Genomic DNA, 43,888 nt, shown 5'->3' on the forward strand with positions numbered 1-43,888 from the left:
TCCTTCATTTTCAACGGTTCTTTAATCGGGTAGTTTGGGCTACCGTAGGCGTCACAAGAGGTCGTGACTTTAATCTGATCACAAGGCAAGAAGTGCACCGTAATCCCGCAGGGATCACTATCACCGCCACTTTGATGTTTCCCGATTTTTTACCCTTTCGCCTTCGGCATCTGAGAGACCAGCGACAGATTGACGTCAAGCCCTTCTACCTGGAAATGCGGTACCGCATACAACCTGACCCGGAAGAAACCCGGATTGTCGTCAATATCCTCAACGATCACTTGCGCTTCACGCAGCGGATGCGAAGCCTGCAGATCATCAGACGGATCGGTCATTTCAGTCACCAGCGTGTTGATCCAGTTGTTCAGCTCAATTTCAAGCAGACGCCGATCCTTGGTGGTGCCGATGTTTTCCCGCTGGATCAATTTCAGATAATGGGCAATGCGAGACAGCAGGAAGATATACGGCAGACGCGCGTTGATGCGGCTGTTAGCTGTCGCTTCACCCGTGTCGTATATCGCCGGTTTTTGCGTCGAGTTAGCCGAGAAGAAGCAGGCGTAATCGCGGTTTTTATAGTAAGAGAGTGGAATAAATCCCAAATTGGCAAATTCAAACTCGCGGGTTTCTGGGATCATCACTTCTGAGGGAATTTTTGCCTGATTACCAATTCCCAAATCGTAGAAATGGATCGGTAAATCAGTCACCGCCCCACCCGCCTGTGGCCCCCGTATCTGCACACACCAGCCATTTTTCACAAAGCTTTTCACCATGTTGGTGGCAAACGCAAAAGCCGCATTGGTCCACAAGTATTTACTGTGATCCGGGCCTTTAACCTGCTCAATATAATTAAACGTTCGCACCGGAACGGTGTCCGGGCCATACGGCAAACGCCCTAACACGCGCGGCAATGTCAGGCCGATATAACGGGCATCGTCGCTGTCTCGGAAGGATTTCCACTTGATATATTCAGCGCGGTCAAAATAGCTACCAATGTCTTTAATGGACGCAACCTCTTCCATGGTTTCCTTACCGAAGAAGGCCGGGCCAGCAGAAGCGATAAAGGGCATATGCGCCGCTGCCGCCACTTTAGCAATATTGCGCAACAGAGCAATATCTTGGGATCCAGCCCCAAATTCATAGTTGGCAATCACCGATCCAATGGGCTCTCCCCCCGGTGTATCGTATTCCTGAATGTAGGTATGGCGATAGAAACCGCTTTGCGCAATTTCCGGCGCATCGTCAAAATCTTGTTGTAAATCATCCTTAGACACATCCAGCACTTCAATTCTGACGTTCTGACGGAAATCCGTCCGGTCAACCAGAAATTGCAATCCCCGCCAGGCTGATTCCACTTGCTGGAATTCCGGTTGATGTATCACTACATCCAATTGACGGCTGATTTGGTTATCCAATACACCAATATGATAATCCAGCAAGGTTTTATCCAATCGCTCAACTTTTTGCGCCGATTCTTTCAACAGCGTGAGAAAAACACTAACCGCCGCTGTGACTCGCTCATCCGTCGTCACATCAGCCAACGCATCATTGTTCTGAAAAAGGTCGAAACCGTTTAACCGTTCGACCGGCTGTAAATTAATTTTCTTAAATAAAGCTTGATAGACACTGCCTTCACTGTAAGTCGTCGCTGCCATAGTCGAAGCGGCTTGTTCTTGTACCGTCATTAACACCTCCTGAATCAAATTTCATAAAAAAGAAAATAGGGTGATAATCAACCTTCTTGCGGCGCCAGCGCTGCCAGTTCCGCCCGCAATTCATCACTCAATTGGTCATCCTGGAGAATATGTTCCAGTTCGCGGCGAAACGTGGCGTTGTCAAGCAGGTTGGATTTCAGGTCGCGCAATAAATTGCGCATAGAAAGTAACGCCCGTAGTTGCGGAATTTGCCGGGCAACTTGCTCAGGCTCAAAGTCTTTTATTTGCCGGAAAGTGAGATCAATATTCATTTCACTCCCGTCTTCAACAAGGGTATTTTCAACGGTCAAATTAACGACAGGGCTAAATTCAGCGAGTACACTGTCAAAGTTATTTTTGTTGATATTAACTTTTTCTCTTTCCGAGAGTGGGCATTGTTCCTGTCCGTTACTATAATCACCCATTACCAATAATTTCAGCGGCAGCTCAACTCTTTTCTGCGCTCCACCAGTATGTAGATCCAATTTAATATTAATACGCGCTTTAGGAACTTCATTTTGAAAACTCGCAGCCATTGATGGCTCCTCCATAAAAAGTAAATAAAGAGATACAAGGTCATGTCATGACTAATTCCAGCAATAACACGCTGAATCAAGTATTTCCGAATAGGCAGTTAACAGATCTGCAAATTATGAGGGGACGAAGAGTGACACCTTAATTAACGAATCTACTAAAAAAATCGACCAATATGAAATAACCATAGTTTCTCCGCCGCTTTAAAACAAAGCATCAGTAGAAAACATACGCCAAAGATAAAAATTTAGCTTATAGAGCATGATAATTGGACAAACATCAACAAAAGATAAATAAAACCCAATTAAATAAAAATAAATAAAATTTAGATAATTCTTAATGACATTTTGTAACTCATTATAAAATATAAATTTTCATTCTTATTTGTAAAAATAAGTCAATATAAGTAATAATATGTAATTAACATCAGAGAGTCATCATTGATATTCTACCTTCTTATTTAATCACATTCTTTAAATGATATTGATTATTAATTACAGAATTATTCGAATATAAAGATCTGCACCAACCCGTGCTAAAGATGAAAAAAACCATTTCTACTCATAAATAACGAATATTCGCTCATTATGCACTGTTGTTTATAATTAATTATAGCTTAGTGAGATAGTAAACCAGATAAAGGATTTCGGTACGCATCAGAATCTTAACGACTTAACCGTCTTCTCAAACAAAAGTTTACTTGACCATCAATAATTTCAGGCCATAAGCAAGGAAATTAAGATATTGAAAAACATGCTGAGAAATATTTTCATCTCAGCAAATGTATTTAGTCGAAATATATTCACTGCCTACTTATTTCATACTATATCATTTTCAGATCAATATTATCACCATTAAGTTCTAAAATCAGGGTTTTATTACCTCCACCTCTATTATTACCGGGAATTTCTAAGGCACCATCATAATTGAATTCTTTATTTATGGAATATTTAACAGCATTTACATTTGGTGGATTCCAATAATCCTGAAATATCCATATATCAATGCCTAATTCAGGTTTCAATTCTTTTCCAGTATAAATATGAATGGCTTTATTTGGTTCATATTTATCACTTATCCATGGAGCCCACAAATCACCACTCCATTCAGACATCCTATCGACAGTAAATCGTTTTCTGGCAATATATCCATGCTCAATTATAGCCTTACAAGGTGTTTTATTATGAATGAATTTAATATTCGTCACCCCTGCTATAATATTAACAGTGGGTTTGTTTTTAATGTTAATTAATTTTCCGCCCATTTTATTCACCTCTACCAATTAATTAATCCAATAGTAATCATGATAGAATATTATAATAACCTTATCCTTCTTCACATTTTTATACAACATTATCCAAATCTACATTTTAATATTAATTTCATCCAGTGACATTATACTTTCAATAAAATTTATCTCTTTATTAATCACCTCTATTATGTCATTTCAATAACTAGCCTTAAGTTCAAATATAGCTTAAAACCTCATATTTTACCATTAAGGCTAGATCACATATCTATTAACTACGACTATGAGAATTATTCATTAAACTCTTAGCATCTCTATTTAACACTTGCGCTAATTTTCTTACGTAAACAGGTAATATTAGGGCGCTAAGCATAGACAATATGAAAATAGGCTGCACGCTTTCAGTAGTAATCTCTTTACCGTTTAACAAGATGGAAGAAAAGAAAAACACCACACCCGCACCTAAGTTGGATAATGCCATCTGAAGAGCACCAAAACCTGCACGATTTTCAGGTGTTGAAGCATAAGAAGCAAGCACGTTTGCCGCCATAACCTGCACATAAGTCGCAAACATAAAAATTGCAAAGAAAATATACCCATTGGTTTTTCCCATCAATCCCAGGAAAATATTAATGATAAATAACGCCGCTGCGGCTATGGTAATTTTCTGCGGAGGATATCTGTCACAAAGTTTTCCTGTTAAATAAGTTCCCAACCAAGAAGCTATGCCACCAAAAAAGAATACGAGTGAAACATGATCGTCTGGAATATAAAACACATTTGTTAACAACGGCACCAGTATTGGGATGAGCATGAAAGGGCTAAAGTTACTCACACCACTTGCTAACCCAGCCAGAGATATTTTTTTAGTCAGCACTATTTTACTATTATTATTTTGTACTTTCTCTGTTCCAGGAATGAAAAAAAGAATCAGAGGCAAACTCACTATGCATAAAATAACGATCAATAAGAAAGGAATTTTCCAGTTGAAATGGGTCGCCAAATATAAACATAACGGCATTCCCACAATGCTAACAAATGAGAAAGATGAAAACGCAATCCCTAATACCCTTCCCCGCATACTTTCCGGTGAATTATTAAGCAAAATCCCAATTCCTACCCCTAATGTCATGCCACCAAATAGACCGGCGATGATACGTAGTAAAATAAGCTGATACGGCTCAGAAGCGAAAATTGTCAGGAAAGTGATCAAGCCAAGTAGCAAGGTGTTTAAAATGAGTACTTTTCTTTTATTAAAGCGATCAATAAAAAAATAAGAAGCCAGACCAGAAAATACGGAAGAGAAAACATAAGTACCGGCAATAACCCCCGCCATCGTCACTGGCATGTGAAAATCATTAGACATATAAACAAAAAGCGGAGTTACCATCATGTACTCTAGCGCATTAATAAATTGTACTAATGCAATAACCATCGCAATAACAACTATCCGATTATTTCCAATTAACTTTGACATTATAAGTTCCAATTCCTGTTGGGATAAATTTCATCGATAGGATAAGCCAATGTATATCACACATCGACGAAAAAAAAGCGCCGTGTATCATCGTAATGAATACCTGACGTAGCCAGGCAACTGAGATTGCCAGACTGCAGGTAATTTCAGTCGCTCATTATTCATTATTAGAATCAAGCAGCCTCGTTTAAAAACGAGGTGAATAGTCAGTGAGAAGACAGTGTGACGAGAACGATTTATCTGATATTTTGGCATTGCCATGATGACTTAATTCGGTATATTTATCATAAAAAAGACTACACATTGAATGGATAATGCTCATTCTGAAAGCCGACAAATTCCGTCCAGAGCCAACTGAACAGTACACGCTGTGTTTACGCCAGCTTTGTGGCTGTACCTGTTTTGTCTGGAATTTTAGGCTGGCAGAAACAAGGTCCCTGCTTGATTTAGGCCAAAAGTTGCCGTCATCCTTCGAGTTAAAGCGGAAGCTGATCCACTGGAAGAAATCACCTGACATAGCCTCTTTGTTCAAAGCCTACACGAACAACCTTCAGCAAAAATTTAAAGATCTTCATGGCGCATGGAAGCGTTATTTTGACAAGATACTCTCCACCAGGGTCCCGATATTTAAGAAGAAAAGCGATAACCGCGATTCAATCGGGTTCGTCAACTTTGAGAAATATTGCCAGTTTGAGCGCTGTTGCGTGAAATTCCCCGTCGGCCTTTCATGGGTTAAATGCCAACAATCACAACCCATCGACGGGAAAATAAAAAACGCCATGCTCAGCCAGTCGTCCGGTCACTGGTTATATCTCTTTTCAGGTTGAAATTAAGATAGCCGCACCAATTCCCCCTTTAGCGTTAATAGTAGGGTTAGATGTCGGTGTGGCAAAACTCGCTACGCTGTGAGATGGCACGATTTTTGACCCCATAAATAGCTTTAAAGCCAGTCAGAAAAAACCTGTCAAATTCCAGCACCAATTAAGCCATAAAGTGAAACTAAGGTAAGAGAGGATGTAAAGATATTCCTACCTCATAAATTCAAGTGGCTGTTGTCCTACTAAATAAAAAATAACATGAATTGATTTCATCAAAAATGACCTTGCAGGAGAGATAACAATGAATAACCATTATGATGTATTGATTATTGGCGCCGGTGTTGCAGGCATTGGTATAGCGTGTCATTTAACAAAGAAATGTCCTGATAAGAAGTTTATTATCCTGGAACGTCGCCATACGATGGGCGGTACCTGGGACTTATTTCGCTATCCCGGCATTCGCTCAGATACAGATATGATGAGCTATGGCTATAAATTCCGCCCCTGGACAGATACCAGTGTTTTTGCCGATGGGCCTTCAATTAAAAGTTATATCAGTACAACGGCAAAAGAATATGAAGTTGATAAGAAAATACAGTTTGGGCAAAAAATCACTCATACTGATTGGTCAAATGCAACTCGCCAGTGGACCGTTACCGCAATTGACGAAATCAGTGGGGAAACCCGGCAATTTACCTGTCATTTTCTCGTCGCTGCAACAGGTTATTACAACTATGATGAACCTTATTTACCGAAATTCCCTGGCATCGAAGATTTTAAAGGCCCAGTAATTCACCCTCAACACTGGCCTGAAGGATTAAATTACAAAGGAAAGCGGGTTGTTGTGATTGGTAGCGGCGCAACAGCAGTGACGTTACTTCCTGCCATGGCAAATGATACTGCACATATCACGATGTTACAGCGTTCCCCTAGTTATTTCCTTTCAATACCTGGAAGGGATAAGATAGCAGAATTCTGCAAAGGTATTATTCCACAGCAATGGATTTACACATTGAGTAGAAATCGCAATCTCTTTCTGCAACGTTTACTTTATAAGACGAGTCGACATTTCCCTAACTTATTAAAATCGTTTTTACTGGCTTCCGCTCGCAAGCGTGTCGGCCCAGAATTTGATATGAAGCACCTTACTCCAAAATACATGCCATGGGATGAACGACTGTGCTTTATTCCCAGCAGTAACCTATTTAAGGTACTGAAAGAAGGTAAAGCGTCTATCGTTACTGACCATATTGAACACATCACCGAAAACGGTATCCAGTTACAATCCGGTAAGGAATTACCCGCAGATATTATAGTTACAGCAACTGGCCTGAAATTACATTTTATTGGTGGAATTGAACTCTCTATTGATGGACAAAAGCAGCAAGGCCATGATCGAATGCTCTATAAGGGAACATTGATACAGAATATCCCTAATTTTGCCTGTGTTTTTGGTTATATCAATAATGCCTGGACGTTGAAAGTTGATCTATCTGCAGAATACATCTGCCGTTTGTTAAATGAGATGGACCGCCGCGGTGCAACGGTTGTGACACCCTATGCGCAACCGGGTGAAATGCTGGAGGACGAAAATATTTTTAGTGCCTTGCAATCTGGTTATGTGAAACGAGCAGCGGATTTTCTTCCTCGTCAAGGACGCAGTGCAACCTGGCAAGTTCCACATGATTACAATAAGGATAAACAGGTTTTGGGGCAGCCTGTAGATGATGCTGCGTTGAAATGGACATAACCACACGCAATCAAGAAATCAGAGGTTATACCCGTCATCTTTCAAGTTGCTTCTTTGTTGGCTGCGTTCACTCACCCCGGTCACATAGTTCTCTATGCTCCTGGGGATTTGCTCCCTTGCCGTCGCGATCCATCTTGAAATCTATTGGGTATATATCCATTCATTATTACCAGCCCGTTATTATAAACGGGCTGCTTTCACTTGCCACCGCGCTGCAACTTGAAATCTATTGGGTATAGCTCGTTATTGCCCATTTCTTTGACAACCAAGAAAAAACCACCCCAGATATTACGCCAAAGATATGACCTTCCGTTGAAATATCCTCTTGCCACGGTAACAGACCAAACACGATCCCACCGTAGTAGATAAATACTAAAATCGCAAAGAAGAAATCTTTTGCTCTTCTCAGGAAAAAGGCATTAGCCAGCAGTAATCCCCATAGACCAAAAACCCAACCACTGGCACCAATATGAATAGCAGTGCGCCCAAATAACCAAACTAATGTTCCTGCCACAAAGATAATAAACAGGCTGGCCTGTACATAATAACGAATGGAATGTGCCATAATTAAGGCACTCAATACTAATAATACGGGGAGATTACTGAACAAGTGCCCCCAGTTACCATGCAAGAATGGAGATAGTGGAATACCAATTAACCCCTGGGCGTTTCGCGGAATGATACCGAAATTACTCAGTGCACCACCGGTTAAAGTGTTAAACAATTGGATTATGATCAGTATTGCTGCTAATCCCATTAGGATATGAAAGCGTTGTTTTAGCCCTGTTTTCACTATGTTGTTGCCTTGTCATTTCCTGGAAACCAAAACGAATCCCAGCCTCAAAAAGGTATTATAATCAGAGTTGACACTACCACCATATCCTGAACCTAAAAGTTTGGAATTTAATAATTTTGATGTGAGCACGAAATTCTATCTTAACGCAATAAATTCAGTTTGGTGATAAAAAAACAATCATATATCAAGGTATTAATTTATTAGAATTGTGTCCTTTATGTCAATAAAATTAAATTTTTGTTTTTTTATCTCCATTAAGTCATTAACTAATTTAACTTAATAAATAATGTAAATTACAATACTATGATGTAATTTTATTCACTCTGAGATAATACCTCGTCAAGCGGTTGGTTTAGGTGCGACGACTGAATTTTTCACAGATCACGATAGAAGTATATTGAAGATTAAGTAAAGGTAATTTTAATGATATATTCATTGTCAGAAGCAAGAAACAAGTCCTCTGTCTTTCTTCAACAATCATTAATATTGATAATTACTCAAAGCAGGAATTAATCACTATGTTCACTCCACCCCCGGATTACATCAAAGTTGAGCATTCCGCTTGATCAAATAATCGACTCTGAGATGAACCATAAAATGGCATAATTTATGCCAGGTAATTTCATTGTCACACTTATCGATAGAAATAATAAATCTTCTGGAAAAATCATGGCAAACATCCTTAAATATGGCGACACAGTAAAAATATTAAATAGCTACAGAAACTGGGATGGTGGATATCTCAGCGTATATGGAACGAGTGGTATTTCAGATGGAAAATATGCGGTAATAACGACTCCTCACGCAGGATCATTCTGGAGAATTGAATCAGGAACGGGAAAGCCGATAGGCAATGAAGTCATTAACAATGATGTTATTTTACTTCACAATCTTTATCAATGTAATGGCGGCTACTTAGGGTATTATGAGTCATCAAGTCAACAGGTTCCAGAAGGCGAAATATATCCAATACACACATCAGATATAAACATCCGCCCTGCAACATTAGAATGGATTATTTATTCTGATATGCCATCTATCGATGGAAAAATCAAAGAAGACGAAAGCATTACCTTATATAACAGGTGGGGAACTAAAGGTTTTCTTGACACTAGTGGTTGGGTTGAACTCCCTGACACATTATTTCATGTATATACTTCGGCTAATAATTTTCGTAAGCCCTATACCGGCCTGTGGAAAATGACACAAGTCAAAGATCCTTGTTTCACTCCCACACCAAAACCCTCCAATTGTGGTGGAGAGTGCGGCACTATTGACGGTAAATACTGTTTCCAATTACCTAAAAGTATTCGATTCGGCCTGACAGCTTACGTTAATACGAACAGTCAACACACGGTAAATGTGTATACTGATGGCATTCTGGTAGGTACATTAACCGGCCCTGCAACCGATAATGTCATTGGCCCTAAAACTTATACATCAGGTACTGGCAACATCTGTATTGAAATTATAGAAGATGGCAAACCCTGCAAACTCCGTTATGCCTATAACACGCTAGATGGAAAACCGGGAACAATCACTATCGGCGCTGAAAATGGAGAACATGGGGAAAATTATAATGACTGCGTAGTGATATTAAGTTGGCCACTGGAAATATTAACTTAAAACATGCTGGTAATTTCACTACAAAAAATAAAAAATCATCAATAAATCAAAGCGGTATTACGCCGCTTTTTGTAAATCACTCCCCATTATCCGATAAAAATTAATTTTTTAATCTTTTCTTTTCCTATCTCCCATTGATATGACTATCCAGTGACACAGAAATTAGATCTTATTAGTCAATTCAATAAGAACTTATAGAAAAGGAGAAAGAACCTGTTTATTCCGATAGTCGAATCATGAAATGACGTCAGGAATGATGAAATAATAATATTAAGCAATAATTTCATTATGTTATCAATTATTAGTCAGAAACAACACAATTTTTGAGGAAACTATGGATAATGTACTTAAATACGGAGATACCGTGACAATATTAAATAGCTATAAGGATTGGAGCGGTGGATATCTCAGTGTATTTGGCAATGGTAATAAACCCGGCACGAAATATAGCGTGGTAACAGTAGATTCATCTTTAGCTATTCATGGAAGAACATGGAGAATTGAATCAGCCATGGAAAAACCTGTTGGTAGTGAAATAATTAATAATGATATTATTTTACTCTACAACCTATATTACTGTGATGGCGGTTACTTACGGTACTATGACGTGGCGGATCAATATGAACAATCAGAGGAAATACATCAAGTATACACCTCAGATATACGTAAAAAATCAACCCTGGAATGGATTATTCATTGTGAAACTACACCATTAGATGGGAATATCAGAGAGGGCGAAAGTCTCTCTCTATATAATCTATGGGGAAATAAAGGTTTCCTTGATACCTATAACCATGCAGGAGACACCGGCTCGTTGTATCAAGTATTTATGTCCAGCAATACGACCCGTAAAAGCCAGACCGGCTTGTGGAAAATGACAAAGGTGAATAATCCTTGCTCTCCCTGATATATACCCAATATACCCGTTATCTTTCAAGTTGCTTCTTTGTTGGCTGCACTCGCTCACCCCGGTCACATCGTTATCTATGCTCCCGGGGATTCGCTCCCTTGCCGTCGCGATCCATCTTGAAATCTATTGGGTATATCATTGGATTAATTTTTTATTCATTCATTAATAAAAAATGAACTTAACATAATAAGCTCCCTCAATATAAAGTCATACCTCCATCAATTAGGAATAATCATCAAATAGCGAAGTAAAACATCTAAGATAAGTCTTTGATTATTCTATTATTGTAATTGGATTTTTATTTTTATAAACCTTTTTGTCCATGAATATTTTAAATGAAATTTCTTGTTTCGGTCATTTTGTCCGCCCCTATATCACATTAAATGAATTAGCAATAAAACATATGAATATGTCTGAACGGACCAAATTTAACGACCAATCAAGCGTTTCTGTGATTAAAGGTATGAACGACAACCGATAGTTTGTTACCGACTTTAACAGCAACTGTTTTTTTCCCTTTAAAGGTCGAAAGGCAACAATCGGTACACTGGCGCTCAATATTTTCCATGCTGGTAAAAGATGGATCGCAACATAAACAGGTTGTCAATCTGAGTGACATCATTGCGCATCTGAATACATCGTTCGAGAGGAGTCAGTTTCTTTTCTTTGTCTATCACAAGTCCCTATCAGGGTCTGTTGTAAGGAGTGCTTTATGCAGGATTCACCCAAAGTATCAGTTACAACGCTGTCGCTACCCAAAGGTGGGGGCGCTATTAATGGAATGGGAGAAACGCTTAACACCGCCGGTCCAGAAGGAGCGGCAACACTCTCCCTACCGTTACCGCTCTCCTCTGGACGAGGTGTTGCCCCCGAATTATCTCTGATTTATAGCAGCAGCTCAGGCAATGGACCTTTTGGTATCGGCTGGCAATGTGGTGTCATGACCATCAGCCGCCGTACTCAACATGGCATCCCGCAATATGGTACTGACGACACATTTTTATCCCCCCAAGGTGAGGTGATGAATATCGCTCTGAATGATCAGGGACAACCGGATATCCGTCAGGAGGTTAAGACTCTGCAAGGCATTACCTTGCCTGTTTCCTATACGGTGACCCGCTACCAACCCCGCCAGATACCGGATTTCAGTAAAATAGAATACTGGCAGCCCGCTTCTGATCAGGAAGAACGTCCTTTCTGGTTGATATCATCACCAGACGGACAACTACACATTCTGGGAAAAACAGCACAGGCTTGCCTGACTAATCCGCAAAATGGTCAGCAAATCGCTCAATGGCTATTAGAAGAAACCGTGACTCCAACCGGTGAACATGTCAGCTATCAGTATCGGGCCGAAGATGAAGCCAATTGCGGCGATAACGAAAAAACACGCCATCCGAATACGACAGCACAACGCTATCTGATACAGGTGAACTACGGAAACGTTAAACCACAGACTAACCTGTTCGTGCTGGATAACACACCGCCAGCCCCGGAAGAATGGCTGTTTCATCTGGTCTTTGACCACGGTGAGCGAGATACCTCACTTTATACCGTACCCGCATGGGATAGCGGTTCAGCACAATGGTCTGTACGCCCGGATACTTTTTCCCGCTATGAATACGGTTTTGAAGTTCGTACCCGCCGCCTGTGTCAGCAGGTGCTGATGTTTCACCGTATCGCGCGGCTGGCTGGAGAAGCCAATGCTAATAGCACACCAGAGTTGGTCGGGCGTCTGATACTGGACTATGACAAAAATGCCAGTGTCACAACATTAATTTCCGCCCGTCAATTGAGCCATGAATCTGATGGCAAGCCAACCGCAATGCCACCACTAGAGTTTGCCTGGCAACAATTTGATCATGAGAAGATACCGGTCTGGCAACGTTTTGATGCTCTGGATAACTTCAACCCTCAACAACGTTATCAACTCGTTGACCTACGGGGAGAAGGGTTGCCTGGAATGTTGTATCAAGAACGCGGCGCCTGGTGGTACAAAGCCCCACAACGTCAGGAAGGCAAAGACAGTAATGCAGTCACCTACAGCAAAATAGCGCCACTGCCCACCCTGCCTGGTTTGCAGGAAAATGCCTCACTGATGGATATCAACGGGGACGGTCAACTGGACTGGGTAGTCACCGCTTCCGGCATCCGGGGATATCACAGCCAACAACCCGATGGAAAATGGACACACTTTACGCCAATCAGTGCCTTGCCTGTGGAATATTTCCATCCAAGTGCCCAGTTCGCCGATCTTATCGGTGCAGGCTTATCCGATTTAGTGTTGATAGGACCGAAAAGTGTGCGTCTGTATGCCAATCAACGTGACGGCTGGCGTAAGGGACAAAATGTGCCACAATCCACCGGTATTACCTTACCCATCGCCGGCATCGACGCCCGCAAACTGGTGGCATTCAGTGATATGCTTGGTTCCGGTCAGCAACATCTGGTAGAAATCAGCGCTAACAGTGTCAATTGCTGGCCCAATTTGGGACATGGCCGTTTCGGTCAGCCACTGCCCCTGCCAGGATTCAATTATCCCGAAAGCAATTTTAATCCCGAACGGCTGTTTCTCGCGGATATTGACGGCTCCGGCACGACAGACATTATCTATGTACAATCCAATTCTTTGTTAATTTATCTCAACCAAAGTGGTAATCAGTTTGACGCACCACTGACATTAGCGTTGCCTGAAGGCGTTCAGTTTGACAACACCTGCCAGCTACAAATTGCTGATATTCAGGGACTAGGGGTAGCCAGTTTGATACTGACAGTACCTCATATGACACCTCATCACTGGCGTTGTGACCTGTCATTGACCAAGCCTTGGTTATTAAATGTGATGAACAATAACCGGGGAGCACATCATACCCTGCATTACCGCAGTTCCGCTCAGTTCTGGCTGGATGAGAAATTACAACTCACCAAAGCGGGCAAACCACCCATCTGTTACCTACCATTCCCAATGCATCTACTGTGGCACACTGAAATTCAGGATGAAATCAGTGGTAATAAACTTACTAGTGAAGTGAGTTACAGTCACGGCGTTTGGGATGGCAAAGAGCGAGAATTCAGGGGATTTGGTTGTATCAAACAAACAGACACCACGACTTTTTCCCACAGCACCGCACCTGAACAAGCTTCGCCATCACTCAGTGTCAGCTGGTTTGCCACCGGAATTGATGCAGTAGACAATCAGCTGTCCGCAGAATATTGGCAGGGAGATACTCAGGCTTGTACCGAATTCAAAACCCGCTATACCACCTGGGACAGTACCAACCAAACGGATAAAATTTTCGCCCCCAACGATACACAACGTCACTGGCTAACCAGAGCGATTAAAGGCCAGTTGCTGCGCAATGAAGTATACGGTCTGGACGGAACCGAGCAGGAAACAATCCCTTATATCGTTAATGAATCACGCTATCAGGTACGGTCTATTCCGGTAGATAAAGAAACTGAGCTGTCAGCCTGGGTCTCGGCCATTGAAAACCGCAGTTATCACTACGAGCGTATTATCAGTGATCCGCTGCTCACTCAAACTATCCGGTTGCAACAAGATATTTTTGGTCAGCTATTACAAAGTGTCGATATCTCCTGGCCCCGCCGGGAAAAACCCGCTGAAAACCCCTACCCGTCAACTCTGCCGGATACCCTGTTCGACAGTAGCTATGATGACCAACAGCAGATATTGCGTCTGGTTCGGCAAAAAAATAGCTGGTATCACCTAACTGATGGAGAAAACTGGCGGTTAGGCTTACCTGACGCTCAACGCAGCGATGTTTATACCCATGACCGGTCTAAAATTCCGGCAGAAGGCATTTCTCTTGAAGTCTTGCTGAAAAAAGATGGCTTACTGGCTGATGAAAAAGCCGCGGTTTATCTAGGCCAACAACAGACATTCTATACCGCCGGTCAATCAGAAATACCGCTGGAAAAACCGACGCTTCAGGCACTGGTTGCATTTAAAGAAACCGCGATGATGGACGATACCTCACTACAGGCTTATGACGGCGTGATTGAGGAACAAACGCTAAACACGGTACTGACACAAGCGGGTTATCAGCAAGTGGCACGACTGTTTAATACCGATTCAGAAAGTCCGGTCTGGGTTGCACGACTGGGATATACCGATTACGGAGATGCCACACAGTTCTGGCGGCCCAAAGCTCAACGCAACTCGTTACTGACTGGGAAAACCACATTGAGTTGGGATACCCATCATTGTGCAATAACGCAAACTCAGGATGCCGCTGGATTAACGACACAAGCCCGCTACGATTATCGCTTTTTGACACCAATACAATTGACAGATATCAATGATAATCAACATATTGTGACATTGGATGCTCTGGGACGTGTTATCACCAGCCGGTTCTGGGGAACTGAAGCCGGACAAGCCACAGGCTATTCCACACCAGCAGATAGCCCCTTTACACCACCGGATTCGGTTGATAAAGCGCTCGTGTTAACGGGCCAGATCCCCGTTGCCCAATGCATCGTCCATGCGATTGAGAGTTGGATGCCATCGTTATCATTAACCCAACTTTCCGGATCACAGGAAGAAGCCGAAATCCAATGGAAACAACTGCAAACTACTCAAGTCGTGACCGAAGATGGGAAAGTACGTGCGCTTGGTTGGAAACAGGCCATAGATCGTCAAAAATTGACTGTCCAGATAGCCTCCTTATTAGTGGATATTCCCCGTTTACCTCCACATACGCTAACAATTACTACAGACCGTTACGATAACGATCCACAGCAACTACACCAGCAGACCGTCAGCTTCAGTGACGGTTTTGGCCGGTTACTCCAGAGTTCAGTTCGTCACGAATCCGGAGAAGCCTGGCAACGTAAAGAAGATGGTGGATTAGTCGTCGATACAACTGGATCGCTGGTCAGCGCGCCAACAGATACTCGTTGGGCCGTATCCGGTCGCACGGAATATGATGACAAAGGCCAGCCGGTACGCATTTATCAACCCTATTTTCTAAATGACTGGCGCTACGTTAGTGATGACAGTGCTCGGGATGATCTGTTTGCGGATACCCACATTTATGATCCATTGGGACGTGAATACAAAGTTATCACTGCGAAGAAATATCTGAGGGAAAAACAGTACACCCCTTGGTTTGTCGTCAGTGAGGATGAAAACGACACCGCATCACGAAACCCATAATTTTACCCGTTGCCTCGCAGTACATTGTGGGGCGACATCTACTAACACAATACTATCAACACAATAAGGAATATTAATATGACATCCTTTTTTGATCCGGCAATCTTTGCCAATACTCCCACGATCAACGTTCAGGATAATCGTGGCCTGACTATTCGTGAAATCAACGTTCACCGCACCTCAGCAAGCGGTGATACCGATATCCGTATCACCCGTCATCAGTATGATACCCACGGACACCTGAGACAAAGCATTGATCCACGCCTGTATGCCGCCATGCAAACCGATAGCTCAGTGAAGCCTAATTTTACCTGGCACTATGATCTAACCGGTAATATCCTGCGTACAGAGAGTGTTGATGCAGGCCAAACCGTTACCCTCAATGATATTGAAGATCGCCTGATACTGACAAAAACCGCAACCGGAATAACACAAACCCGGCAATATGAATCCTCTTCCCTACCGGGTCGTTTATTGTCAATCTCCGAACAAGAGGAATGGGAAACAATCCCACATGTGACTGAACGCCTTATCTGGGCCAGAAATACACAGGAAGAAAAAAGCCGTAACCTTGCTGGCCAGTGTGTTAATCACTATGACACCGCAGGGCTGACCCAACTGGAAAGCCGATCATTGACCGGAACCGTTTTATCACAGTCCCGTCAATTGCTCGTCGATGATCAAGAAGCCGACTGGAATGATAACGAAGCGACCAACCAAAGCAGACTGGACAAGCAGACCTACACCACACAAAGCACCTTTGACGCTACCGGCACGTTACTCACTCAGACTGATGCTAAAGGTAATATACAACACCTGGCCTATAACGTTGCCGGGCAACTGAAAGGTAGCAAACTAACTGTACAAGGCCAGCCTGAACAAATTATCATTAAATCCCTGACCTATTCTGCCACCGGGCAAAAACTGCAAGAAGAACACGGTAACGGCGTTATTACCGAATACACTTATGAACCAGAAACCCAACGTCTGATTGGTATCACCACGCGCCGTACCTTAGACACCAAACTGTTACAGGATTTACGCTATGAGTATGACCCGGTGGGTAACGTCATCAATACTCGTAATAGCACAGAAGCTACTCGCTTCTGGCGCAATCAGAAAATCGTTCCGAAGAATACTTATACCTATGATTCTCTATACCAGTTAATCGAAGCCACTGGACGGGAAATGGCCAATATCGTCCAACAGAGTCACCAGCTTCCTTCCCCTGTTTTGCCTGTTGATAACAGTACTTACACCAAATACATTCGTACTTATACTTATGACCATGGCGGTAATTTGACACAAATCCAGCACAGTTCACCCGCCATCAAAGGCAGCTATACCAAAAAGATAACCGTTTCAAATCGCAGCAACCGCGCAGTACCGAGTGAACTAACCGACAACCCGATGCAGGTAGATGAACTGTTCGATGCCGGCGGTAACCAGAATACATTGACACACGGGTACCATCTGGACTGGAACACTCGAGGTCAATTGCAACAAGTGACACCCGCAGCACAAAGAAACAGCATCAACCATAATAAGGAGTGGTATCGCTATGGCCACGACGGGACACGCTTATTAAAAGTGAACGAACAGCCCACTCAATATTCTATTCAGCAACAGCGAGTCATCTATCAGCCGGGATTAGAACTACGAACAACACAAAACGACCAGAATATAACGGAAGACTTGCAGGTTATTACCATTGGTGAAGCTGGTCGTGCACAAGTGCGAGTATTACATTGGGAAAAACCACCAACCGATATCACAAACAATCAGGTACGTTATAGTTACGATAATCTCACGGGCTCCTGCCAACTTGAGCTAGATGATAAGGGGGGAATTACCAGTCAGGAAGAATACTATCCATTCGGCGGTACCGCTTTATGGGCGACCAGGGACCAAACAGAAGCTAACTATAAATTTATTCGTTATTCCGGCAAGGAACGTGATGCAACAGGACTGTACTACTATGGTTACCGGTATTACCAACCATGGGTAGGGCGATGGTTAAGCGCAGATCCGGCAGGAACAGCCGACGGCGTGAACCTTTATCGGATGGTACGAAATAATCCGGTGACATTACATGATCCAGATGGATTAACACCAGAACAATGGCACACTCGAGAAGCATTTAAACAATTACCTTTCAGCGAACATAGTTTAGGTACACGTGATGAACTTGCGCCAAAGATATCAGGCACAAATAGTTTATGGTATGAAGCCTATCATGGTCAGACTAAAGAACGTGAAGCATTGGGCCTGTTTAACGAATTGCCTTTTGCAGAACCTAAAGTAGCGGCGGCTGAAGAGATTAACCTACATGGCATAACAACTGAAAATGTTACCGTTTATCGAGTGGAAGTCGCACAACAATCAGAGAAGTTTCTTTATACCGCGATTACCAGTACAGGTGGTGTGAGAATTGCAATTCCTAACAGGAGCAACGAGCATGGCGACAAGGAGGACTACCTCAGTAAAACCATGCCAGCTGAGGCACAGAAAGGGGGTGGATGGTATCAATTTGCTAAAAATTATATTGCAGCAAATAAGGGGAAATCCAGCGGTAACCTTGCGTTCTATAATTTTGGCAACCCACGTCGAGCATTACAGTTCTACGAACAAAAAACTGAAAATCCCAAGGAGAAATTCCCCTTTGTCATAAAATCGTTTGATATCCCTTCAGCGGTATTTAAAGCGATTGCCGAAGACGCCACTTTAGAAAAAGACTATAAAAAATTCCCTACCGCGCCAATGAATGTCGATGTGGCAGCATTTAATCAACTTGGTCTACAACCTCATCATGTTGATTTACTCGTTGGCTCCATTGTTTCTAAAAGCGGAAGAGTCTATTCGGAAAATGAACATTGGCAGTTAATGGATAAACCCTCTCAGGTTACCAGCAGACCGCTGATACGCCGTAGGTAATAAAAGATAGCCAGCTTACCCGAATGGCATTATTAAACTTTTTACCACTCTTTTTATATGCAGGTTTCTTAAAGAAACCTGCATAACCGCAGAACAAATTAGTAAAACATCAACCCTGATTCTTTTTCTTAATAAAAATCGGGACAGGATCAGGAGTAGGCACAGGGCTATTACAATTATAATGTTCTCCTTTCAGCCCCATTTTCTTACAGGCAGTCGACAAAACATCGTGAGGTGTTGCCCAATCCTCTTCCCAATCGCTGCCGTCGTAACGTTCCTTTTTAAACAAATCCCACATAATGAGGCCCGATTTACCGTATTTAATCGTGCCGTCTAATATGTTATTGAGATCAGTCTTACTGAGCGGTAAATTACCGGTTGCTGGCCTACCTACTTCAAATCCAACCGTGATAGGTGGCAAAACCAATAATTTTTGGGGTTGAATTGAAGCTAAGGCATAATTACGCGCGCCTTTAAGCTTAACATGAGGAATCGCAACTTCATTACCTGATTTAAGCCAGTTAATATATTGGCTATAGTAATATTTCACCTGACCGGGTAGATCACAAGGAATATGAGAATCCTTGCCACAATCTGTCTCACTCAAATCATAAGTCATCACACCGATATAGCTGAATCGATTGATAAGGTTCGGATAAGTTAGTGCAGTATTATAAATCAAACCATAGAGATTTCCTCCCCACCAGGCACCACCATAAATATTAGAATATATCGCAACCGTTCCCCAATTAGCGGACATATTCGGAATACCTCCCGTTGCGGGGCCAGCTGTACTTAATTTGAGCGATGGCTTAACAGCACTAATCGAATTGTAAAAAGACTTTAAAATAGCGGCAAACTTATCCACAGTTTCAGGCATTGCGCGGGGAATTATTTCTGCACCTGGAACAATATTCATTGATTCATCATACACATAATTACCAATCCCTTTCCTCATTAAAACTGATGTAGTCAAATTCTCACTATTATTCGGGGGAACGTTGATTGAGTCAGGCGTTAATTTCCAGCTTCTGGCATTAATATCAGCATGCCAGAATTCTTCATAGTCAACATCAATTCCAACAACACCCAAATCAGCAGCCAAATTAACAATATTTCTGTATACCTTGTCTGCTGCTTTCCCGGTAATAGTACTGTCAAATCGAGGGATTCTAGTCAGTGGATTGGGGAAAATATCATAAACCGCACCCGGTTCATTACCACAAGCGTCCTTTTTATCGGCAGTGATATCATAAATTTTCGGATAACAACTGAAATTCCATCCCCCTACAGCAATATAGGTACTTACTCCATGAGATTTTAAATCAGCAATAATCCCCTTTAACTTGACAAAATCTGATGCAGCATTTTTAACAGTTTTTGCACTGATCATTTGACCTGGAGTACAGGTATAGCCAAACAATCCGGTACATTTCAGACTATTTTTCTCATAATTAACAAAACTGGGCTGTACAAAGGATAATACCAACGTATTAAAGTTACTCTTATTCTTAGCAATATCACTGCTTAATTTTTCAAAATTATCAAGGCTAGCATAATATTCTTGAGTATCCATTTGCGCAGCAGGTCCACTCAAATAATATGCAGAGATTTTAGGATTAGAAGCAATAGTATTGCCAGAAGTAATAGAGAATAATATTGCGCTTGCTAATAAACATCGATTTACCTTGGGCTTATACATACATTCATCTCCACTCGGTTAACATTATTTTCCTGACGACAGCAATGGTTGTCATGACAATTCATTGCCTTTTATCATGGATGGTAATGATTCTTCCCTAATAGAGCGTAAATACGTTCAATGCGTTACTATACCCTTCATCCTTCATCCTTCATCCTTCAAATTGCCTCTTTGTTGGCTGCACTCACCCCGGTCACATCGTTATCTATACCCTTCATCTTTCAAGCTGCTGCTTTGTTGGCTGCGTTCACTTACCCCAGTCACATAGTTATCTATGCTCCTGGGGATGCGTTCCCTTGCCGCCGCACTGCAACTTGAAATCTATTGGGTATATGCTCCCGGGGATTCGCTCCCTTGCCTTCGCGATCCATCTTGAAATCTATTGGGTATATAGACTACTGACATGTTGCATTAATTATTTCAGTACACCAGTCTTATCATAGTTCATTTTTTACCATTTACCACTAAATAAGTATAAATTATTTACAAAATGCTACTAACACTGAAATAAAATTGTTTTGTTTTAAAATAATCCCACTAATTTTCATTTCTGAGAATTGATTATTACAAGAGACTTACATTAGCAACAATGTTTCAGCTTACATAATTTTACACAATTTTCTATATAACAACTCACTTTCAAATTTAGCTTATGGAAAATACACTCAACCTCGAATAAATAATTTTAGAAAATAACAAAATTATTATATTCCAACTTTACCAATCCTAATCTTCCACATCATCTAAAAATCCATAATATATTTATCTCATAAACCCTGCTCATTGATTATATACCTTAAAACAACTGCTGACGACTTAACTATTGAAGAAACTTTCATTAATCAAAAGAACTCAATATAAAAAACAGGAAATTTCAACAATTATTCAACCAATCATTAAAATGTAACACCTAGAATTTGCAGGATTAATGATCATAACCGTATACTCGGCTGTGCATTAGGAATAAATCTGGAATATCGAGCAACCTATCAGTCGCTTAAGATATATTCCAGCAAGTGAAACAAAGTAAAAATAGGAAAATTATTATGACACGTTTAGGCTTATCTGTAACTGTATTATCACTATTATTTTCTGGCGCAGTCTTAGCAGCTCCAGCCACACCTATGACTCAATCTTCGAATACTCAAATGACCTCTTCCCATATGGGGAAAACAGCAGACCATAATGGGAAACAATCAGACAAAACCACAACAAAACATTCAAATCATAAGGTAATGAAAACAAAGGAAGAAGCAAAGAAGACTCACTGATCTCCCTATTTTAAAGGGACCGCATGCTGCACAGAGGATTCTTTCAACTACAGCAGACATATAGAGGAACTTGTTTTCTCATAGCGGTTCGGTAAGTGGTTATAACACAAGTTCAATCGTGTCATGACCATAAATTCAGGGGGGAAAATCCCCCCTCAACCTATTAAATGAAAAACTTAACAAGCGCCTTCTGTATCATCATCGCCATAATATTTAACACCAATTCTGATAATATCTCGCCCCTGAGACTTACGGTGCTCATTGCTGTCACGCAATGAATAGATACAACCACAATATTCCTGCTGATAAAATCTTTCCCGTTTACTGATTTCAATCATCCGAGCCGAACCACCTTGCTTACGCCAGTTGTAATCCCAGTATTGAACCCCCGGATATTGGCTTGCAGCGCGTTTTCCGCAATCATTTATTTGCTGCATATTTTTCCAACGAGAAATACCCAGAGAACTTGAAATAACGCTGAAGTTATTTTCATAAGCATACAAAGCGGTGCGTTCAAAACGCATGTCAAAACACATAGTGCAACGAACACCTCTTTCTGGCTCCCACTCCATGCCTTTGGCGCGTTCGAACCAGTTGTCACTATCATAATCTGCGTCAACAAATGGCACGTTATGTAGTTCCGCAAAGCGGATATTTTCTTCTTTGCGAATTAAATATTCCCGTTTGGGATGAATATTAGGATTGTAGAAAAAGACGGTGTAATCAATTCCAGAGGCATGTAAAGCTTCCATCACTTCACCAGAGCAAGGAGCACAACAAGAGTGCAATAATAACCGTTCCGCGTTATCCGGTAATGTTAGAACAGGACGAACAAAGTTTTCCATTGGGCAGGCTCCATAATAAGTATAAGAATTAATTATAGAATATAGTTATTTTTAGCTTCAAATCTTTCGCAAGCCATTCATCATGACTTATTTGTCTTTGATCATAGTAAATTACTTGAAATTCAGGCAGGTTCCACCGTTATATTATCATCAAAGTTTGTACGGCAAAGCTCACTACAGATAAATGTGTTTTGCACTGAATTCTGGTCAAATTACAAACAAAACCAGATGCTTTCAATCAAAATAATCAAAAATGGAGACAACTATGCGCCATGCAATCTCCTTGCGTGACCTCTCTTTTCCTGCAATCGCAGCTGGGTTCGTCGCTGTTCTGGTTGGATATACCAGTTCCGCAGCCATTATCTTTCAGGCCGCTGAAGCCGCAGGGGCAACAACCCTACAAATCGGTGGCTGGCTAAGCATGCTCGGACTTGGGATGGGTATCAGTTCCCTGGGACTATCGCTTTATTACCGCACACCCGTCCTGACCGCATGGTCAACACCGGGCGCCGCACTACTGGTAACAACACTACCAGGAACATCAATCAACGAAGCCATTGGTATCTTCATCTTTGCTTCCGCGCTGATTTTGCTATGTGGTATCACCGGCCTGTTTGCCCGGTTGATGAACTACATTCCACAAGCACTCTCCGCAGCTATGTTAGCCGGTATTCTGCTACGCTTTGGTTTAGATGCCTTTTCCTCGTTTTCAGTCAACTTCGTACTGACTGCCGGAATGTGTTTGACTTATCTTTTGACACGCAGATATTTATCCCGCTATGCCATCATCTTAACGCTATTATCAGGGCTGATAATTGCGGCTTTACAGGGAAATATTCACTTTGAACAACAATCCACAACCGCGTTTGCTACCCCTGAATTTATTGCACCCAATTTCACACTCTCTTCGCTATTGAGTGTCGGTATCCCATTTTTTATCGTTACAATGGCGTCTCAAAACGCCCCCGGCATTGCTACACTAAAAGCCTCAGGGTATCCGGTTTCTGTTTCATCATTAATAAGCTGGACAGCGCTTATTTCACTGATCTTGTCACCTTTTGGTGGTTTTTCTGTCTGTATTGCCGCCATAACAGCGGCAATTTGTATGAGTCCGGAAATCCACGCTGATCCGAATCGCCGTTATATGGCCGCTGTCATAGCGGGTGTGTTTTACCTGATAGCGGGCCTGTTCGGTGGTTCAATCAGTATGTTATTTAGCGCCCTACCAGCTGCCCTCATTCATGTTATTGCCGGATTAGCATTACTTGGAACAATTTCCGGCAGCCTGTTACAAGCGCTACAGAATGAAAAACAACGGGACGCAGCAATAATCACATTTTTGATCACTGCTTCCGGTGTCACTCTACTTGGCGTAGGTGCTGCATTCTGGGGACTAATAGGTGGAATAATAACCATGTTTCTCTTATCTTTGCCCGGAAAAAACAAAATAGATCATTAGATAAACAGTAAAATTATACTTTTCAGCATTTTATGATACTTATCATTAATAAAACTTATGATAATTTGCCGGGTCTGTTGCGCTTCGAATATTACGATGGGACATATACCCAATAGATTTCAAGTTGCAGTGCAGCGGCAAGTGAAAATAGCAACTTGGAAGATAAAGGGGATATCTAAACCTTAAATTTTCTTACTCGCAGAACCGAGCTTTCTATTATGAAATTTTTTGACGTGAAATTTTCTGATATTAGTAAGTTAGCTGTCATTTCATCCTGTCTGGCAATTCCTTATAGCTATGCAGATGACCGCCCTATTCTTTCTCTTTCTGTCAGCCAATCCGGTGGAAATCAAGTCACTGCTGATGGTAGTTTATCCAGAAAACCGAATAAGCAAGAATCACGAATACTGCCTATTTGGGGTGACGAGGCCAGAGCTAAAGGTTATGACCTGCCGGAACCTTTTGGCGCCAGTTACGGCTATATGAATATGCGACAGAATATCGTTGTAGACGACATAAAAATCATTATGCCGAAAAACCCAGAAACTGGAGAAGCTCTGGATATCCAGGCAGGTAAAACCAGAGAAAAGAATGAATCACATATGCTTAAGCTGGACACCTGGGTTCTGCCTTTTCTAAATGTTTACGGTGTTTATGGTTGGACAAAAGGCTCGTCAAAAACCAACATCGAAGGTATTTATTTTGACGGTGTCACCTTTCCTGGCATGAAAGACATTCCATTCGAACTGGATTTTAAGGGTAAAACCTATGGTGGCGGTTTTACTCTGGCAGGGGGCTACGATCAGTTTTTCGGTACACTTGACACTAACTATACCCACACTAATCTGGATGTTCTGGACGGTAAAATCAGCGCCTTGGTCGTCACTCCACGGGTGGGCTATGAATTTATATTCCAACCAATCATCCCTGGACAAGGTAACACCAAATTTCAGGTATGGACCGGCGGCATGTACCAAAAAATTACTCAAGAATTTAAAGGCAATATCAGCAACCTCGATTTACCACCTGCATTTGCCAGACTGGTAAAGGAATTCAACGATCCTGATATGAAATTCAAAGTAAAACAGCACGTTTCCGCTCGCTGGAATAATACCGTCGGCACAAGGCTGGAAATCACACGTAATTTCAATCTGCTAACTGAAGTTGGCTTTAACAAACGTAATAGCTGCTATATTTCAGGAGAGTTCCGTTTTTAAATGAACATCCGCTGTACTTTATATTGGCTGGCTATAGTCAGCCTTTTCATTTCTAATTTCTCGTATGGTCAAATACCACTCAGCAGGGAAAAAATTGATCACTGGCTTGAACAATTAGGCGGCAGTAATACCTATGACAGCAGTAAAACCATTGACTGGGGTGTTTTACCCGGCCCTTTTTATACCCCAGAATTAGGTGCTGGACTTGGTATTGCTGTCGTTGGTCTTTATCGGCCAGATGATCATGACCATACCAGCCAAACTTCTTCCCTTTCCTTGAATGGATTTACCTCTTCAACCGGCGCTTTTGGTTTCACATTTGATAACTACAGTTTTTTTGCTAATGATCAATGGCGTTTTTTTCTTTCCGGTACATTGAACAATGTTCCCACCTATTACTGGGGAACGGGATATCAAGCAGGTAAGGTAGATGATCGCAAAGAAAAATATCGCTCACAGGAACTACACTTACAACCCAGAATTCTCTATCGAGTCGCCGATTCTACCTATTTAGGTGCTGGCTGGAATTTTTCATCATTACACGCTAAAAACCCCAATAACGGAGCCAAAAAGCTTTTCGCCGCAGAAAACGATGGGCGGTCCATATTGAGTTCTGGTGTCAGTGCCTATTTCAGCTACGACACTCGGGATTTTCTACCTAACGCTCATCAGGGACACGTTTTTGATATTACCTATACCCATTTTTCCCCGGCATTAGGTAGCGACCGCCGGTTTAACACCGTAGATATACAATACCGTCACTATTATCAATTAAATGAAAAATCCGTATTAGCGTTTGATAGCTACGGTCGTTTTACTGATGGCCAAGTGCCCTGGAATATGCTGTCAACGTTAGGTAATAGTCATCGGATGCGCGGATATTATGAAGGCAGATACCGGGATAAAAATGTTATTAGCACTCAATTGGAATATCGGCGCAAATTGAACTGGCGACACGGATTCGTCTTGTGGGCTGGGGCTGGCACCCTTAGCCATTACGCCGAAGATATTGGCGCAGAAAACTGGCTGCCCACCGTTGGCATTGGCTATCGTTTTGAATTCAAACCCAAAATGAATGTAAGACTGGATTTTGGTATTGGTAAAAAAAGCAATGGATTTTATTTCCAGGTAGGAGAGGCGTTTTGAAATTGCGTTTATGGATTGCTGTTTTAATGTTAGTTGCAGGATGCCAGGGAACATTTTCTCCAATTGCACCAGTACAACCTGACTTAAATAGTGAAACAACCGCCGAAGCAACTCGAGCATGGCCGGTTCTTACTCCAATTCCCTCTCCTGAAGGATTAAGAGCTTGCTGTGCTTTTGGCTATAATTTAAAAACGGAATTACTGACCATTCCAGTACCTTTTTACCAAATCAGTAATGTGTTAGATGCCGATAATCTTGGGGCACATAATTATAACAACAGCTTTTTTGGTACTGTTGCTTCATTAACAGGGATCAGTAATGAAAAAGTGGGGATGATATATACCCGCCGGAGTGGATTCATTGATATTTCCCATGTGCGGGATACCGCTGATAATGCAGTTTTTCTATTCAGTCAAATCTGGCCCCGTCTTGGAGAAGAGTGGAAAATAGAACTCAGCAATGAATTAGCATCACGCCGTATCCAATTCTATCCCTTCACACCACCAGCAACGATAGAACAACGTTATACCCTAAGTGCTTATCTAGCCGTAAAATTAGCATTTGAACTGGCTGCATGGCATGAAATCGCCCAATGGTATGGCTATCAGTCTGTACCCGGATTTTCTGAAAAAGTCTCTGCATTCTCTCCTGAAGACCTCTACTCTAATCTATTAGGCGCTCGTCTTTCCCTCTCGTTGATACTGGCAGGGCAAGTACCGTCAATGAAACAATACCGCCTATCAATGCAAGCTATTCTGCCTCCTGCACTACGTGAACTGGAAGCCGTATCCCCTGATGAAACGCGGAAAATGTTTGAACAGGTTGATGGTATCTGGTGGGACAGCAAACGCCGTATACCTGATAAACGCTTAATCCTGCAACGTGATTTCCATACTCACAGCAATCGTATGCCTAACATGGTCCCGACAGAACGACAGCATCCACTCAGGCTGACGCTACCACAACAATATTCCGGCTATATATTAGCCGAGTTGGCAGAATTACAATTGTGGCCTAACCGCCAAATGAAAGAACTTCCTGTACCAAAAATCTACTGGAGCGTGACTGATTTTCCACAACTGGCAGAAAAAGCGAAAAAGCAGCAGGAAAATCATTGATTCATATGTTACCAATGAAAATATCTTAGAATACTATTTCTCAATTAATAATTCCCCCTAACTATCATCAATTATTATTTACCATTCCCATAATATTGCACCATAATATTAACTTAATTTACCCCATAATAAAACCAAACTATATTAACCACGATAAAATCAAATCATAAAAAAACAACAACATTACCAAGATATTATTTCCAAGAATAAAAAAATTGTATTGAAATATTTACAAAGACAAAAAAATAATAACTCATTGATATAAAATAATTAATATTGAACCACATAAAAAAACGAATTAAGAAATCAAAAAAAACATTAATCTACAAAACAAGCATCAACAGAAATAAAACTCATAAAAACAAATCAATTTAGACAATAATTCTATAAAATGCTCACCATTTGAGTATTTTTCCTATTTTTACCAACAATACAGACATATTCTCTTAATTTAATTTAAATAACAAAAAAACCTCCTTAAATACATTTAATCGTCTATAATATACGCTTCGAAGTTATAAATATGTGTAAAAATATCAGTTTTATCTAAGCAGATAAAATAATAGCTTACATCATAAATAATTAAATTTATTCAATCTGGTTTAAGTCACTAAATTATTTCCGATCATATAATATATTGATTTTTATTTTAAATTCATAAAATAAAATTAATTTTATAGATGGTCATAAGCATCACTTTTAAATCTTTTTAATGCGTCAGGGGATTCAGGGCCCCTATCTTCACCACCCTGATAAGGCCACTTAAAGATACCCCCACTCCTGGAGAGGAAAAATGAATAAACTAGCTTTATCCACTGCCACCGCACTTATTTTTGCTACAAGCTCTGCTGTTGCCATCGAGAATGTTTCCGGTGGAACATTACATTTCACTGGTGCAGTTACTGATGCCACTTGTACTATTAACGGTGGTGTTTCAGCGAATCTATCGATTATATTGGAACCTATCTCAATCTCTCAAGCCGGACAAAAGGAAGGTTTAATTGATGCTGGTAAGAAAGCATTTTCACTTGAGTTTTCTAACTGCCACACCAAAGCTACTGGTTTTGATCCAGCAACTTCTATGTTAAAAATCCAGTTTTCATCAGCAAACTCTATTTCTAACGATGGTAAATACCTGATCAACGAAGAGCTTAAAGCAGATGGCCAACCAAAAAACGTAGGTATTGCTATTGTTAAACACCAAGAAGAAAGTACCCCGATTATGCTGAATAAAACTTTTGATACAGGAATCAAAGGTTCTAGCAAAGAACGTGAAATTGTTGATTTCTATGCAAAATATTATAAAGTAGGCACTGCTGAAGCAGACCCAGGTAAAGTAGTCACGAGGGTTACTTATCACGTTACTTATCTATAATTATTTACCACTATAAATAAAGCCTATTTATCCAAATAGGCTTATTTACTTTGACAAAAATAACATTATGAAAAAATTATTTTTAGCTACATTATTAGCAGTAACGGCTTTACCTTCAGATGCTAACATCGTTATTAATACAACCCGTATTATTTATCCAGCCGGTAATAAAGAGGCATCTGTTCAATTATTAAATGTAGGAGATCAACCCTCACTGGTACAATCCTGGATAGATGATGGCGATCCTAACTCAACACCTGAAACAGCTAAAGTACCTTTTCTGCTCACACCCCCAGTCGTTAAAATTGATGGCAATAATGGTCAACAACTCAGAATTAAGCACACTAACAGCAACCTGCCCATAGATCGGGAATCACTGTTTTATTTAAATGTTCTAGATATTCCACCCATTGCAGAAAATATTGCCGATAGAAATGTCATGCAGATTGCGATTCGTACCCGGATAAAATTTTTCTACCGGCCTGAAAAACTCTCTATTTCACCTAAACAAATCGAGCAACATATTGTATTAAAACACGATGGCAACCAACTAAAATTGGAGAATTCATCACCCTATTTCCTGAATGTCGTTGGTCTCAAATCTTCCGCCACACAACCTAACTTATTAAACGAGGGAACAATCATTAAACCACTCTCTTCTCATTCATTCAGTACCAATGAAAGAGTAAAAACCGGAGACAAATTAACTCTGGCTATTGTTGACGATTTTGGTGCTATAAATAAATTAACTTTATCACTTCAATAGTGATATTACTGGCATAGCTTAGAACATGATAAAAGAAAAAGTTAGCTCGTTGACTCTGATAATAATCACTACCCTGTATACAGATTGCTTATGTTATGCCACAACATTTAATACTAGTTTTCTGGTTGGCGAATCTGCAAAAGCAGATTTGTCCCGATTTTATTCCAGTTCCGAATTACCAGCAGGCCGTTACGATATTGATATCTACCTAAATAATGACTGGAAAGGACGATTTGATATTCATATCCAGAACGATGGCAAAGATATCTACTTACTCAATGAAGATCTACCAAGGTTAGGCATAAAAATTGACAAGAACCAATTATCAGAATCAAATTTATCTCAAGATGAAACTCTTATTACTAAAGTAATACATAAAGGAACCGCTAACCTTGATGTTCCTAAACTCAGCTTATATTTGGTTGTCCCTCAAGCTTATATCCAAAATGAACTAAAAGGCTATATCGATCCCGCATTCTGGGACAGAGGTATCCCGGGAGCTATGTTCTCCTATAATGCCAACTACTACCATACTCAGAACAGGAATAAACAGAACAGTGACGATGAAAATGAAGATAATGCTTATGTGTCACTGAATAGCGGCTTGAATCTGTTTGGTTGGCAATTACGTGATCAATCCTCTTATCACTACACACGTTCAAATGGCAGTAAATGGAATAATAATACCCGTTATCTGCAACGAGGAATTTCATCAATTAATTCAGAACTGCGCATCGGTGACAGCTATACATCAAGCGATTTGTTCGATTCTTTCCGCTTTCGAGGTATCAATCTGAAAACAGATATGCGCATGTATCCCGATGCCTGGCAAGGATTTTCCCCTATTGTCCGGGGAGTTGCACAGACTAACGCCTTGGTAAAAATCTCTCAGAATAACGTTATTATTTATCAGGGTAATGTACCACCAGGGCCTTTTGCTATTGATACTATTTTACCAACAGGTTCTGGCGGCGACTTATTTGTCGAAGTCACAGAAGCAGATGGACGCAACAACAGCTTTACTGTTCCCTTTTCATCTGTCCCTAATATGATGAAAGAAGGTCTTAGCAAATATGATATTAGTGCAGGTAAAACCCAAATTGCCAACAGTCTCTATAAACCCAACTTTTTTCAAGCCAGCTATCAATATGGGTTTAATAATATCCTTACGGGCTATACAGGGGCCATCATCAGTAAAAACTATTACTCATTGCTATTAGGAAGTGGATTTAACCTACCGATTGGCGCGGTCTCAATTGATATTTCACAATCCAACGCCAAATTTGACAACAGCCCAACGATGAAAGGCCAGAGTTATAAAGCGGCTTATAGCCGCTATATTCCACAAACAAGAACAAATTTTTCTCTGGCTGCTTATCGCTATTCAACTAAAAACTATCTGAACCTAATCGACACCATTAATCTTCATGACTGGATAAGTAACGGATATGACCGACAACACTACTCTCATCAGAAAAATACCTTCAATATTAATTTAAACCAGAATCTTGGTAGTGGTGCGGGTTCGCTTTTTCTTTCAGGAACATTACGCGATTACTGGGGAACGCAGAATAAAAGTAGGGAATATCAAATGGGGTATTCCAACAGCCTGGGCAAAGTCAATTATACCCTGACAGCAAGCCGTGTTCGGTACAATATCAATGAAACCGAAAGTAAAGAGGAACAACGTTACTATCTGATGCTGTCTGTTCCTTTTGAATTGTTCGATTACCCTGCCTATCTGACCAGTAATATCTCACTCAATGATAGTCACTACAACAACAGCGATTTGGGATTAAGTGGCAGCGCGGACCAACACAACCGTCTGAATTACCACCTTAACATTTCAGATCAGAAAAGCGGTTCTACAACAACCAGTGCAAATCTGACCTATAAAACATCCGTTTCCACATTGAGTAGTTCTTATAGCCAGTCCAGGGATTATCGTCAGATGGGACTTGGTGCGACAGGTAGTTTAGTCGCTTATCAAGGTGGCATTCTGGCCGCTAATCAGATCGGAGAAACCTTTGCAATCATTGACGCGCCGGGCACAGCTAACGCTTCTGTGAATGGCGATAAAAGCATGGTGACGAACAGCAGCGGTAAATTATTGATACCTTATCTTTCCCCTTATCGTAAAAACGCCATCATGCTAGATACCAGTGAAGTACCGGAAAATGCGGCTGAACTTATCGGTAACATCAGGGATGTTGCACCATATTCTGGTGCTATTACTCACATCGGATTTAAAACAGACCAGCGGAAGACTTTCATTTTCTACTCCACTCGGGCCGATGGTAAACCTTTACCCTTCGGCACTGAAATTGTCGATTCAGAAAGCAACAGCCTTGGATATGTTGGTCAGGGTAGTATGGTTTTCTTACGAGTCGAAAAATTGCCACAACAAATTTATGTCCGCATTGATCAAACAGGTGAAAAAGACTGTGTAATAAACGATCCTAAGCCTGAAATGAACTCAACCGCCAATATTTGCCGTTAAGGGAGAAGATAATGAAACTTAAGTCATTGTATCTGGCGGCCCTAATCAGCCTGAGTAGCAATATAGTTTATGCAAACTGTCAACCCAGTGTTGCAATAACTGCACCAGAAATTATTGTCAATATGACAGATCGCCTCTATCTGAGCAGTAATGCAAGCTGGCAACTGAATACCCGGTATTCTGGCTATTTTAAATGCACAACAAATACATTATGGAAGCAAAACTCTGTTGCTAACGGCTCGCCGTTTACCAAAAACAAAGTTGTTTTGGGATTCAATGGGGGTAAAGACTATGTGGAAATCATTATTACTAATCTCTCTCCCAGTAACAATATTAATCTGGGGAACAGTAACACGACATTCCCTGCCAGTAGGTTACAAGCCCAATTTACACTTAATGCCAAGTTATTAAACGGTAGACCTGGTGGTAGTAATATTCACGTTTTTTCCGGCGATACTGCAACATTAAAGACAGCTGTAATAGCAATGGATACCACCAACATAGGGCTTTTTGACGCTATTCTCCGTTTTGCTACAGATTTCCTGACTTTTATTCTAACCTGGGTATGGCCCACTCATTCTGAAGATATTTATTACCAACCCGTTACCATGATTTTTAATCGTCATGATACAACTTGTAATTTCTCAAATGCAGGATTAACAGTGAACCTGCCAAAAATTAGCCGAGCTACACTACTTAGCGGAACAAATAAAGGAGAGACCCCTTTTACACTCAACTTTGAATGTAATTTTCTCCTTAATGGTAAAACTTCTCGCTCAGTTAAAGCCTACCTCAGCAGTAATAATCTGTTACCAAACGATAACCGAACTTTAATCGATAACAAAGCAGGGGCAGCGAAAGGCGTTGGTATCCGAGTTTCTCAGCCGGGTAATTCAACACCAATAATATTCAGTACCTCACAAACATCTTCCCAAGGTGCAACTCTGTTATTCAGCCAAAATGCTGGCAATGCTATGGATAAACGTTTTGCCATTGATCTTAATGCTTACTATTACGTTTATGACCCTAAAAACATCATGACAGGGGAACTCAAAGCAACCTCTGTTCTGAACTTTGAATACAATTAATTGGGTAATCAAGTAATCAGGTGGCAAAGGAAATGCCCCTCCTTTTTCTTGTTCGAACCGAAATTTTATGTATCAATAAGTAACAATATGTAATAAAGTGTTTCTAAATACAAAGCCATTTACATTTATCACTGACTATGAACCAACGTAACACAATGATAATCCTGGACTTCAACAATCACTAACATTGATTTAATTCTTTCATAGAATAATACAATTCTATAAAACATATAAAACAACATATTCAGATTTATCAATAAAATTTAGAAAAACAATATAACAACCATGCCAAATCATATTATTAAAATATAAAAAATCATAATAAAGATATTTCCAACAATATAAACCAGCAATTAACACGATACAAACCACAATATAAAAACATTATTTTCATAGAAAAAACCAATCAGACACACAAACAAATAATCAATAAAATCAACAATATAAATATAACAATAAATTTAAAAGAATAATAAAAAATTAGATAACGACATGCTCAAAAATAACATACAAACATGAAAAATTAATTAAATCATTATCAAATAAATATAAAGAAATCAAAAAAACATCGTTGACATCAATTTTTAAAGTTGAATTCTTATATTTAAAAAAAACAAAAACATTGAAAAACATTTATTTTTTCATACCTGTTTTAATTATTTTCTTATAATATAATTAAAAGTAGAAGATATTAACACTTTGTTACTTATTTGAACTTAACATTTATAATAATATCGAATACCCTGCACCACATCAATGACAATAGAGATATCACAAAATCAGCTCAAGCCTGATCGGCAAAATTCAATTCGAATTCACAGAGAAAAACTATATATCGGTGACAGGTTATCTGTTTATGAAAATGATACTTATTCTTATAACAGCAATATTAATATCAATTAGTTTATTACTCGCAGCAGTATTCTTACAATTGGCAATATTACAGATAAATGAAACCAAACCAAATCCAATAACTGTAGATATTCAACCGGTTTATCGATCTTCTTCTTCCCGGAAAAAGCATCTCAAGCGTGAAAAAAAACAAAAAAACATTATTATATTTTATATATAAATCAAACTAGACAGATATTATTTTGTATAAAAATAATACACAACCAAACTATAATTTGATAAAAAAATAGGATACATCAATAACATATCAATTTTAATACAGAAAAAGTTCTTATGAATTATTAATAACTCTGGCTATGCTGGATTTATTTTGCTAGCATTAGCTTGTTTTTTATTCAGAGCAAACGAGGAAAAGCAATGCCCTCTCGAACGATGAGGACAACCGCCATCTTCGCTTTCTTTATTTCACTGTTGTTTTCCGCTTTTGGCCAGGCATCAACTAGTACCGCTAAAAGCATAGAGTATTCTCACAATGGCATACAAAGCAGTTTGCCAGATTTGCGAAAATACCCTTCAGGCACCCCACGTAAGAAAGCGTTTTTAAATGTTGTTGTCCCAGTGATTGATAAACACAATCAACAAATTATGCAGGAACGGGAATGGCTACTGAAACATCAGGATGTCAAACGTTGGTCCACTCAGGATATCAAGCGCCTGCAACAAATTTGCAAAAACTACAACGTGAGCTGTAGCAGCTCACCTAAAAAAGTTAATTGGAACAAGCTACTAAGCCGAGTTGATATCATCCCAACCCATTTTGTTGCTACTCAGGCTGCAACAGAATCTGGCTGGGGAACCTCTAAGCTTGCACAGCAAAACAACAATCTGTTCGGTATGCGTTGTGGCAACAGTTGTAAGAGAACGCAAGGTAAGATAAAAGGCTATTCTTCCTATCCGACTATAAATGATTCTGTCGAAGCTTATATGCGGAACATAAATACCCATAACGCTTATGAATCATTGCGTGTTTCACGCGCTAAACAGAGAAGCCTGCAAACATCACTGAATACCAGCAAACTGATTGATAATCTTGAAGGATATTCACAACTAGGTTCTACTTACAACAGCTACTTGCATAAAGTCTTTAACAGCAACAAAGGGCTTATCACTCAGGCGCAAAAGTTAGCTAAAAACGAACATAACTAAAAATCCTATCAGTATATACCCTATGGATTTCAAGATGGATCGCGACGGCAAGTGAACGCATCCCCAGGAGCATAGATAACTATGTGACTGGGGTAAGTGAACGCAGCCAACAAAGAGTCAACCGGGTATAAATCCGAATATACCGAATGAACTTCAAGATGCTTGAGCCGTCAGACATAAAAACATTTAAATTCAAAAACATAATCGTTTTTCAAACATGCACTTTGAAGTATCTTGAGTATATATTGTTCTAACTACCAATATCAGCCATTTCATAACAAAATATGGAACGGCTGATTTCCTCAATATCCACTAGCTTGTCTTACTCATTGATAGAATGTTTAAGTTAAGTATTATAATATCACTCAAATTGCCCTATAATCGCGATGAAATGATTAGCCAGAGTTTAATATGAATTTCTTTTCTTTTGAGTTTCTCGGGTCCTTTGTTGCCTTCTTTCTCTTGTATTGGATGTTACAAAAAAGTGCAAAAATACAAAACTATTTACTGATAATGGCAAGTTATTTGTTTGTCTTTTCTTTTAATCCACTTTTTGCTGGCATCCTATTTAGCTATACATTATTCATTTATCTCTTAACAAACATAATCAGTAAATACCTATCCAACTACATCACATTTACTATCCTGACAATAGGTATTCTAGGGTGTTTTACTGTATTCAAATATTATTCTTTCTTTCAAGAAAGTCTCCAACAAGCATTTGCCCAATTTGGTTTATCCATAGATTTACCTGTACTAACATTGCTCGTACCTCTGGGTTTATCTTTTTATGCATTCCATTCTGTTAGCTATGTCGTTTCTGTTGGCAGAAATGAAATTCCACGGGCATCATTCCCTGATGTCGTTTTATACCTCTGTTTTTTCCCAAGTATTGTTGCCGGGCCAATAAACCGAGCTAAAGATTTCCTGCCTCAAATTCAGATTTCATCAAGAATAATTATTGAGCCATCAAGGGCCATATTACTGATTGTATTAGCAATCACAAAACTATTCCTGTTTAGCTCTTATTTGTCTGAAAATTATGTCAATCCAATTTTTGATGACCCCACCGGCTACGATGCAGGAAAAATCCTGGTAGGTATTTATGCTTATGCCTGGCACATCTATTTCAATTTTTCCGGTTATACCAACTTAGTTACCGGATTAGCGTTACTACTCGGATTCAGAGTTCCTCAAAACTTTAATGCCCCTTATCTGGCTGAAAATTTACAAACTTTCTGGCGCCGCTGGCATATCAGTTTATCTGAGTTTATCCGTGATTACGTCTATATTCCTTTTGGTGGTAATAAAAAAGGGTTTCTACGTAAAAATCTTAATTTGTTTGCCGCTATGGTAATCTCTGGTTTATGGCATGGTGCCGGAATTAACTTTATCATTTGGGGCGCGATTCATGGATTAGGATTATTCATCCTAAACATTAAAGATCAATTGTTTTCTCCAACAGATAAAAAAAACAAGAATACACCTAAAAACCCAATCACTTCATTTTTATCCAGAGTAATCACTTTCCACTTTGTTTGTCTGGCATGGGTTTTCTTCCGTTGTCCTACTCTGGATGATGCCCTGACATTATTAAATCAATTAATATCATCAGATTTATTCCACTCAATCACAACTAACGGTTGGTTACTGATGATGTTCTGGGGGCTCTTTATTATTTATCCGAAACTTATTAACCTGAAAACAGCGATTGAAAAAATCCATTTCCATATTCCATGGACATACTACCCAATACCATTAGCTATCATTCTAACTTTGGTATTTATGCTTTCACCACAAGGAATGCCAGGTTTTATCTATGCCAATTTCTGAGTTCAAATCCAATCTAAAAACAGCTGGGCAAGTCACTCTTATCATAGTGTTAACCAGCCTACTATTAATCTGGTTGAATCACCGTTCACTGGATAGATTCTGGCAACAGAAATACCACCAGCAAAGCCTTTGGGCAACCTTACAAGGTAATCCACTCTGGGATTTTGGAGATAACCTGGAACAAGGTGTTCTGGCTGCGGGGGAAGCTTTCATATTACACACCACCACCAGTAACAGTGACGATCATCAGCAAACTGCTCAGGAATCCAGTATTACGCTTCCTAAAGATTTTCAGATCGGACTACGATTCTTAAATGGTTATATCTCTCCTGTTACAAATTCATCTGCAACTTTCCCAGCGTTATTACAAAAATCCCTCCATGCTGATTCTGTCAGTTCATCAATACACCATAGTCAATCCAGTATCGTTATCGCCAAAACCAATGTGGCTCTTACAGCTAAGGATAAGGTACTTTTTGCCGGAGATTCAATGATGCAAGGTATTGCCCCTCATCTGAAACGTCGGCTCTTTCAGGATTACGGTATTTCAAGTATTAATCTCAGCAAACAAAGTACTGGGCTTGCTTACCCCAGTTTCTTTAATTGGCCAGCAACTATCAACAAGACACTGGAAACCAACCACGATATCAAGCTGGTTATTATCTTTCTGGGACCCAATGATCCTTGGGATATGCCACCAGAACATGGGCGTATCTATCTAAAATTTGCCAGCGCTGATTGGGAAAACCTCTACCGCCAGCGTATTAATATGATCCTTACTGAAGCTCGTCACTATGGCGCTGATGTTATCTGGGTTGGCCCTCCAAATATGCGACAGAAAAAACTTTCTACCAGTATGAAATATCTGAGCTCATTATATCAATCAGAAGTAGCGAAAGCCGGAGAAATATATGTTTCCGTTAATAATATCTTTCAATATCATGCGGATGATTATTCTGATTATATTGGTGATAATAGCAATAAAATTAAACTCAGAAGCGGTGATGGGATACACTTTAGCTTGAAAGGTCAGCAAGCTATTTCAGACAACATATTTTCATTAATTAAATTCATTCAGGAACCAGCCAAACAAAATGGGAATGCTTAAAAAACTTCACAAGCGATACCAGTCTGTTAGTACTGGCCTGGTCATCATACTCTCTTTAAGCTTGATATCATGCCATAAGCAAAGGCCAGAACATTTGCTAACACAACATTCAATGAAAATGAGCCAACAGTTAACCGACTTTGGTGAACCGAATCTAGCCTTACTCGCAAATAAACTTCACAACAGCCAGCATAATCAACTGCATTTTATTCAGATAGGTGATTCCCATACTGCCGCAGATTTTTTCACTGGCAAACTCCGAGCCTTGTTACAACAACGTTTCGGCGATGCCGGTATCGGTTTTGTCAGCCCAATAAACATTCCCGGACAACGTAGCGCCATGATTGGTATAACGAGTGATAAACAGCAATGGGAACTGACTACCAGCCGCAAAGATAACCGACCTGATTTCCCTCTCGGAGGTGCAATTGCAGAGCCTGATAGCGAAACAAGCAAACTGGTTTTAAAGCTATTTGTACCATCCTATACTCACTATCAACTCAAATTGTTATATCAGACACCTGCTGATTCTCAGATTCTAGTTCAGTCTGCAACCAAACAAATCCTTAAATTACCGGCAACCCGCGGTCAATGGCAGTTTTCTTCTGAAAAAACCGTCAAATTCCCAGTTAATATTATGGCAACACAAGATAACCAGTTGAAATTAGGCGGCTGGTTTATCAAACGTAAACAACCAGGTGTTATATTATCCGCTTTAGGTATCAATGGTGCGACTATTAATATGATGGATAAATGGCAGCCACAATGGATTAATACTTTAGCTCAAATGCACCCTGATATGATAATCCTCGCTTATGGCACAAATGCCGCTTTTAATAATTCGTTGGATTTATCTGATTATCGCCAACAATTGACAACCAAGATAAAACAGATTCGCCATCAGTTGCCACAAGCAGCTATTCTTATCATCGGTCCGAGTGACTCCTTAAAAAATGGCCAAGCCACAAGCTGTACAACACAACAACCCACAATGTTGAATGATGTCATCCATATTCAACAGGAAGTCGCCAAAGAGCAGCACACACTATTCTGGAACTGGCGTGAATATATGGGTGGCGAATGTTCAATTAAGAGCTGGGCGCAACAAAACCTTGCGCGGCCAGATTATGTTCACCTTTCAGCCGCAGGTTATGAGCGCAGTGCGAAAGCTTTATATAAACAATTAATAGACGTTCTTGGGCAATAGTAACGATGAAATTTTGCTTAAATTATATGGGAGTATATTAACCATCAATGAAGCAATCACCATCCATTAATGAGAACACAATTCTGGTTTTATTAATTATCTGCGTAGCTGACTTATCTTCCGCCTTCATAGGAGGCGACATTATTCAACGCCATCAAAGAGTGCTTTGAATTTTGGTTAATTAAGATGACAGAGGAATTACATCACAGCAAAAAAAATCATCCCAACAACAGCACCTGTTGTTCCAAGGATGGTTTCCATAATTGACCAGGTTTTCAGTGTCTGGGATTCTGTTGCGCCAGTAAATTTACCGAATAACCAAAAACCTGAATCATTAACATGGCTCAATACCAGAGATCCACCCGCAATACAGATTGAAAGAGCCGCAAGCTGAGCTCCAGAATATCCCAATACCTCAACAACTGGCATAACCAGGCCAACCGTTGTCAAACAAGCCACAGTTGCAGATCCTTGAATAACACGAACCGTACTAGCAAGAATAAAGCATGCTAACGCAATTGGCAGACCCGCATCAATCAATGAATTCCCCAAAGCTGGGCCAACACCAGAATCCACCAACACTTGTTTGAAGACTCCACCTGCTCCAGTAACCAACAAAATAATTCCAGCCGGTTGAATAGCCGAAGAGCAAATATCCATCACTTTTTCTTTACTCATCCCACGGCGAATTGCCAAGCCATAAATGGCGACCAAGCAAGCAATCAGAATCGCCGAAAATGGATGACCGATAAATTCAAGCCATTGGTACAATTCAGAACATTGTACAACAAAGCGCTCACCAACAGCCTTTGCTCCAACCAAAGCCAAGGGAAACAAAACCAACGATAGACTCAGACCAAAAGATGGCATTTTACCTTGACCAAGGCTTGGCTCTTTTATATCAGCAGGTAAATCCAAAGTAACGTATTTACTGATAAAACTACCAAAAATCGGGCCAGCCAGTAACATCCCGGGAATTGACGCACTAAGACCAATCAGGATCATCCAGCCAAAATCGGCATTCATCTGTGAAGCTAATAACATCGGAACCGGGCCAGGTAACAGAAATGCCGCAGCAGCTGCAACACCAGCAAACAGAGGAATAACCAATTTCACTACGTTACCGCCAGTACGGCGTGCTACTGCAAATGCCACACCAATCAGTAAAACAATTGCTACATCAAAAAATAGTGGCAGGGCACAAACCAAGCCAGCTATTCCCAATGAATAATGAGCACGTTTTTCACCAAAACTATTTAGTAATTTAACCGCAATCTGATCCAGAGCACCTGTTTCGTGTAAAACCTTACCAAACATGGCACCCAGTGCAACAACAATTGCCAGAAAGCCTAATGTTCCTCCCATTCCTTCTTGCATTGTTTCGGTAATTTTATTCAACGACATACCAGAAAAAACACCAGCCCCCATAGAAACCAATATTAATGCCACAAAAGCGTGTATTCTTACCTTCATCACCAAAAATAGCAGTAAGAGAACAGAGCCAACTGCTGTCAGGACTAAAGTTAAAGTATTCATTATTTTTCCCCTGAAATGATGCTATTAATTATTTTTATCGAGTGATTAATCACTTCATCTAGAGACAATCTAATATCAATCGGGTAAACATCCTTTTCATCACTGTCTGGTTCTTCTAATGCCTCAAATTGAGATATCAACATTTGAGGTTTAAAAAAATGATCTTTACGTGCTTTCAACCGACTTTCAATTAAATCAAAATCGCCTTTCATATAAAGAAATGACAGATTCTGATTATTATCACGCAGCATATCCCGGTAATGCTTTTTTAAAGCAGAACAAACAATCAGAGAAACCAGATTTGTGCGTTGCATAGCAAAAACCGCATCATTCAGTGATCTCAACCAAGGTTTACGATCTTCATCATTCAATGCATGTCCTTCTGCCATCTTATTAATATTAGATCTTGGATGTAAAAAATCGCCATCTAAAAAAGCGATATCCAATTGATAGGCCACAGCATTAGCAACAGCAGATTTACCACTGCCGGATACCCCCATAAGCACAAAAACATGATTCGGATGATGGGTACCTCTCATATAAACTCCTTAAGCACGGATCCTTTACCCGCAAAATGTTACCGGTAACTGTTATCGGTAACATTATCAGAAGTAGAAACAAGATCCGCAACAACACAGAATCTTCATAAAATAAAAATGTGATGATTATCCCAAATAAATTTAAAAAATATGAAATTAATAGATCAACTAAATACTTTCTCCTAGTGATATTTCAAAGCCAATATCAACCATTTTCTGCGGAAAATGTTCTCCTTTCAAACGTGCCATCAATAATTCAGCAGCTCTCCGCCCCATTAAATCACGAGGTGTTAGCACACTAGCAAGTTTTGGTGTCATAACCTGACCAACATCGTGACCATGGAAACCAGCTATTGCAATATCGTGCGGTACAGCAATCCCCTGACGTTGGCACTCAAAAATTGCTCCAATAGCAAGGTCATCGTTAGTACAGAATAAACCATCCACATCAGGATATTTTGTTCGGGCTTCATTCAGTAACTGTCCCCCCAATGTGTAAGAAGAACTTTTTGGTGTCATCACCTTGCCGGGCTTTAAACCCGCACTTTTCATAGCAACTTCATAACCTTCCAGACGAATAATTGTCCTCTCATCCTGCCTTGCCCCAAGATAAATAACTTGCTGACAACCTCGCTCAATCATTGCCATTGTCATCTGCCGAGCTGCTTCAAAGTTATCAATACCAACTGCTGTATCAAAACAAGGGGAAACACAATCCATCAATTCAACAACAGGAATACCAGCCGTTTCCAACATTCTTAAGGTTCGTGGAGTATGAGTACGTTCAGAAAGAATCAGGCCATCAACATTATAAGAAAGTAAAGAAACCAGACGCTCTTCCTCTTTCTCTGGCAAATATCCATAATGAGCTAACATGGTCTGATACCCATTACGATCTGTCACATATTCAATGCCGCGGATAACTTCCGCAAAAACCTGGTTAGTCAATGAAGGTAACAAAATACCAATAGCATAGCTGGTAGAATTAGAAAGGATATCAGGCACTCGGTTTGGGATATAACCTAGCTCATCCAACGCATCAGCTATTTTCTTTCTCAATTGCTCAGAAACCTGATCAGGATTACGCAAAAAACGACTTACTGTCATTTTCGTCACACCAACACGATCGGCCACATCTTGTAAAATAGGGCGTTTTTTCTTCATATTTTAAGACAATTTAAAATTAGTAGAATTTAGGATAATAAACACAATGTTATGACATAGTTATACACTATCAGGATACACTTTTTTTGAATTTAGCAAAAAACATCACGAATCTTCATTCAGTGTAAATTGTAAAAATAAGACGGAAAAACCAAAAGAGTCTTAAAAAGGATTAATCCTGTGTCTGTTGGCTCCAGACGCTACTACTAGTCAAAATATAAATACACCTGTGAATGCTAAAAATGTTAGGAATGCACAAAAGTGCTCATTTATCCGCAAATTGATGGCATTTCTTAATGCCTGGTTTGAAACCATGTGTCTATGATATATAGGAAACATGACTATCAGTGATATGGCGTCATTCTTAAAGCAGTAATTAAAATCGTAACAGACTGTGATTAATTTCTTATAGCGTTTGATCACTTAAATTAATAAAAATAATTTGGATTCAGAACCACAATAACGATAATAAGAGCTCGAAAATTTTTGGCTATCTTAAAACCCGAAATCAGACTAATTATATCCTGCCAACAACCCGCTCAATAAGGATTTATCAATATTCTTCAAGAAAGTTATCATAACGAGCTAACCTTAACTGAAATTAATTTCACTACCCAATTTATATCAGTTCAAGAAACTAATTTTGATGTGGTTCAATGATTTTGGTCACCGTCATAGAGGTAATATTCTTACTTCGACAATTCAACAGGTGACATAATGAAAAGAAGTTTCAGCCCCGAGTTTAAATTGGAGTCAGCGCAGTTAGTGCTTGACCAAAACGACAATATTGCCGAAGCGGCCAGAGCCATGAATGTCAGCTCATCCTCTCTAGGGCGATGGGTTCATCAGTTAAAGCAGGAACGGCAAGGAAAATCCCCCAAAGCCTCGCCCATCACGTCGGAGCAAATTGAAATCCGCGAACTGAAAAAGAAGCTCCAACGCCTTGAAATGGAAAACGAAGTCTTAAAAAAGGCTTCAGCACTCTTGATGTC

At 40.2% G+C, this 43,888-nt stretch carries 31 protein-coding genes and 1 pseudogene; 21 read left to right on the forward strand and 11 right to left on the reverse strand.

All coding sequences use genetic code 11. From position 1 onward, the window contains the following. The 5 genes and pseudogenes from BO26_RS23175 to BO26_RS13295 all read right to left on the reverse strand — a co-directional run. A pseudogene (locus BO26_RS23175) lies at window positions 1-116 on the reverse strand (DUF3304 domain-containing protein); the annotation flags it as partial. A 33-nt stretch (window positions 117-149) separates the two neighbouring features. Then, window positions 150-1,688: a type VI secretion system contractile sheath large subunit gene (tssC, locus tag BO26_RS13280; RefSeq protein ID WP_036772090.1), complete on the reverse strand. Its 1,539-nt coding sequence runs from the start codon at window positions 1,686-1,688 to the stop codon at window positions 150-152. Window positions 1,689-1,729: 41 nt separating this feature from the next. Beyond that, window positions 1,730-2,227, reverse strand: a complete 498-nt coding sequence (gene tssB, locus BO26_RS13285) for a type VI secretion system contractile sheath small subunit (protein ID WP_036772092.1) — start codon at window positions 2,225-2,227, stop codon at window positions 1,730-1,732. 821 nt (window positions 2,228-3,048) lie between these two features. Further along, window positions 3,049-3,489, reverse strand: a complete 441-nt coding sequence (locus BO26_RS13290) for a hypothetical protein (RefSeq protein ID WP_036772093.1) — start codon at window positions 3,487-3,489, stop codon at window positions 3,049-3,051. Window positions 3,490-3,745: 256 nt separating this feature from the next. Beyond that, the gene (locus BO26_RS13295) at window positions 3,746-4,951 is read right to left on the reverse strand and encodes an MFS transporter (protein WP_036772094.1); all 1,206 of its coding nucleotides are present in this window, start codon (window positions 4,949-4,951) and stop codon (window positions 3,746-3,748) included. 314 nt (window positions 4,952-5,265) lie between these two features. Here BO26_RS13295 and BO26_RS13300 point away from each other — a divergent pair, with 314 nt between their 5' ends. Together BO26_RS13300 and BO26_RS13305 are read left to right on the forward strand one after the other, a co-directional pair. Then, the gene (locus tag BO26_RS13300) at window positions 5,266-5,778 is read left to right on the forward strand and encodes a helix-turn-helix domain-containing protein (RefSeq protein ID WP_051690978.1); all 513 of its coding nucleotides are present in this window, start codon (window positions 5,266-5,268) and stop codon (window positions 5,776-5,778) included. Window positions 5,779-6,070: 292 nt separating this feature from the next. After that, the gene (locus BO26_RS13305) at window positions 6,071-7,519 is read left to right on the forward strand and encodes a flavin-containing monooxygenase (RefSeq protein WP_036772096.1); all 1,449 of its coding nucleotides are present in this window, start codon (window positions 6,071-6,073) and stop codon (window positions 7,517-7,519) included. Window positions 7,520-7,745: 226 nt separating this feature from the next. Here the strand turns inward: BO26_RS13305 and BO26_RS13310 are convergent, their stop codons facing one another. Further along, window positions 7,746-8,312: a rhomboid family intramembrane serine protease gene (locus BO26_RS13310; RefSeq protein WP_036772097.1), complete on the reverse strand. Its 567-nt coding sequence runs from the start codon at window positions 8,310-8,312 to the stop codon at window positions 7,746-7,748. Window positions 8,313-8,924: 612 nt separating this feature from the next. Between BO26_RS13310 and BO26_RS22185 the strand changes: the two genes are divergently transcribed. The 4 genes from BO26_RS22185 (at window position 8,925) to BO26_RS13330 (ending at window position 18,964) form a co-directional block, all read left to right on the forward strand. Then, complete coding sequence (locus BO26_RS22185) at window positions 8,925-9,941, forward strand: fucose-binding lectin II (RefSeq protein ID WP_072023261.1); 1,017 nt, start codon at window positions 8,925-8,927, stop codon at window positions 9,939-9,941. Window positions 9,942-10,275: 334 nt separating this feature from the next. Continuing rightward, entirely contained in the window at window positions 10,276-10,848 is a 573-nt protein-coding gene (locus BO26_RS13320; protein ID WP_036772139.1) for a hypothetical protein, read from the forward strand. 715 nt (window positions 10,849-11,563) lie between these two features. Continuing rightward, window positions 11,564-16,030 (forward strand): SpvB/TcaC N-terminal domain-containing protein, encoded by a 4,467-nt coding sequence (locus BO26_RS13325; protein WP_036772099.1) that lies wholly within the window; start codon window positions 11,564-11,566, stop codon window positions 16,028-16,030. Window positions 16,031-16,108: 78 nt separating this feature from the next. Next, window positions 16,109-18,964, forward strand: a complete 2,856-nt coding sequence (locus BO26_RS13330) for an RHS repeat protein (protein ID WP_036772101.1) — start codon at window positions 16,109-16,111, stop codon at window positions 18,962-18,964. Between the two features lie 109 nt (window positions 18,965-19,073). Here BO26_RS13330 and BO26_RS13335 read toward each other — a convergent pair whose 3' ends face one another. Continuing rightward, window positions 19,074-20,666 (reverse strand): hypothetical protein, encoded by a 1,593-nt coding sequence (locus BO26_RS13335; protein WP_036772102.1) that lies wholly within the window; start codon window positions 20,664-20,666, stop codon window positions 19,074-19,076. A gap of 1,046 nt (window positions 20,667-21,712) precedes the next feature. Here BO26_RS13335 and BO26_RS13340 point away from each other — a divergent pair. Next, window positions 21,713-21,937: a hypothetical protein gene (locus tag BO26_RS13340; RefSeq protein WP_036772105.1), complete on the forward strand. Its 225-nt coding sequence runs from the start codon at window positions 21,713-21,715 to the stop codon at window positions 21,935-21,937. Window positions 21,938-22,113: 176 nt separating this feature from the next. Here BO26_RS13340 and BO26_RS13345 read toward each other — a convergent pair whose 3' ends face one another. Then, entirely contained in the window at window positions 22,114-22,782 is a 669-nt protein-coding gene (locus BO26_RS13345) for an epoxyqueuosine reductase QueH (protein ID WP_036772107.1), read from the reverse strand. Between the two features lie 265 nt (window positions 22,783-23,047). Between BO26_RS13345 and BO26_RS13350 the strand changes: the two genes are divergently transcribed. The 13 genes from BO26_RS13350 (at window position 23,048) to BO26_RS13410 (ending at window position 39,657) form a co-directional block, all read left to right on the forward strand. Then, window positions 23,048-24,241, forward strand: a complete 1,194-nt coding sequence (locus BO26_RS13350; RefSeq protein ID WP_036772108.1) for a benzoate/H(+) symporter BenE family transporter — start codon at window positions 23,048-23,050, stop codon at window positions 24,239-24,241. Between the two features lie 233 nt (window positions 24,242-24,474). Then, the gene (locus BO26_RS13355; protein WP_036772140.1) at window positions 24,475-25,458 is read left to right on the forward strand and encodes a hypothetical protein; all 984 of its coding nucleotides are present in this window, start codon (window positions 24,475-24,477) and stop codon (window positions 25,456-25,458) included. Continuing rightward, a complete protein-coding gene (locus BO26_RS13360; RefSeq protein ID WP_036772110.1) occupies window positions 25,459-26,604 on the forward strand; it encodes a BamA/TamA family outer membrane protein in 1,146 nt (381 codons plus the stop codon). Then, window positions 26,601-27,722 (forward strand): DUF4056 domain-containing protein, encoded by a 1,122-nt coding sequence (locus BO26_RS13365; protein ID WP_036772113.1) that lies wholly within the window; start codon window positions 26,601-26,603, stop codon window positions 27,720-27,722. The genes BO26_RS13360 and BO26_RS13365 overlap by 4 nt, the downstream gene beginning before the upstream one ends. A 793-nt stretch (window positions 27,723-28,515) precedes the next feature. Next, complete coding sequence (locus tag BO26_RS13370) at window positions 28,516-29,097, forward strand: fimbrial protein (protein ID WP_036772117.1); 582 nt, start codon at window positions 28,516-28,518, stop codon at window positions 29,095-29,097. Window positions 29,098-29,164: 67 nt separating this feature from the next. Further along, the gene (locus tag BO26_RS13375; RefSeq protein WP_036772118.1) at window positions 29,165-29,863 is read left to right on the forward strand and encodes a fimbrial biogenesis chaperone; all 699 of its coding nucleotides are present in this window, start codon (window positions 29,165-29,167) and stop codon (window positions 29,861-29,863) included. 25 nt (window positions 29,864-29,888) lie between these two features. Continuing rightward, complete coding sequence (locus BO26_RS13380; RefSeq protein WP_036772120.1) at window positions 29,889-32,363, forward strand: fimbria/pilus outer membrane usher protein; 2,475 nt, start codon at window positions 29,889-29,891, stop codon at window positions 32,361-32,363. Window positions 32,364-32,374: 11 nt separating this feature from the next. Then, complete coding sequence (locus BO26_RS13385; RefSeq protein ID WP_036772121.1) at window positions 32,375-33,451, forward strand: fimbrial protein; 1,077 nt, start codon at window positions 32,375-32,377, stop codon at window positions 33,449-33,451. A gap of 856 nt (window positions 33,452-34,307) precedes the next feature. Next, window positions 34,308-34,523 carry a hypothetical protein gene (locus tag BO26_RS24115; protein ID WP_036772122.1) on the forward strand — a complete coding sequence of 72 codons (216 nt, stop codon included), beginning with the start codon at window positions 34,308-34,310 and terminating at the stop codon, window positions 34,521-34,523. A 197-nt stretch (window positions 34,524-34,720) separates the two neighbouring features. Beyond that, window positions 34,721-35,509: a protein bax gene (locus BO26_RS13395; protein ID WP_036772123.1), complete on the forward strand. Its 789-nt coding sequence runs from the start codon at window positions 34,721-34,723 to the stop codon at window positions 35,507-35,509. Window positions 35,510-35,920: 411 nt separating this feature from the next. After that, window positions 35,921-37,342, forward strand: a complete 1,422-nt coding sequence (locus tag BO26_RS13400; RefSeq protein WP_036772126.1) for an MBOAT family O-acyltransferase — start codon at window positions 35,921-35,923, stop codon at window positions 37,340-37,342. Next, entirely contained in the window at window positions 37,329-38,450 is a 1,122-nt protein-coding gene (locus BO26_RS13405; protein WP_036772127.1) for an SGNH/GDSL hydrolase family protein, read from the forward strand. The genes BO26_RS13400 and BO26_RS13405 overlap by 14 nt, the downstream gene beginning before the upstream one ends. Then, a complete protein-coding gene (locus tag BO26_RS13410) occupies window positions 38,437-39,657 on the forward strand; it encodes an SGNH/GDSL hydrolase family protein (RefSeq protein WP_036772128.1) in 1,221 nt (406 codons plus the stop codon). The genes BO26_RS13405 and BO26_RS13410 overlap by 14 nt, the downstream gene beginning before the upstream one ends. A gap of 198 nt (window positions 39,658-39,855) precedes the next feature. Here BO26_RS13410 and gntU read toward each other — a convergent pair whose 3' ends face one another. The 3 genes from gntU to gntR all read right to left on the reverse strand — a co-directional run bounded on the left by gntU (window position 39,856) and on the right by gntR (window position 42,896). Continuing rightward, on the reverse strand, window positions 39,856-41,193 hold the full coding sequence (gene gntU / locus BO26_RS13415; protein ID WP_036772130.1) for a gluconate transporter: 1,338 nt from the start codon (window positions 41,191-41,193) through the stop codon (window positions 39,856-39,858). After that, complete coding sequence (gntK, locus tag BO26_RS13420; protein WP_036772132.1) at window positions 41,193-41,732, reverse strand: gluconokinase; 540 nt, start codon at window positions 41,730-41,732, stop codon at window positions 41,193-41,195. Before gntK ends, gntU begins: the two co-directional genes overlap by 1 nt. Window positions 41,733-41,900: 168 nt before the next feature. Continuing rightward, the gene (gene gntR, locus BO26_RS13425) at window positions 41,901-42,896 is read right to left on the reverse strand and encodes a gluconate operon transcriptional repressor GntR (RefSeq protein ID WP_036772134.1); all 996 of its coding nucleotides are present in this window, start codon (window positions 42,894-42,896) and stop codon (window positions 41,901-41,903) included. Window positions 42,897-43,610: 714 nt separating this feature from the next. Between gntR and BO26_RS13430 the strand changes: the two genes are divergently transcribed. Then, on the forward strand, window positions 43,611-43,888 hold a 278-nt coding region (locus BO26_RS13430; RefSeq protein ID WP_072023263.1), incomplete at its 3' end, for an IS3 family transposase.

The organism is Photorhabdus australis DSM 17609 (assembly GCF_000711895.1).
Classification (GTDB): domain Bacteria; phylum Pseudomonadota; class Gammaproteobacteria; order Enterobacterales; family Enterobacteriaceae; genus Photorhabdus; species Photorhabdus australis.

Bases quoted from the DNA above. Each gene is read 5' to 3' on its own strand.
- tssB (WP_036772092.1), bottom strand. From the start codon at position 2,227: ATGGCTGCGAGTTTTCAAAATGAAGTTCCTAAAGCGCGTATTAATATT.
- BO26_RS13290 (WP_036772093.1), bottom strand. From the start codon at position 3,489: ATGGGCGGAAAATTAATTAACATTAAAAACAAACCCACTGTTAATATT.
- BO26_RS13295 (WP_036772094.1), bottom strand. From the start codon at position 4,951: ATGTCAAAGTTAATTGGAAATAATCGGATAGTTGTTATTGCGATGGTT.
- BO26_RS13300 (WP_051690978.1), top strand. From the start codon at position 5,266: ATGCTCATTCTGAAAGCCGACAAATTCCGTCCAGAGCCAACTGAACAG.
- BO26_RS13305 (WP_036772096.1), top strand. From the start codon at position 6,071: ATGAATAACCATTATGATGTATTGATTATTGGCGCCGGTGTTGCAGGC.
- BO26_RS22185 (WP_072023261.1), top strand. From the start codon at position 8,925: ATGCCAGGTAATTTCATTGTCACACTTATCGATAGAAATAATAAATCT.
- BO26_RS13320 (WP_036772139.1), top strand. From the start codon at position 10,276: ATGGATAATGTACTTAAATACGGAGATACCGTGACAATATTAAATAGC.
- BO26_RS13325 (WP_036772099.1), top strand. From the start codon at position 11,564: ATGCAGGATTCACCCAAAGTATCAGTTACAACGCTGTCGCTACCCAAA.
- BO26_RS13330 (WP_036772101.1), top strand. From the start codon at position 16,109: ATGACATCCTTTTTTGATCCGGCAATCTTTGCCAATACTCCCACGATC.
- BO26_RS13335 (WP_036772102.1), bottom strand. From the start codon at position 20,666: ATGTATAAGCCCAAGGTAAATCGATGTTTATTAGCAAGCGCAATATTA.
- BO26_RS13340 (WP_036772105.1), top strand. From the start codon at position 21,713: ATGACACGTTTAGGCTTATCTGTAACTGTATTATCACTATTATTTTCT.
- BO26_RS13345 (WP_036772107.1), bottom strand. From the start codon at position 22,782: ATGGAAAACTTTGTTCGTCCTGTTCTAACATTACCGGATAACGCGGAA.
- BO26_RS13350 (WP_036772108.1), top strand. From the start codon at position 23,048: ATGCGCCATGCAATCTCCTTGCGTGACCTCTCTTTTCCTGCAATCGCA.
- BO26_RS13360 (WP_036772110.1), top strand. From the start codon at position 25,459: ATGAACATCCGCTGTACTTTATATTGGCTGGCTATAGTCAGCCTTTTC.
- BO26_RS13370 (WP_036772117.1), top strand. From the start codon at position 28,516: ATGAATAAACTAGCTTTATCCACTGCCACCGCACTTATTTTTGCTACA.
- BO26_RS13375 (WP_036772118.1), top strand. From the start codon at position 29,165: ATGAAAAAATTATTTTTAGCTACATTATTAGCAGTAACGGCTTTACCT.
- BO26_RS13380 (WP_036772120.1), top strand. From the start codon at position 29,889: ATGATAAAAGAAAAAGTTAGCTCGTTGACTCTGATAATAATCACTACC.
- BO26_RS13385 (WP_036772121.1), top strand. From the start codon at position 32,375: ATGAAACTTAAGTCATTGTATCTGGCGGCCCTAATCAGCCTGAGTAGC.
- BO26_RS24115 (WP_036772122.1), top strand. From the start codon at position 34,308: ATGAAAATGATACTTATTCTTATAACAGCAATATTAATATCAATTAGT.
- BO26_RS13395 (WP_036772123.1), top strand. From the start codon at position 34,721: ATGCCCTCTCGAACGATGAGGACAACCGCCATCTTCGCTTTCTTTATT.
- BO26_RS13400 (WP_036772126.1), top strand. From the start codon at position 35,921: ATGAATTTCTTTTCTTTTGAGTTTCTCGGGTCCTTTGTTGCCTTCTTT.
- BO26_RS13405 (WP_036772127.1), top strand. From the start codon at position 37,329: ATGCCAATTTCTGAGTTCAAATCCAATCTAAAAACAGCTGGGCAAGTC.
- BO26_RS13410 (WP_036772128.1), top strand. From the start codon at position 38,437: ATGGGAATGCTTAAAAAACTTCACAAGCGATACCAGTCTGTTAGTACT.
- gntU (WP_036772130.1), bottom strand. From the start codon at position 41,193: ATGAATACTTTAACTTTAGTCCTGACAGCAGTTGGCTCTGTTCTCTTA.
- gntK (WP_036772132.1), bottom strand. From the start codon at position 41,732: ATGAGAGGTACCCATCATCCGAATCATGTTTTTGTGCTTATGGGGGTA.
- gntR (WP_036772134.1), bottom strand. From the start codon at position 42,896: ATGAAGAAAAAACGCCCTATTTTACAAGATGTGGCCGATCGTGTTGGT.